Consider the following 57,671-nt stretch of genomic DNA (forward strand, 5'->3'; position numbering starts at 1 on the left):
CGAGCCCGCTGCCAAGACCGCGCCACCGACCCCCGAGGCGGTCGGCTCCAAGGCCTACCACCTCTGGCGCATGGCGCAGCTGGGCTTGCCGGTGCCGGCGGCGCTGGTGCTGGGCACCCACTACACGCGCGACCCGGCCGCCAGCCTGCCGCCCTTGCTGGGCAGCGGTTTGCCGGCCCTGGAGGCGGCCTGCGCCTTGAAACTGGGCGACCCGCGCGCGCCGCTGCTGGTCTCGGTGCGCTCCGGCGCCCCGGTGTCGATGCCGGGGATGATGGAAACCTTGCTCAACGTCGGGCTGTGCGAGGCCACCCTGCCCGGCTTGCTGCGCCAAAGCGGCAACCCGCGCATGGTCTGGGACGCCTACCGGCGCCTGATCGCCAGCTACGCGCAGGTGGTCGCGGGCCTGCCCGCGCCGCTGTTCGAGGCCGAGTTGCAGCGCGCCACGCAAGGGGGCGACGAGCGCGAACTCGACTACCAGGGCCTGCGCGCGCTGTGCCGCAGCTACCTGGCGCTGTACCAGACCCACGCCGGCCAGGCGTTCCCGCAAGACCCGCACGAGCAGCTCGCCGCTGCGGTGCAGGCGGTCTATGGCTCCTGGTTTGCGCCCAAGGCCAAAAGCTACCGCAAACTGCACGGCATCGACGAACAGCTCGGCACCGCCGTGATCGTGCAGCGCATGGTGTTTGGCAACAGCGGCACCCACTCCGGCGCCGGGGTCGGGTTCACGCGCGACCCGAGCAGCGGCGAGCCGACGCTATGGGTCGATTTTCTGGCCAACGCCCAAGGCGAAGACGTGGTCAGCGGGCAGCGCAACGCGCACGGCCACGCCAGCTTGGCGCAGACCCTGCCGCAGGCCTGGGAGGCGCTGCAAAACGCGGCGCGCACGCTCGAGCAAAGCTTTAGCGACATGCAAGACTTCGAATTCACGGTGCAAGACGGCCACCTGCACCTGCTGCAAACGCGCAGCGGCAAGCGCACCCCGCGCGCGGCCGTGCGCATCGCCCTCGACCTGCACGAGGCCGGCCTGATCGAGCGCCAAACGGCGCGCGAACGCACCGCGCACCTCAAGCCCAAAGACCTGGTGCTGCAACAACTCGCCCCGCGCAGCGGCGCCGAGGCGGCAGAGGGCTGGCAACCGCTGGAGCTGGCGCGCGCCAGCAGCGCCTGCAGCGGCATCGCCAGCGGCGAGATCGCGCTCGACCCCGAACGCGCCATCGAGCGCGCCCGCGCCGGTGTGCCGGTGCTGCTGGTGCGCCCAGATGCGCAAACCGACGACATCGAGGCCCTGCAGCGCGTGCAGGGGCTGCTGACCCAGCGCGGCGCGCGCACCGCCCACGCGGCGGTGGTGGCGCGCCAACTGGGCAAGGTCTGTCTGGTCGGCTGCGCCGACCTGCGCATCGATGCCCAGCGCCAGACGGTGGCCTTTGGACCGCACGAATACGCGGTCGGGGAATCCCTGACCTTGGATGGCAACCAGGGCATCGTTTATGCTGGCGCATTGGCGGTGGTGGACGTGCCCGACTTGCACCTGCAGCGCCGGCTGCAGGCCTTGCGCGACAACCCCTGACGTGCATACCGCCGACGCTACATTTTTAGGAACCGACCCATGACCCAGCCCCCGACTTCGAGCGAATGGAGTGAGAACCTGACCTTCGACGAGCTGCACATCGGCCAGAGCGCGCGCCTGCTGCGCACCCTGACGCTGCAAGACATCCAGGCCTTTGCCGCCGTGTCGGGCGACACCAACCCGGCGCACCTGAACCCCGAATACGCCAACGACACCCTGTTTCACGGCGTGATCGGGCACGGCATGTGGAGCGGCGCCCTGATCTCGGCGCTGCTGGGCACCCAGTTCCCGGGGCCGGGCACCATCTACCTCGAGCAGGCGCTGCGCTTCGTGCGCCCGGTGCGCATCGGCGACACGCTCACCGTCACCGCCACCGTGTTGAGCAAAGACGACGCCAAAAAAGCGGTGGAGCTCGACTGCCTCGTGACCAACCAAAAAGACGAGAAAGTGCTGCAAGGCGTGGCCAAGGTGCTGGCACCGACCGAGAAGGTGCGCCTGCCCAAGATCAACGCCCCCACCATCCAGCTCTTTGACCCGCAGGCGCGCTTTCGCGAGCTGCTGTCGCTGGCCGACGGCATGGAGCCGATGCGCTGCGCCGTGGTGCACCCGTGCGATGTCGGCTCGCTCACGGGCGCGCTCGACGCCGCCCGCCACGGCCTGATGACGCCGCTGCTGATCGGCCCCAAGGAGCGCATCTTGGCGCTGGCGCGCGAGGCCGAGCTGGACTTGGGCGACAGCCAAATCCTGCACGTGCCGCACAGCCACGCCGCCGCCGAGCTGGCCGCCGATCTGGCCGCCAAGGGCGAGGTCGATGCCCTGATGAAAGGCAGCCTGCACACCGACGAGCTGATCGCGGCCGTGCTGCAGCGGCGCGAGCTGCGCACCGGGCGGCGCATGTCGCACGTGTTCCGCTTCGACGTGCCGCTCTACAGCAAGCCGTTGCTCATCACCGACGCCGCGCTCAACATCCGCCCGTCTTTGAGCGAAAAAGTGGACATCGTGCAAAACGCCATCGACTTTGCGCGCATCATGGGCGTGGAGCAGCCGCGGGTGGCGATCTTGTCGGCGGTCGAGACCGTCAACCCCAACATCCCCTCGACCATCGAAGCGGCGGCGCTGTGCAAAATGGCCGACCGCGGCCAGATCAAGGGCGGCGTGCTTGACGGCCCGCTGGCTTTTGACAACGCCATCTCGGCGCAGGCGGCGGCGATCAAACACATCGAATCGCCGGTGTCGGGCCAAGCCGATATTTTGATGGTGCCCGATCTCGAGAGCGGCAACATGTTGGCCAAGCAGCTCGAGTACTTGGCCGGGGCCACCGGCTCGGGCATCGTGCTGGGAGCGCGGGTGCCGATTGCGCTCACCAGCCGCGCCGACGGCGCCAACGCGCGCGTGGCATCGGCGCTGCTGGCGCTGCTGATCGTGCAGCACAACCGCGCGCGGCCGGCAGGCAGCCCCAAGCAGAGCGCATCGGCCCAAGCCACCGCCCCCACCGGCAGCGATGACAGCCGCCAACGGGCGTGAACATGCCCGCATGGGGTGAGCTGGTCGGCAGCCTGGCGGCCTTGCTCACCACCCTGAGCTTCGTTCCGCAGGTCTGGCACACCTGGCGCACGCGCGACGTGAGCGGCATCTCGCTCGCCATGTACAGCGCCTTCACGCTCGGGGTGGCGCTGTGGCTGGTCTATGGTTGGCTGCTGGGTGCGTGGCCGATCATCATCGCCAACGCCGTCACGCTCAGCTTGGCGCTCAGCATTCTGGCGATGAAGCTGCGCTATGGGCGTGCGCCGGGCAAGGTGCAGCGCAGGGGCCAGTAGGCAATCAGGTGCCTTGCGGCTGCTTGGCCCACCAAGGTGCCAGCTGCTCCCAGGGCATGGGCTTGGCGATGTGGTAGCCCTGCGCCCAGTCGCACCCCCAGGCTTGCAGCCGCTGCAGCGTGGCGGCGTCCTCCACCCCTTCGGCCACCACCAGCAGCCCGAGTTGGTGCGCCAGTTCGAGCGAGGATTGCACGATGGCGGCGTCGCGGCTGTCGCTGGCCATCTGGGCGATGAAGCTCTGGTCGATTTTGAGCGTCTGCACCGGCAGCTGCTTGAGGTAGGTCAGGGACGAATAACCGGTGCCGTAGTCGTCGATCGCCAATTCGAGCCCCAGCGCGGCCAGTTGCTGCAGCGTGGCCAGGGCCCGCGCCGGGTCCTCCATCAGGGCGCTTTCGGTGATCTCGAGGCTGATCTGGCTGCTATCGACGCCGTGGCGCCGCAGGCAGGCCGCCACGCGCTCGGCAAAGGCGGGGTCGAGCAGGTCGCGGGTCGAGACGTTGACCGCTATCGGGCACGCAAAACCCAGATGCTTCCATTGCGCGCAAGCCTGCGCGGCGGCTTCAATGACCCAAGTCGTGAGTTCGGTGATGAAACCGGTCTGCTCGGCAAAAGGAATGAAGCGCGCCGGGGCGATCAAGCCCTCGGTGGGGTGCTGCCAGCGCAACAGCGCTTCGGCAGACAAAGCCCGTTTGCCATGCAGCGGCAGCTTGGGCTGCAGGTACAGGCGCAATTCGCCGCGCACCATGCCGTCGCGCATGGCACCGAGCAAAGACAGATCGGCCACCTGGCTGCGGTCGTGTTCGGGCACAAAGCACAGCACGCCGGCGGTGCGGCGCTTGGCCTGGCGCATGGCCATTTCGGCGTGGTTGATCAGGGCTTCGGCGTCGCTGCCATCGCGCGGGCCTTCGGCCAGCCCGGCGCTGGCGCGCACATCGACGCGCTGGCCGCCCAGCACCATCCCGGCCGCCAGCTGCGCCAGAATCAGGCGCGCTTGCGTCAGCGCCTGATCCGCCGACGAGCCCGTGAGCAGCAAACCAAACTCGTCGCCACCCAGCCGTGCCAGCAGGTGCCCTTTGCCCACCGCCTCACTCAGGCGCTGCGCGACGGCGCGCAACAACTCGTCGCCAAAGGCATAGCCCATGACCTCGTTGACGTGCTTGAAGCGGTCTAAATTGAGCGAGAGCACCGACAAAGGCGGCTGGCCGGCGCGCTGCTGCCCCAGCGCCAATTCCACCGCCTCGACGAAACGCTGGCGGTTCGGCAAGCCGGTGAGCCGATCGCGGTAGGCCAGGCGCCGGATCTCGCCCTGCTGCTCGGCCAGGCTCTGGCGCATGGCGTCGAAGCCGCGGCTGAGTTGCGAGACCTCATCGAACCCGGCACTGGGAGGCAGGGGGGCGTCGAAGCGGCCTTGCTCCAGCGCCAGCGCCGCCTGTTGCAAGGTGGCTAAGGGCGCGGTGATGCGGCGCACGCTGCGCGCACTGGCCCAAGCGAACAAAGCCAAGCCCAACAGGCTGAGCCCGCCCAGCCACAGCTGCAATTGAACAAAGGGCAACTCGGCATCGGCCACCGAGCGCAGCAAAACCGTGTGCAGCTCGCCACCCAAGGCGGGCAGGCGCAGTTTCCGTTGCGCGTAGCGCTTGCCGACATACGTTGCGTAGGCGGCGTCGGCTTCCAGCATTAAACCAGAGGCTGGAGTCGCCAAGGTGCTAAAGACCAGGGTCGGCGGGTTGGGGTTGTGCGCTGCATCGGCAAACAGCAGCACGTGCACGTCCAGGTTGGTGTGCATCTGATCGGCCAGAGACTGCGCCAGCGCAAAGCCCATCAGCACCCAACCTTGGATGCGATTGTTTTCCTGATCCAGCACCGGCGCGACGACGAACTGATACGGGGCGTCACCGAGCAGCGCCAACACCGAGCGGCTGCGGTCGCGTGTGCCGTGTTCGGCGACGGCGCGCAGCAATTGGGACAGGGCGTCAGGGTCGTCGATCCAAGGCGAGGCCCGGGCCGCATCGGCTGGGGTGCGGTTGTTTTGCGCGCGCGCCATCTGCGGGTAGGCGGTGTGTTTGAGCCAGAGCAGAAACACCGCATCGAGCGGTTTGGTGGCCTGCAACTGCAGATCGGTGTCGAGCACGGCCGTGATCTGGGCCCCGATGCGCTCGCCCTCGAGCGCCAGCGCGGTCTCCATCTGGTCCAGGTCTTTGCGGCCCAGCGCCCGGCGCAGCTCATGGTTCGAGGCCAGCAGGGCGGCGCTGTCGAGCAACCGGCTCGACTCCTGTGCCAACAGGCTGCGCCAGACGCGCTCAGCGGCGTGCAGTTCGTGCGCCCACTGCCGATCGGCCTGCTGGCTGATGAGCCCTTGCACCAGAGCAAAGAGCAGCAGCAGCAGCGCCAAGACCAAGCTCACCGACGAAAAAACCAGTCGGGTGGTGAGGCGCTGGCGCTGCCACCAAGATAAAAGAGCGAGATTCACGTGGGAGGCCATCAGGTCGGGGTGGCGATCAGATCCAAGCGAATCGCTGATCGGTGGCAAGCGGTCGTTCTAGAGCTTGGGTGGTTGCGCCGGGCAACGATTGTGTCAGAGCCCGGTAGCGCTGCGCGTAGCGCTCTGCCAAGGCCCGGCAGGCGGCTGACGCAAGCAGCATGGGGGTGGCCGCGCCCACCCAGCCATCGTCACGCAAACGCAGCAGCACCAGGTGCAGCGCCACTTCAGTTGGCACCCCGGCCGCTGCCAAGCGCTCGTTCTGCCAGCGCGGCAGCACGATCAGGCAATCCGGGTGCAGGGCCGCGAGCTGCCGCAGGCGCGCGAGCGCCGGGCCCTCGCCGCCCTCGGGGGCGAGCAGCAGTTTGGCGCCGCGCGGCTGGCGTGGCAGGGCGAGTCGGTCCGCAGGCTCGGCCACCCAAGCCGCCAGCCCGAGTTCGGCGTTGATGCAGCGCCAGCGCACCGAAAGCTCCGTTTGCGCAACCGTTGCGGCTGCCGGATGAGAGCCGAGCTTGAGCTGTTGCCAAAGGCGTTTCAGGAGCGGGTACATGGCGCGGGCATCCAAAGGGTTGGGGGGCGGTGGTCGCAAGCCGCAGCGCTTGAATGCGCGGTCTCGCGGTTTGCGACCCTTTCATGAGCGACAACGCGCGGCCGCCTGCCTTATTCCGCCAGTTACAAAAAATTACATTTTTGCCACTGGGCACGCTGCGCTGATGATTGAGCCTGGGGCGCCGGCTGCTGAGCGCGGCGTATGGCTTAGCGGCACAAAGGCGTAATCTGCGGCAAGCCCCAGCCAAAGACCGGGTCGCGGCCGGGGGCTCCGAGATCTTGCAAGGCCATGCCCTGGCCGCTGAACCACTGCGGGGCGCTCAGGCTGCGCTCGTGCAACGACTGCGACACCATGGCCACCAGAAAAGGCACGGCATAAGAGGTGCCGCTGCGCCGCTGTAGGGTGCCGGCGGAGCCGACGGTGGGCAAATCGGTGCCGGGCAAGGCAAAGCGGATGTGCCCGCCTTGGCTGGCGCGCCGGTACACCGCTTGCGCCGGCGTGAGCGCCGTGACGGCCAGAGTGGCCGGGTGCGCGGCCGGAAAAGCCGGCGCCGCCGCGCGCCCGCCATTGCCCGCCGCAGCCACCACCACCACCCCGCGCGCCCGGGCACGCTCGAGGGCGGCGTCGAGCACGGCATTGCGCGGGCCCGCCAGGCTCATGCCGATCACCTGCGCCCCCTGGCCCACCAACCAATCCAGGCTTTGCGCCAAACCCAAGGCGTCGGCGCGGCTGTGGCCCGAAGGCAGGCGGTAAAACGGCGCCGCTGCCAGCAGGCGCGCACGCGGCAGCAGCCCGGTGTAGCCGGCGCCAGGCTGACCCACCAGCAAGGCGGCAATGGCGGTGCCGTGATCGTCTTCGACCGCCGTCTGGTCCGGGCTGAGTTTGTGCTGGCTGAGGATCTGCGCCCCGCGCAGCGACGGGTGGGCGAGCTGCACGGCGGTGTCCACGATGCCGATCACCTGGCGCTGTCCGCACTTGGCGCTGGCCACCGGCCAGCCGATCGACTGTTTGAAGGCCGAAATGGGTTCGCTGCTGCGCGCAGCCGTGGGACTGGCTGGGGCTTGTGCCACCGCGTAGAGGTGTTGCAGCGCGAAGGTTTGATCTTCGAACGCCGCCAAGCGCTGGAGCGTGGCTTGGGCTTGCACACCGTGCAGGCGCAGCCGCACAACTCGCAGGTTGAGAGCGCGCAGGTTGCGGGTTTCGATCACTTCGACACCGGTTTGCAGCCGGGCGTAGGCCAGCGCGGCTGAGCTGGGGTTGAGGGCCAGCAGCTCGTTGGGCAGGTGCTCGCCCGAGTCGCCCGAGGCTGCCCAGGCGGCAGCTAGGGGGGCGGGAGCCGCAGCACCCCCGGCGCTGCCGCTGCCTCCTCCTCCCCCTTCGCTGCCAGCGCTCGAAGCGCCATCGTCGCCATCGTCACCACCATCGTCACCGCCACCATCGCCACCATCGCCACCATCGCCACCATCGCCACCATCATCGGCCCACACCAGAGCACCGCCGCCCAACTCGGGGGGCGATCCGGCGGGGGTGATCCAAGCCAGCGGCCCCAGAAAACCCAGCACGGCCAACAAGCCGGTGCGGGCGCTCAGGCGCAGGCGCGCAGGCACAGGGCGGCGCGGCGCGTCGGGGCGGGGTTGAAGCATATAAACCATTGCAAGCTAGACTCTAGCGCAAGACACCGATTCCGCCTAGCCTGCCGGTGCGGCCAGCCGCTGCAGTCATCGGGGGTAAAAATTTGTAACCCGGTTGGGAATAAATCCTGGCTGGCCGCGTTGTCACTTGCAACAGACTTTCTATGGCGTCCTCTGATCCACGTGCCGAGCTCATTAGCCTGCTGCCGCGCTTGCGCCGCTTCGCCTATGGGCTGACCGGCGACGGGCACCAGGCCGACGATCTGGTGCAGGCCGGCTGCCTGAAAGCGATCGAGCGCTGGAGCCAGTACCAGGGCGGCACCAGTCTGGCCAGTTGGCTGTTTCGCATTCTGCAAACCACTTGGCTCGACGAGTACCGCACGCGCCAGCGCCAGCAGACCGATTCGTGGGACGAGGGTTTTGAGGAGTTGATGGGTGACGATGGCACCTCGCTGCTAGAGGCGCGCAGCGAGGCCCGCGCCGTGCGCCGGCTGGTGGCCGAACTGCCCGAGGATCAGCGCGCGGTGCTGATGCTGGTGGCGGTCGAGGGCTTGTCGTACAAAGAGGCGGCCGAGGTGTTGGAGCTGCCCTTGGGCACGGTGATGAGCCGCTTGGCGCGGGCCAGGGCCCGTCTGGCCGAGGGTTTGGGCGCTAAAGGGCGCTAAAGGGCGCTAAAAAGCGCAAAAAGGCGTTAGAAGGACGGAGAAAGATGACGATCGACACCATGACGCTGCTGGCCTATCTGGACGGTCAGCTCGAACAAGAGGCCGACTACGAGCGCGTCGAGCAGGCGCTGCAGCAGGATGCGGGCTTGCGCGAGCGCCTGCAAGCGCTGGTGCAGCAGAGCGCCACCATCCGCTCGGCCTTTCGCGCCAAGCTCGAAGAGCCGGTGCCGCCGCAGTTGGTGGCGGCGATCCTGAACGCGCCTTGGCCGCAAGTGCAAGCGGTGGGGCAGCGTTCCAAGCCGCAGTTGGCCGTGGATGCGGCTGCACAGCCCGCCGTTGACCCGGCGCCGCCCAGCCCGTGGCGGCGTCTGTGGCGGCACTGGGTGGGCGCGCTGCTGGGCGGGCCAAGCGGCAGCGGCAACCAAGGGGGTGCGCGATCCGGTGCCGGGGGTGCGGCAGCAGGAGGTGGCGCCAGTGCCGGCGCTGGCCGGGGCGCGGGTTTGGTGGCTTGGGCGCCGGGCCGGCTCTTGCAGGGCGTGGCGCTGGCCTCGCTGGTCTGGGTGGTGCTGCTGCTGTGGGTCTGGCCGCAGGCTGTGCCCACGGCCCCGCGCCCGCACTGGGCCCAGAGCGGCGCGCCAGTGCACGATGAGCGCGTGCTGACGGCGCTGCAGGCGGTGGCCAGCGCGCAGGTGGTGCGCATCGGCGCCGACACGCTCGAGGTGCTGGGCAGCTTCGAGCGCGCCCCGGGGCAGCATTGCCGCGAAGTGCAGGAGCTTCGCCAAAGCGCTGGCGCACAGACGCAGACGCAAACGCTGGCGGTGCTGTGCCAGACCCCGGACAGCGGTTGGGCGGTGGCATTTGCCGCCAGCGAAACCGTGCCTGTGGGTGCGTTCGAGACCGCCAGCGGGGCCCAGCAAGCGGCTTTGCAGGCGTTTTACGAGGGCTTGGGCACGGTGCAGTTTTTGTCGGCTGACGAAGAAAACGCGCGCCTGACGGCGGGCTGGCAGGGGCCGGCGCCGCGCCCCTGAGCCGGTGGCGCGAAACCGCCGCCGCGCTGCGCCAACCCGACTTCGCGCCAACCCGCCTCCGCGTTAACCCGACGCCGCCGCGCGTTGCAGCCGGTCGCGCACGCCGTCCCAGGCTGGGTCGTCCGGCGGGGTTTCGACCCAGATCAGCCGCGTGCCAGGGCGGTCGAGCGCGCGCAGCACCGCAAACAGCTCGTGCGCGCAGGCGCTGGCCTGCTGCGGCATGCGCTCTTGCAGCACGTGGGCGCTGGCACAGCGCAGCGGGCTGCGGCTGTAAATCGCCAGGTGGCGTGCGTCGGGGCCGAGCAGGTCGAGCGCGGTCTGCAGCTCGGGCGCGGGCAGCAGGCGCAACCGGGCCCGCGGCGCGTAGTGCGCGCTCAAGGTGCCCGAGGCGCGTGGGGCTGCGGCATCGCGCGCGGCCAGTGGCTGGCCGGCAGCGGCTTCGAGGGTGCTCAAGGGCAGCACGCCGGGGCGCAGTAGCACCGGCTGGCTGCGGCTGCAGTCGATGATGGTCGATTCGATCCCCACCTGGCAGGGGCCGGCATCCAAAATCAGCAGATCGTCGTCGCTAAGCAGGCCGGCAAACTCGGCCGCCACATGCTCGGCGCGGGTCGGGCTCAAACGCCCAAAGCGGTTCGCGCTCGGGGCCGCCAAGCCCCGGATGCCCACTTGCAGGGCGGCTTGCAACACCGCTTGCGCCACCGGGTGCGCCGGGCAGCGCAGTCCGATGCTGCCTTGGCCACCGGCGGCGGCGCTGGCCACACCAGGGCGGCGCGGTAGGATCAGCGTCAGCGGCCCGGGCCAGCAAGCGGCCATCAGGCGCAGGGCAAAGTCAGGGCAGGCGCGGGTGTAATGCGCCAGCGCCGGCTGCCAGTGCGCGGGCTGGCTGCCGCCCACATGCACGATCAAGGGATGGTCGGCCGGCCGGCCCTTGGCGGCATAGATGCGCGCCACCGCCTCGGGCGCATCGGCATCGGTCGCCAAGCCATAGACGGTCTCGGTGGGCAGGGCGAGCAGGCGGCCGGCCTGCAACTGGGCGCAGGCGCGCTGCAGCACGGGCTCTGGCGCGCCAGCCGTTGCGCCGGCAAGGGCGCGCGCGTCCAGCGTCAGGGCCACGGCGCGAGGCCCAGAATGGCTGCTGCGGCCAACGCCGTTGCGCGCACCTGCTGCGCGCTGCTGCCGGTGAGCGTGAGGTGCCCCATCTTGCGGCCGGGGCGCGCCTCGAGCTTGCCGTACAGGTGCAGGTGCGCACCGGGCAAAGCCAGCACGGCGGCCCAGTCCGGGCTGCGCGCTTGGCCTTGGGCGTCAAACCACAGTTCGCCCAGCAGGTTGAGCATGAGCGCCGGGCTGTGCTGGCGCGGCGCCACCAGCGGCAGGCCGGCCAGGGTGCGCACCTGCAGCTCGAATTGCGACACGTCGCAGGCGTCGAGCGTGTAGTGGCCGCTGTTGTGCGGGCGCGGGGCCATCTCGTTGAGCACCAGCGCGCCCTCGGCGCTGCCGTCGTCGATGACAAAAAATTCAACGCACAGCACGCCCACGTAGCCCAGCTGCGCGGCGATCAGGGCGCTGGCCGACACGGCGCGCGCGGCCAGCCCGGCGGGCAGGCTGCCGGGGCAGGCCTCGGTGAGCGCCAAAATGCCGTTGCGGTGCAGGTTGCGCTGCGGCGGGTAGTGCACCACCTGGCCGTCGCGGCCGCGCGCCACCAGCACCGACAGCTCGGCTTTGAGCGGCAGCAGGCGCTCGAGCACGCACGGCACGCCGCCCAGGCGCTGCCATGCGGCCCGCAGCTCGGCGCCGGTGTGCACGCGCTGCTGGCCTTTGCCATCGTAGCCCAGGCGCGCGGTTTTGAGGATGCCGGGCAGCAGCGCCGTGGGGGCGGCCTGCAGCTGGGCCTCGGTCTCGATGACCGCGTAAGGCGCCGGGCCTACGCCGGCTTGCTGGGCGCAGGCGCTGAAATGGGCTTTTTCGGCAATGCGGTCTTGTGCCAGCGCCACTGCGGCGGCGGATGGCGCCACCGCGCGCCGCTGCGCCAGCCAGCGCAGGGCCTCGGCCGGCACGTTCTCGAACTCGGTGGTGATGGCGTCGCAGCGCTGCGCCAGCTGCTCGAGGCCCAGCAGGTCGGCGTAATCGGCTTGGATGTGCTGCGGGCAGGCTTGGGCGGCCGGGCTGTGGTCTTCGGGCTCCAGCACCGCGCAGGCGTAGCCCAGCTTTTGGGCCGCCTGCACGAACATGCGCCCGAGCTGGCCCCCGCCCAGCACGCCCAAGGTGCAGGGCTGGCCGCTGGGGCTTAGGCTGCCGGGAAGCAGCTGCGGTGGCAATGGTTGGGGCGGCTGGAGTGCGGGCTGGAGCAGGGGCTGGGCGCAGCCGCGCTCTGCGCTGCCCACGCCAACGGCGGCAGGTGCGCTGGCCGGGCTGGCCGGGCTGGCCGGGCTGTTCGCGCTGTTCAAGCTGGCCGGGTTGTTCATGGGCTGGACTGCGGCGGCAGCGTCATGGCGCGCGCGGCCTCGGTCTGCGCGGCGCGGAAGGCTTGCAGGCGCTGCAGCAGCGCCGGGTCGTGCAGGGCCAGCATGGCGACGGCAAACAGCGCCGCGTTGGCGGCCCCGGCGGCGCCGATGGCAAAGGTGGCCACCGGAATGCCTTTGGGCATCTGCACGATGCTGTGCAGCGAATCCACGCCCCCCAGCGCCTTGCCCGCCACCGGCACGCCGAGCACCGGCAGCGTGGTTTTGGCTGCCAACATGCCCGGCAGGTGCGCCGCGCCACCGGCGCCGGCGATGATCGCCTGCAGCCCGCGCCCGGCCGCGCTTTCGGCGTAGGCAAACATGTCGTCGGGCATGCGGTGCGCCGACAGCACGCGCGCCTCGTGCGCCACGCCCAGCTGCTGCAAAATCTCGACGGCGTGGCGCATCGTCTCCCAGTCGGAACTGGAGCCCATGACCACGCCGATCTGCACGGTTGCGTTCATAAAATAGTCGATCGAAGCTGCGGGCTTCAACCGAGATTGTCCATTGGACGCACCAGCGGTGCGGCGTTGAAAGGGGCCGGCGCAGCCCGCTGAAGGGCGCATCCGGTGCAAGCGCTTGATTTTAAGGCGTGGCCGTGCCGCCACCGCTTTGGGCGACAATGTCAGCTGCCGGGCTTTGCCGTGCCCCCTTTCTTTTTCCAACCCCTTTGTCCCGCGGTACACCGCCACCAGCCATGATCGACGTCACCCTTGCCAATTTCGAGTCCGAAGTCATCGCCGCATCTGCGCAGGTGCCGGTGCTGGTGGATTTTTGGGCCCCTTGGTGTGGGCCCTGCCGCACCCTCGGCCCGCTGCTGGAAAAGCTCGAGGCCGCCTACCAAGGCCGCTTCAAACTGGTGAAAATCGACTCCGACCAACAGCAGCAACTGGCGGCGGCCTTTGGCATCCGCAGCATCCCCACCTGCGTGCTGCTGATCGACGGCCAGCCGGTCGATGGCTTCACCGGGGCGCTGCCCGAGAGCCAGCTGCGCGCCTTCCTCGACAAGCACCTGCCCGAACTCGACAGCGCGCCGCCAGACGAAGCACCCGAGCCCACCGACCTGAACGCCGAAGAACAGCTGGCGCGGCTGCTGCAACGCCTGCAACAGGAGCCGGGCAACCACGATCTGCGCTTCGATTGCGTGCGCCACCTGATCGCCCATGGGCAGTTTGAGCAAGCTGAGCTGGCGCTGGCCCCTGCGCTGGCGCAGATTCCGCTGCAACTGCGCTTCGAGGCGTTGTCGCATTGGCTCAATGCGCTGCTGTTTTGCAGCACCGACGAGCGCGGCCAGTGGCCGCTGGAGCGCTTCGACGAACTGATCGCGCACGACAAGCGCGATTTCGAAACCCGCATGGCCAAGAGCCGGCTGCTGATCGCCTTGGGCGAATGGCCGGCGGCGCTCGACGAGCTGCTCGAGATCATCCAGCGCGACCGCCGCTGGGCCAACGAGCTGGCGCGCAAGACCTACATCGGGCTGCTGGAGCTGATGACGCCACCCGCACCCAAACCCGACCCGGCGCAAGCGGGCAAGAGCGCCGGCGGCATCGAGCTCTCCGGCAAGGCGCTGCAAGCCACCGACCCGCAAAGCGAGCTGGTGGCGCGCTACCGCCGCCGCCTGAGCATGGCGCTCAACTAATCAAGCCGCTTCGTGCACCCGCAGCTCGACCTGCAGCCCGGCCGCTGTGGCCATGTTCACCAGCGCATCGAGTCCGAACAAGCCGATCTTGCCGCGCATCAAGTCTGAGATGCGCGGTTGCGTCACGCCAAAAAGCTTGGCGGCTTGCGCTTGGCTCATCTGGCTGCGGCTGAGGTGGTTCTGCAGCGCCATCATCAGGACCGAGCGCAGTTTCATGTTTTCCGCTTCTTCCGGGGTGTCCTCGATGGCTTCCCAGACGCTGGCAAAGCGTTGTTTGCTCATGGTTCCAGTTCCTTCAACAAGTCGCGGTAGCGTTTCGCAGCCAAGTCCAGATCGGTCTTGCGGGTCTGCTCTGTTTTCTTCTGAAAGCAGTGCAGCACATAGACGGCATCGGCAAACTTGGCCACGTAAACCACCCGAAACGCCCCGGACGCATCCCAAATCCGAATCTCCTGCACACCTTGGCCCACGGTGGACATGGGCTTGCAGTCATCCGGATTCAGTCCGTTTTGCACCCGATCGAGCTGATGACCCGCCTCGCGCCGCGCCGAGAGCGGAAATGCGCGCAGGTCATCAAGGGAGCTGCCCCGGAATTCGATGGATTTGGTCACGGCCACCGGCGAATCATACAAAATTTTGTATGATTTTGCAAGAAAAATAAAGCCGGGAGAAGCGAGCTTCAGGGCCGCTGCGGAGCGGCCGGAGCGGCCGGAGCATGCCCATGCCCGTGCCCGCCCGGTGCTGCATGCGCGCCGTGACCTTGGCCGTGGGCGCCGTGCGCACCTTGGCCATGCCCGCCATGCCCATGCGCGCCTGCAGCTGCTGCCCCGAGCGGCCGCACCGGCGCCTCGATGGTCTGGCTGAAGCGCTGGCGGTTGGCGTCTTCGAACACCAGCGTGATGGCCACGCGCTCGCCGGCGTTCAGAGGCTGGCGCAGCTGCATCAGCATCACGTGGTAGCCGCCGGGCCGCAGCTCGACCGCTTGCGCCGCCGGCAGATCGAGGCCGGCGATGGCGCGCATGCGCATGACATCGTTGACCACGGTCATTTCGTGGATTTCGGTCAGGCCGGCTACGGGTGAGCTGGCCGCCACCAGCCGTGCATTCTGGCTGGCGCTCAGGCGCATGAAGGCTCCGGTGGCCTGCTGCTGCGCCACGGTGGCGCGCACCCACGGTTCGCTCACCGTCACCACCGGGGTTTGCGCCGCAGCCGGGCCGACCAAGGCAAACCCAGCCAGGGCCAAAGCAACAAAGAAAGCTCGCATAGCGTACTCCTTGAATTTCAAAAATCTGAGCAGTCGTGAGCCGACGCCCCGGCATGGTGGTGCTACTTTAACTGCGCCGCCCTAGCCCAGCAGCCGCTGCAGCGCGTCGCGGTACTTGGCGGCGGTCTGCGCGATCACTTCAGGCGGCAGCGTGGGCGCGGGGGCGCTTTTGTTCCACGGCTGGCCGGCCACCGTCGCCGTCTCGAGCCAGTCGCGCAGATACTGCTTGTCAAAGCTCGGCGGGTTGGCGCCGGGGCGGTACTGCTCCAGCGGCCAGTAGCGCGAGCTGTCGGGGGTGAGTACCTCGTCCATCAGCACCAGTTGGCCCTGGGCGTCGAGCCCGAACTCAAACTTGGTGTCGGCGATGATGATGCCCTTGCCCAGCGCATGCGCCGCCGCCGCCCGGTACAGCCCGATCGACACGCGCCGAATCTGCTCGGCCAGCTCGGGGCCGATCATCTGCACCGTCTGCTCGAAGGTGATGTTCTCGTCGTGCTCGCCCTGCGCCGCCTTGGCCGCGGGGGTGTAAATGGGCTCGGGCAACTGCGCGGCGTTGACCAAGCCCGGCGGCAGGGCCACGCCGCAGACGCGGCCGCTGCTTTGGTATTCTTTCCAGCCGCTGCCGGCCAGATAGCCGCGCACCACCGCCTCCACGGGGATCGGGCGCAGGCGCTGCACCAGCATCGAGCGACCGCGCACCAAGGGCCGCTCGGCCGCGCTGACCACGCTTTCGGGGTCGTCGCCGGTGAGGTGGTTGGGGCACAGCCCCAGGCGGCTCAGGTGCTCGAACCAAAACAGGCTCAGGCGCGTGAGCAGTTCGCCCTTGCCGGGGATGGGCTGCTCCATCACCACATCAAAGGCGCTGATGCGGTCCGAGGCCAGCATCAGGATGCGGTCGTCGCCCACGGCGTAGTTGTCGCGCACCTTGCCGCGCGCCAGCAGCGGCAGGGATTGGAGGGTGGAGGTGTGCAGGGTTTGCGTCATGGTTTGCGAGTGTAGCGCCAGCGCAGCAGGCGCTGCGGTGCCCAAATCAGGCCCCAAAACCCCAAACTAGGCCGCCTGCCGCGCAGCCGAGCCTTGGACGTTGAAGGCGCCCATGGTTTCGTCGAGGCGCTGCGATTGGTCGCGCAAAGCGGCGGCCGTGGCCTGCGAGCGCTGCACCACGGCGGCGCTGATGCTGGCGGTCTGGTTCAGGGCTTGCACGGCTTGGTCTAGCTGCTGTGCGCTGGCGCGCTGCTGCGCCGTGGCTTGGGCGATCGAGCCCATCAGGCGCGAGAGCTCGGCCACCGAATCCACCACGCGCTGCATGGTCTGGCCGGCGTTTTCGGCCGCGGCCGATCCGGTCTGCACGCGCTGGGTCGAGGTTTCGATCAGCGCCTTGACTTCGCGCGCCGCCTGCGTGCTGCGCTGCGCCAGGCTGCGCACCTCACCGGCCACCACGGCAAAGCCGCGCCCTTGTTCGCCCGCACGGGCCGCCTCCACGGCGGCGTTGAGCGCCAGAATGTTGGTCTGGAACGCAATGCCGTCGATCACGCTCACGATTTCGGCAATGCGCTTCGAGGCCTCGCCGATGCGCTGCATCTCTTGCACCACCGAGCCCACCGCCTGCCCGCCCTCCGAGGCGATGTTGGCCGCCTTGCTGGCCAGCTGGCTGACGTTGTTGGCGCTGCTGGCGCTGGTCTCGATGGCGGCAGCCATGCTGCGCGCGTGAACGGCGCTGGATTCGATGGCGCTGATCTGCTGATCGGTGGCCGCGAGCAGATCGGTGCTGGTGTGGTCGAGCTGCGCCGCCGCGCTCGACACACCGGTCGAAGTCTGACGCACGCGCGCCACCACCTGGCTGAGGCGCTGCTCCATGTCGGCGATCGATGCAAAGAGCGAAGCGAATTCGTCGCCTTGCACCGGGGGCTCGGCCTGGTGGTTGCGCGCATTAGCGATGCGGAAGGTGACTTTTTGCGCCCGGGCAAGCGAGGCCCGCATGGTGCGCATGAAGGTGTGGGCGTTGTAAGCCGCCACCACAAACACCAGCAGCGTGGCCAAGGCCAGCGCCAGCTTGGTGTTGAAGGCGATGCGGTCGGTGCCGGCCAGCTGCTCATCGACCAGCTGCTGCTGCCACGCGCGCTGCTCGGCCATGTGCTGCAAAACCCGGTCGCGCGCCGGTACCAGATCGGTGTTCAATAGGGTGAAAGCCGCCGCTGCGTTGCCGGCCTGAATTTGGCCCGCCACCTGCTGGGCTTGGCGCCAAAACTCGGTGTCGGCCGAGCGGATTTGGGCAAAGATTTCGTGCCCGCGGTCGTCGTCTAGGTTGGTCTCGAAGGCTTGCAGCAGATCGAGCTTTTGTTGCCTGAAGGTGCCTAGGCGGTCTAAGCTGGCCCGAACCTCGTCGGCGCTGGTCACCAGCATGGCTTGGCGCGCCTCGAGCGAGATGCGAAGCATCAGCACTTGCGCGTCCGAGATGCGCTCGACTTGCGGCATGAAGCGCTGCGCCAAGCGCTCGGACTGGTTTTCGAGGTGGCTCAAAATCAACCAACTGGCCGTCGAGGTGGCGGCCAAGGTGGAAAAAAGCAAAACGACGGTGAAAACCAGTTTGCGGCCCAGCGAGCGCGATTGCGGTGAGGTGCGAAGGTTCATGCTTCAAGCTCGGTAAGGTCAAAGGTGTCGGTGCAGCCGTAGGAGCTTGCTGCTGTGGGACACCACCACCCAAGCCCGAGCCGGCGCGTGGGCATTATGCCGCCGCACCGTGTCTTCGATGCACAGGCATGTGTTTAGCCTTGCGCACCAAACCCGCAAAACTGTACCAAAGTCCAATAGGCAAAGCCTGCCTCGAGCCTTAAGCTGCGCCCATCGTCATACCCAACAGGAGCGCTACCATGGCCCAAGCCACCGTCACCGCCGTCACCGGCAACGCCGTCATCGTCAAAGCCGATGGCACCTCCCGCGCCCTGCAAGTGGGCGAAGTCGTGCAGCGCGGCGACGTCATCCGCACCCAGAACGGGGCGCGGGTCGAGCTGCTGCTCGCCGACGGCCAGACCTTGGCCATGGGCCCCAACCAGGCCTTGCGCGTCGACGAAACCGTGGCCCTCACCGACGCCACCCCGCAAGCCGGCGACGCCGCCGTGCAACCCACCACCGTGGCCGAGATCATCCAGATTTTGGAGCAGGGCCTAGACCTGCTCGAGCAAGTGGACCCCGCCGCCGCCGGTGCCGTGGCCGCCGGTGCGGGCGAAGGCAGCGACTTCGTGCGCCTGCTGCGCGTGGCCGAGCCGGTTGAGCCGCTGGCGTTCCAGTTCAACCTCGGCGCCGCCGACACCACCGACGAGATCGAGGGCGAGCCGGCCCCGGTCACGATCGACCTGAGCTTCGAACTCGAAGAAGAATCCGCCCTGGGCCTGGACGGCAACGACGAAACCGACGACGGCCTGAGCGCATCGCGAAGCGGCAACTTCCTCACCGGCGTGGGCGGCGTGCTCACCAGCTTCAGCGTGCCGGGCTTGGGCTTCATCGCCATCGCGCCCGGCGGCAGCACCTTGGCCTTCGACGCCAACGGCCAAGTCATCCCCCCCGGCGCCACCACCCCGCCTTCCGTGCTGCTCACCGTGCAGCCCAACGGCGACTACACCCTCACCGTGGTCGGCCCGCTCAACCACCCCACCCCCGGCACGGTCGAAGAGCTGCTGGCCCTGAGCCCCATCGCCCTCATCGGCACCGCCGGCACGGGCGGCTACCTGACCATCAATTTGGCCATCTCGGTTGCCGACGACGTGCCGGCGGCCATTTTGGGCGAAGACGCTGGGCCGCGGGTCGATACCGCCCTGCTCGACGAAGACGCGCTGCAAGGCGGCAACGCCGACGGCAACCCGCTTCGCCCTGGTGAATTCAATGCCGGCGGCAGTGCCATCGCCAACGGCGACATTGTGGACAACGTCAGCTGGGGCGCCGACGGCTTTGGTCGCGTCACCAGCGTAAGCTGGAATGGCGGCAGCGTTAATTTGGCGGCCAATGCCACCAGCGCCACGGTCTACATCCTCGCCAGCGGTGGGTTGGGTGACCCTGCCAACGCCGCCATTCGCCTGACCGTGGGTGCTGACGGCAGTTACAGTTTTGAGTTGCTGCGCGCCCAAACCCACGGCGAGTCTGGCGAAGAAGACTACATGGCGCTGCTCGAAGGCGGCTTCACCTTCAACGCCGTCGATGGCGACGGCGACCCGATCGAGGGTGGCGTGCGCGTCAACGTCAATGTGCTAGATGACATCCCGGTTATCAGCTACGCTGAGCCAGATTACCCTGACGACGTGCCCACCAATGGCAATGGCGGTGGGTACCCGCCGGTCGAGCCGGGCGCCGTTACGGTGGACGAGAGCGACTTTGGCGTCGATGGCACATCCGCATATGGCACGGTGCACTTCAGCGTCAGCTTTGGTGCCGATGGGCCTGCCCTTGGTGGTGGCAAGCTGTACGTGCTGGAGGCTCGGACCGGTGATGCAACCGGCCTGACCGACACTGCCACCGGTCAAGCAGTCGTCATTGCCCAAGGCAGCAACGGTGCAATCCTTGGCGTCGTAACCGATGTCAATAACGTACAACAGACGGTGTTCGTCATGTCGGTTGACCCGGCCACCGGCGTGGTCAGCTTCGACCAGCAGCGCGCGGTCGTGCATGGCAACGCACAAGACCCCAACGACCGCGTCAGCATTGCCCAAGGCATCATCAACCTGCGCCTGACCGCCACCGACGGCGACGGCGATGCGGTCAGCGCCACAGTTGACGTCGGGCGCTTGGTCTCGATTGCCGACGACGGCCCGAGCATCGAGCTCAGCCGCAGCGAGGCCGCCCTGCCCGTGCTGGCGGTGGACGAGAGCAACTTGGCGCTCAACGCCACGGGCGAGTTTGCTGGCCTGTTTGCGGTCGATGCCGACGCCGGCGCCGACGGCGAGGCCAGCCGCAGCAGCGTCTACAGCTTGGGCGTCAACACCGCCATCGCCAGCGGCGTGGTCGATGTGGCCAGCGGCCTAGACGTCGTCTTGGTGCTCGACGGCACCACCGTGCGCGGTCAGGTCACCATCAACAACGTCGTCACCGACGTCTTCACGGTGGGCGTCAACGCCCAAGGCGAGGTCAGCCTCGACCAGATCCGTGCGCTGCGCCACGCCGACACCAGCAACCCCAACGACACGGTCAGACTGGCGGCTGGGTCGGTCACGCTCACGCGCACCGACACCCTCACCGACGGCGACGGCGACAGCGCCAGCGACAGCTACAGCGTCGCCATCGGTGGTGCCCTGAGCTTTGCTGACGACGCGCCGAGCATCAACGTCACCAGCGCCCTGACCACCACCCTGACGGTCACGCTGCGCGGCTCCGACGCCGGCTACGACAACAGCTTTGGCTACTACATCAAAGACGAAGATGGCAACCCGACCACCGGTGTCGTGATCTGGGACAACGTCAAAGCCTTTGCCACCACCGAAGTCACCATCGTCGGCTACACCGCCGATCAGATCGGCTTCTTTATCATCCCCAACGGCAACAACCTCAACCCGGATCTGGCGGCCAACACCCCCGTTACCTTCCAGCAGGTCGGCAACCATTGGCAAGCGACCCCTGTAGGCGGCAACACCGCCTTGGTCGGTGCAGGGGGTGCGGGCGGCATCTTGTTCGACGACGCTGACCTCAACCCCGATGGCCGGTCTTATGTGCAAGACAACGCGGCCCCGGGCAACCTCAACTGGGAAGACATCCGTGGCGGTGGCGACGGCGACTTCAACGACGTCAACATCGAAGTCACCGCGCGCACCAACCTGCCCGTGCTCACCACGCAAGACGCCCAGACCATCGACACCGTGGAGGGCACCACCACCACGGCGGTTTCTGACAGCGCCAGCGCCGGCTTTGGTCATCTGTTTGACAGCACCAACACCCACAACTTTGGTGCCGACGGTGCGGGCTCGATTCAATCCAGCTACGCCGTGCGCATGCTGGGCATCGGTTTGTCTGGCCTGAGCAGCCAAGGTCAAGCCGTGCAGCTGCTCGAACTCAATGGGGCGGTGTTTGGGCGCATCACCGTTGGTGGGCAAGAGCGCGACATCTTCAGCATCACTGTCGATAGCGCCGGCGTAGTCACCCTGACCCAGTTTGCCGAGCTCGACCATGTGGGCGAAAACGATGACGATAACGCCTTCAACAACAGCGCCAGCATGCTGCGCCTGCCCAATGAAGTCGTGTACTTGGAGCGCACCGACACCATCACCGACCGCGACGGCGACCAAGCCAGCAGCAGCTTGAGTATCGACATCGGTGCGGCCATGCGCTTTGAGGACGATGTGCCGAGCATCGACGTCAGCCGCAGCGAGGCCGTCATGCCCGTGCTGGCGGTGGACGAGAGCAACTTGGGCATCAACGCCAGCGCCAACTTTGCTGGCCTGTTTGCGGTCGATGCCGACGCTGGTGCCGACGGCGAGGCCAGCCGCAGCAGCGTCTACAGCTTGGGCGTCAACAGCGCCATCGCCAGCGGCGTGGTCGATGTGGCCAGCGGCCTAGACGTCGTCTTGGTGCTCGACGGCACCACCGTGCGCGGTCAGGTCACCATCAACAACGTCGTCACCGACGTCTTCACGGTGGGCGTCAACGCCCAAGGCGAGGTCAGCCTCGACCAGATCCGTGCGCTGCGCCACGCCGACACCAGCAACCCCAACGACACGGTCAGACTGGCGGCTGGGTCGGTCACGCTCACGCGCACCGACACCCTCACCGACGGCGATGGCGACAGCAACAGCGACAGCTTGAGCCTTGAGATCGGCAACGCCCTGAGCTTTGCCGACGATGCGCCGAGCATCGACGTCAGCAGCGCCCTGACCACCACCCTGACGGTCACCCTGCGCGGCTCCGACGCCGGCTACGACAACAGCTTTGGCTACTACATCAAAGACGCCAATGGCAACCCGACCACTGGCGTCGTGATCTGGGACAACGTCAAAGCCTTTGGCACCACCGAAGTCACCATCGTCGGTTTCACCGCCGAACAGGTCGGCTTCTTCATCATCCCCAACGGCAACAACCGCAACGAGGGCTTGGAGCCCAACACCCCGGTTACTTTCAGTTTCAATGAGGCTGGCGGCTATTGGCAAGCTACCCCTGTAGGCGGCAACACCGCCTTGGTTGGTGAAGGAGGCGAGGGCGGCATCTTGTTCGATGTCGCCGCCCTCAACCCCGATGACCGGGCCTACGTGCAAGACAACGCGGATCCGGGCAATCTCAACTGGGAAGACATCCGTGGCGGTGGCGACGGCGACTTCAACGACGTCAACATCGAAGTCACCTGGAGCACCAACCTGCCTGTGCTCACCACGCAAGACGCCGAGACCATCGACACCGTCGCGGGCAACGCCACCACGGCAGTCTCCGACAGCGTCAGCGCCGGCTTTGCCGGGATGTTTGCCAGCACCCCCAACTTTGGTGCCGACGGCGCCGGCTCGGTTCAGACCAGCTACGCCGTGCGCATGCTGGGCATCGGTTTGGCCGGCTTCACCAGCCAAGGTCAAGACGTGCAGCTGCTCGAACTTGATGGGGCTGTGTTTGGGCGCATCACCGTTGATGGGCAAGAGCGCGACATCTTCAGCATCACGGTCGATGGCGACGGCGTAGTCACCCTGACCCAGTTTGCCGAGCTCGACCATGTGGGCGAAGCCGAAGACGAAAACGCCTTCAACAACAGCGCCAACATGCTGCGCCTGCCCAATGAAGTCGTGTACTTGGAGCGCACCGACACCATCACCGACCGCGACGGCGACCAAGCCAGCAGCAGCTTGAGCATCGACATCGGTGCGGCCATGCGCTTTGAGGACGACGTGCCGCGCATCGAGGTTGCCGCCGACACCTTGCTGCTCGACGAAGACGCGCTGCAAGGCGCAAACGCCGATGCGCAACCGCCGCGCGCCGGCGAAGTCAATGCCGGCGGCAGTGCCAGCGTCAGCGGCAGCATCGTGGACAACGTCAACTGGGGTGCCGACGGCTTTGGCCGCGTCACCGGCGTGAGTTGGATGGTGGGTGAGCAGTCCTTCTCGGTCGCTGTGCCAGAGTCTGTCCCAACCACCGTGTTCCTCAACGCCAACGCTCAAGTGCAACAGGGTAGCAGCGGCGCGGCCCTCAGCCTGACCGTGGGCGCCAACGGCAACTACACCGTCACTTTGCTCGACAACCTGCTGATCGCAGGCGCGGGCGAGAACCTGGTCAGCGTGCTCAGCAACGGCTTTGTCTTCAACGCCATCGACGGCGACGGCGATGCGGTAGCCGGTGGGGTGCGCGTCGTCGTCAACGTGCAAGACGACATCCCGGTGGCCGTGGCCGAGCGCTTGGTGACTGCCACCGTGGCCGAAAACGACATCCGCACCCCGCTTTCCACCGGCACCTCGCCCAACGACGGCAACGCCGATGGCTCGTTTACTGGCGACCCGGGTCAGATCCGCGGCCCGGCCACCGTCAGCGGCTCGCTGGCCAGCCTAGTCAGCTACGGCGCCGACGGCGCGGCAGCGGGCGGCGGGTTTGGCTTGTCCACTGACTTCGCTGGCCTGACGGCGCAAACCCTCACTTCAGCAGGCGCAACCCTGAGCTACGCGGTCAACGGCAACACCCTGACCGCCACGGCCGGCAGCGGCACCGCCGCACGCACCGTGTTCACGCTCGAAGTCCAGCCCAACGGCAACTACACCCTGCGCCTGTTCGACCAGCTCGACCACGCCAGCGGCCAAGGCGCCAACAACTTGGCGCTCGACCTCTCGTCGGTCATCACCGCGACCGACGCCGACGGCGACCGCATCACCCTCAGCCGTGGCTTTACCGTCAATGTGACCGACGACGTGCCGCAGTTGGATGGCTGGCTGCCATCCATTGGCTTGGTCGAAGAAGAAGCGCTGCCGGGCGGCAATCCGGAATGGCCAAACCTCGGCACCGTAGTCAACGGCAGCGTCGCCGGCCAGGCCGAGTCTGGCGCCGACGACCCGCTGACCTTCAGCCTCAACCCGGTGCTGGGCGGGCTGCCCGCGCTCACTTCCGCAGGCCTTGCCGTCACCTACGCCGTGAGTGGCAACACCCTGACCGCCACGGCCGGCACCGGTGAAGCCGCGCGTCCCGTGTTCACGCTCCAGCTGCAGCCCAACGGCAGCTACACCTTCACCCTGCGCGCCCCGATCGACCACCCGGCCGGCGATGGCGAAAACACGCGCACCCTCGACCTGTCGAGCGCCATCGTCGCCACCGACCGCGACGGCGACGCCCTCGTGCTCCGCGAAGCCCTGTCGATCAAGATCATCGACGACGTGCCGCGGGTCGATCTGCGCGGCGCAGACACGGTTGCAGAAGACGCCGTTGGCACCATCGCAGGCACCTGGAACGTGCAGATGGGTGCCGATCAACCCGGCGCAGTGGTGGTCAGGCTTGGCGACCAGAGCCATGCCATCGGCACCTCGATCGCGGTCAATGTGGGCGGCCAAGCGCTGGGCACCCTGACCGTCAATGCCGGCGGAACGTGGAGCTTCGACCCCAACCCCAACCTGAACAATCCCAGCGGCGTCCACTTCACCTTCAGCATTCGCGCCACCGACGCCGACAGCGACGTCGAGTCCAACAGCCACACGATCACCGTCACCGACGGCCGCAACCCCAGCGCCGGTAAAGCGCAAACGCTGACGCTGGACGAAGAAGCGCTGGGCAACGCCAACGCCACCGGCACCAACCCGGCCACCAGCGCCGAAGCCGCCACCGCCACCTTGGCATTCACGGCCGGTTCCGACGACCTGGTGGGCTTTGCCTTCTCGACCAACTTGAATAACTTGGTGCGCAACACCGACGGCGTGACCGGCCCGGAGCTGACTTGGACCCGCACCAACGCCACCACCCTCACTGCCACCTTCAGCGACACCGGAACCCTTGCCCTGACCCTGACCTTGTCAGCGCCGGGCTCGATCGCCCACGGCACCAGCGGCAACGTGACCGTGAACGCCACCCTGTCGGACAACCTGCGCCATGCGCTGGCCGGCGGCGAACAGGTGCTCAGCCTGGGCTCGATCGGCGTGGTGGCCACCGACCGCGACGGCGATGCGGCCACGGGCACCATCAACCTGTCGGTACAGGACGACATCCCGCGCATCACCGTCAGCCCCACCCAAAACCTGCACGAATCCTTCGAGGGCTTTGTGACTACCGAGCCCAACCAAGGCGGCTGGTTCGTCGTCGGCGAGGCTGGCCGCACCCTGGTGGGCAACGACGGCATCGTCTGGACGCTCAACGAAGCCGGGATTGAAATCCAGCGGGGCAACGTCGGTGGAGCTTTGCCCTCCGACGGCACCCACAAGGCCGAGCTCGATGCGCACAACTTGGCTGGCGGCAGCGCCAACACCCTGACCGAGCTCTCGACCCAGATCTATGTGCCCGGCAGCACTTTCGAAATGTCCTTCGACTACCAGCCGCGCCCGGCAGACCTGGCCGACAGCGGGATGAAGGTGCGCTTCAACAACATCGAAGTCACCATCAGTTCCGATTCGAACGGGGTCCTCACCATCAACGCCCCGCTAACTGGCGTCACAGTCAACCAGACTGCGGGCAGCGGCAGCTGGACCGGCATTGGGCTGGTCTTTAGCGGTGTCACACCGGGCTTGCATAGTCTGAGCTTTGCCGGCCTGTCGGACAACGTCAACGGCGACACCAATGGCGCCTACATCGACAACATCCGCATGGCGGCCAACAACCCGATTCTGGTCGATGAAACCTCGCTCAACGTCGATGGCAGCGCCAACGCCGGGGCGCTGCGCTTCAGCGTCGATTTCGGTGCCGATGGGGCTGCAGCCACCAACGCACGCGTGTTTAGTCTGACGGCAACCAACGATACAGCAACTGGCCTGTTCGACACCGCCACCGGTCAAGCAGTCGTCATCGCCCAAGGCAGCAACGGTCAAATCCTTGGTGTCGTGACCGTCAACAGCGTACAACAGACGGTGTTCGTCATGTCGGTCAATGCCGACGGAGTGGTCAGCTTCGACCAGCAGCGCGCAGTCGTACACGGCAACCCACAAAACCCCAACGACAGCGTCAGCCTCAACCCCAACGTCATCAACCTGCGCCTGACGGCCACCGACGGCGACGGCGATGCGGTGAGCGCCACGGTTGATGTCGGGCGCTTGGTCTCGATCGCCGACGACGGCCCGCGCATCGACGTTTCACTGGCCTCCCCAGACGCCCAACCCCTGCCCGTGCTCACCACCCAAGACGCCGAGACCATCGGCGCGGCCAGCGACACGGCCACGGGCAACTTTGCCGGCTTGTTTGCGGTCAGCGCCAACGCCGGTGCCGACGGCGAGGCCAGCCGCAGCAGCAGCTACAGCCTGAGCGTGGGCATTCCAGCAACCGGCCTGAGCAGCGGTGGGCAAGCCATCAGCCTGTTTGCCGGCCCCAACGGGCAGCTGCTGGGCTCGACCGCCACGGCGGCCAACTTGGTCACCGCCGAAAACACCGTGTTCGAGATCGGCGTCAACGCCAGCACTGGCGAGGTAACCCTGACCCAGCACCTCGAGCTCGACCACGCGGGTGAGGCCGCCGACAACGACGCCTTCAACAACAGCGCCAATTTGCTGCGCCTGCCCAACGGTGTGGTGCTCCTGGAGCGCACCGACACCATCACCGACGGCGACGGCGACCAAGCTCGCGACAGCCAGCGCATCGACATCGGTGCCGCCATGCGCTTCGAAGACGACATGCCGCGCATCACCGTCTCCCCCACCCAGAACCTGCGCGAATCTTTCGAGGGCTTTGTGACCACCGAGCCCAACCAGGGCGGCTGGTTCGTCGTGGGCGAGAACGGCAGCACCTTGGTGGGCAACGACGGCATCGTCTGGACGCTCAACGAGGCCGGGATCGAAATCCAGCGCGGCAACGTCGGCGGTGCTGCGCCCTCCGACGGCGCGCACAAGGCCGAGCTCGATGCGCACAACCTGGCCGGCGGCAGCACCAACACCCTGAGCGTGCTCTCGACCCAGCTCTATGTGCCCGCGGCCCCCTTCGTCATGTCCTTCGACTACCAGCCGCGCCCGGCTGCCATGACCGACAGCACCATGACCGTCACACTGGGCGCGGTGGTGGTTGCCATCAGCGCCGACGCCCAAGGCGTGCTCAGCATCAGCGCCCCCAGCGGAGTCACGGCAACCACGACCCCGGGCACCAACGGCTGGAGCACCATCAACCTGAGCTTTGCCAACGTCACACCGGGCCTCAACACCCTGAGCTTTGCCGGCACGGGCTCGGCCAACAGCCTAGGCGCCTACATCGACAACATCCGCATGGCGGCCAACAACCCCATCCTGGTCGATGAAACCAGGCTCGGTGACGATGGCAGCGCCAACGCCGGGGCGCTGCGCTTCAGCGTCGATTTCGGTGCCGATGGCGCGGCCGCCAGCAACGCGCGCGTGTTTGATCTGACGGCTGCCAACGGTGCCCCAACCGGCCTGACCGACACCGCCAGCGGCCAGCCGGTGGTCATCGCCCAAGGCAGCAACGGTCAAATCCTTGGCGTCGTGACCGTCAACAACGTGCAACAGACGGTGTTCGTCATGTCGGTCGATGCCGAAACTGGCGTGGTCAGTTTCGACCAGCAGCGTGCGGTCGTGCACGGCGACGCACTAGACCCCGACGACAGCGTCAGCATCGCCCAAGGTGTCATCGAGCTGCGCTTGACCGCCACCGACGGCGACGGCGACACGGTCAGCGCCACGGTTGACGTTGGGAGCTTGGTCTCGATTGCCGACGACGGCCCGCGCATCGACGTTTCACTGGCCTCCCCAGACGCCCAACCCCTGCCCGTGCTCACCACCCAAGACGCCGAGACCATCGGCGCGGCCAGCGACACGGCCACGGGCAACTTTGCCGGCTTGTTTGCGGTCAGCGCCAACGCCGGTGCCGACGGCGAGGCCAGCCGCAGCAGCAGCTACAGCCTGAGCGTGGGCATTCCAGCAACCGGCCTGAGCAGCGGTGGGCAAGCCATCAGCCTGTTTGCCGGCCCCAACGGGCAGCTGCTGGGCTCGACCGCTGCGGCGGCCAACTTGGTCACCGCCAGCAACACCGTGTTCGAGATCGGCGTCAATGCCAGCACTGGCCAAGTCACCCTGACCCAGCACATCGAGATCGACCACGCCGTCAGCGGCAGCCTTGCGGGCTTGCCGGCAGGAACCGTGCTGCTGAGCGCCAGCTCCACCATCACCGACGGCGACGGCGATCAAGCCAGCGACAGCGCCACGCGCGACATCAGCGCCGCGTTCAAGTTTGAGGACGGTACGCCGCCGGTGGTCTCGATCAGCGCCAGACCGGCCACCGTGGACGAAGACGGCGCAGCCGTCATCACCTTCACCGTCAGCCAAGACCGGGTCTCGGTCACCGACACCGTGGTGACCATCAGCCTGACTGGCACGGCCACCGAAAACACCGACTACGCGGTAACCGGGTTGCCAGCTGGCCAGACCCGCACCGTTACCATCCTGGCCGGCCAGAGCAGCGTGAGCTTCACCGCCGACCCGACGCCAGACATTCTTGATGAAAACAACGAAACCGTCGTTGCCACCATCGATGCGGCCACAGGTGCCACGGTCGACCCGGGTGCCGACAGGGCCACCGCCACCATCCTCGACAACGACACCGCACCCACCATTGATGATTTGGCGGTCAGCGTATCCGAGGAGGGCTTGGCGAACGGCCTAGTAGACACCAGCGGCACACCAGTTGACACCACCAACAGCCGCAGCGCCAGCGGCACCCTTGCAGTCACCGGCAACGGCGTGGCCCCTCTGACCATCGCCTTGCCGCTCACCGGCTTGCCTGCCACCATCGGCGGCACGGCGCTCACGTGGAGCCATGGCGCAAACCAAGCGGTGCTCATCGGCAGCGCGGGCACGACGCAGGTCATTCAGATCACGCTCAACGGCGGCAGCACCGCTGTCACGACGGGTGCTACGTCTGTGAACTACGTGGTCGAGCTGCTCGCGCCCATCCAGCACCCCACCAACAACGTCGAGGACTTGCTCAGCTTTAGCGTCGGCCTTTCCATCTCCGACGGGGTCAATCCAGTAGATGCCGGCAGCCTCCAGATCACCATCGAAGACGACATGCCGCGCATCACCAGCGTGGACTCCCTGACACTGCCCAACCAAGTGGGCAGCCAAACCGGCAACATCGTGGGCCTGGCCTTTGGTGCCGACGGGCCTGCTGCGGCGCAGTCGATTCGGCTGTCGGGCTGGACGGATTTGCCTGGCATCACCGAAACCCTCTCGCTAGACGGCAGAACCCTGACTGCCGCCATTGATGGCAGCGGGCTGCCGCCCTTGGTGTTCTACACCCTGAGTTTGAACACCAACGGCACCTACACCTTCACCCTCGTCACCCCGCAGCCTACGCAAACCATTGCGATCGGTAACCAGTTTGGCGCTGGCAACCCGGTAGAAACCATCGTCGTCACCGCAGGCACCAACACCGTGACCTTTGACGGTTTGCTATATACCAACGCGGGTGGTGTGGGTGCTCCACAAAACCCCGGGACAGTCAGCAATGCCGACAACTTAAACCCCAACAACTTGGGCTTTGGCGTCCAGAACGGCAACATAGACCACAACGAGGGCTTCCGGGCCAGCATGGCGCAGCCAGCCGATGGCTTGTCGTTCCAAGTGCATGGCAACGGCAACACCGACACGGCGACCATCGAGTGGGTGGCTTACGCAGCCGACGGCACCACCGTGGTGGATTTTGGACAGCTGACGTTGTCGGGTTTGAAGAACGACGGGAATCAGTTGGCGTCGATCGCATCCGATACCGAATTCTCCCGCGTGGACGTGCGTTTTATTCTGGACGGAAGCGGCGACAGCGTGCGGGTGCAGGATTTTGGCGTCATCGACCGCATCACGCCGCCGGATCTGACGCTCGGATTTGAGGTTCGCGCCACCGACAGCGATGGCGACTGGGCCACAGCAAGCTTTAACGTCAATGTGAATGCCGTCAGCGTGCCCACCATCATGGTCGGCGCCCCCGGCACCGGCACCGGCGACATCGTCGTACCCGAGGGCCAGCCGGCGGTGTTTGGCGTGCAGGTCACGGCGGCGGCGGCGGGCTCGACCCTGACGCTGGCGCTGGCCGACGGCAGCGCCCTGAGCCCGGCCGACTACAACGACGGCGTGTTCGAGTACAGCCTCGACGGCGGCACCACTTGGATCGCCTACACCGCTCCGATCAACGTGGCGGCGGGCGACAGCCTGGTGCAAGTGCGCACCAACACTGTGGACGACTCGATCAACGAAGCCAACGAGAACTTCACGCTGACGGCGACCCTGACCAGCCTAACCACGACGGTGAGCGACAGCGCCACCGCCACCATTGTGGACAACCTTTTGGTGGTGGGCAGCAATGCATCCGATACCGTCAGCAGCACCACCACCACCAGCGACGACCACGCGGTGCGCAACCCGGCTGAGGGCAAAGACGGTGTCGTGTTCGGTGGCGGAGGCAACGATATTCTGGTGGGGGATGTGGGCGGTCAGCGCACCGAATTTACCCCCGGCCAGAACTACAACATCGCCTTGGTGGTGGACGTTTCGGGCAGCATGGCCGGCGACCGGATCCAGCTCATGCGGGAGGCCTTGCAAAACCTGGCGACGCAACTGGCCAACCACGACGGCTTCATCAACCTGACGCTGATTGCGTTTTCCAGCACGGCCCAAGAGCGCATCACGATTGTGGACTTCAAGCCATCTGACCTGAATGCCCTCAACCCCCTCATCAGCGGCCTTACTGCCAGCGGAACCACCAACTACGAAGCGGCCTTCAATGTCGCCGTCAGCTGGTTCAATAACGCCGCCAAAGCCAATCCGGTCTATGTGGACAAAACCTTCTTTGTGACGGACGGCGACCCGACCGTGTTCCTCAACGACCAAGGTGCGGTGAGCGGCCCAGGCAACACGACCGACTTCCTCACGATGCTGAATTCGGTGCAGGCCTTTGCGCCCTTGAGAGCCGCCAGCGAAGTCATGGCGATCGGCATCGGCACGGGCGTGAACAGCAACTTGCTGCGCTTCTTTGACGACACCAGCACCGTGGGCACGGCTACAGTTTCGTTTGGGTTCGGGGTTGTGGCCAACTTCTCTGGCTCGGCTGCGATCAACGACGAGGATAGCTGGATCCTCACCGGTGAGGGGACGCGCAGAGTAAGAGATGACGCTCTGAGGATAGTGGACAACATTGGGGAAGAAGCAGGCAGTCCGGCACGAACTGGTGCAACCACAGTCACTCTAGCGACCAGCCAAGCCATCGAGGTGCAAGAGGGCGCAAGGCTGAACTTCAACTACCAGACGCGTAATTTCGAGACCAACACGGGCACGGGTGACAGCTTCACGTGGCAGCTGTTGCGTTTTGAGAACAACGTATGGGTTGAGGTGGCCGGTCAAGGTGGAGTCATACGCACCGCCACTGACAGCAACCAGCCCAACCCGGTCGTCACCACCACCGCACTGACAGCTGGCAGCTACGGCCTGCGGTTCACCGTGTTCGACGGGTCGCACGGCAAAAACTCAAACAACGCTCAAGTCCGAATTGACGACATCAGCGTGGAGCGGGTGGTCACCGGACCAGTTGGTGAGCCGCAAATAGTTCTAACCGCCGCAGCGCTCAACGCCGCGCTGTCAACGGGCAGCACGACCGACGTGTTGTTGGCCGCAGGCGATGACGATTTGCGCGGTGGTGAGGGCAATGACATCATCTTTGGTGACGTGCTCAACAGCGATGCGCTGGCTGTGCAGCAAGGCATTGCCTTGCCGCCAGGGTCGGGCTGGGCGGTGTTTCAAGCCCTCGAAGCGGGCACATCGGGCTGGACGCGCGCCGACACCTTGTCCTACATCCGCGCCAACGCCACGGTGGTGGCGAATGAAGCAGGGCGCACAGGTGGCAACGACACCCTGAGCGGCGGCGCCGGAGACGACATCCTGTTCGGCCAGCAGGGCAACGACACCTTGACGGGTGGCGAGGGCAACGACACCTTGTTCGGCGGCAGCGGCAACGACACCCTCACCGGCGGTCTGGGGGCAGACGTGTTTGCATGGCGCTTGGGCGACCAAGGCACCACCGCCAGCCCGGCGCGCGACGTGATCACCGACTTCAACCCCGGCCAAGGCGACGCGCTCGACCTGCGCGATCTGCTGCAGGGAGAAAACGCTAATAACCTAGGCAGCTACCTGCGCTTTGTTACCGAAGGCGCCAAGCTGGTGTTGCAGGTGGACCACGATGGAGGCGGCACTTTTGAGCCGACACAAAACATCGTGTTCGACAACTTTGCCAGCCGGGCGGAACTGGCGCAGGCGCTGGGTCTGGCGGCTGGGTCGTCGGAGGCCGACATCCTCAACAAAATGCGCGCCGACGGACACCTGCGCACCGACTGATCGGGGCGGCAGCGGCGGCGCGCTTCAAGCTTGGGGCGCGGCCGCCGTGCCCTCGGCTTGGTCCAGCACCTCGCGCGCGTGTTGCTCGCCTTGGCGCACGATGGCGTCGAACTGGTTCCACTGCAGCAGCCCGACTTTGAGCAGCGGCGGGTTGAGGTAGAGGTCGCACAGGCGGCGCGATTCGGCTTGGCGCGAGGCGCTGTAGAGGATCGAGACGTTGAGCAGGTACGACACCAGCGAGGGCAGGCGGTAGCGGCGGCTGGCGCGCGGGCGCAGGCGGTCGAGCAGCAGCGCCCAGGGGCCGGGGATTTCATCGAAGGTGAGGCGGCGCGCGCTGCGCGGGCTCAGGTCCACGCCGATGACGCGCCGCACGCCGCGCTGCTCGCGCATCACGTTGACCGGGAAGTTGTTGAAGGTGCCGCCGTCGCAGAGCAGCTCGCCGTCGCGGATCACGGGCGGCAGCGCTCCGGGTATGGCCAAGCTGGCGCGCAGGGCTTGGCTTAAATCGCCTTGCTGCAGCCGCAGCTCTTGACCGCGCGAGTAGTTGCTGGCGATGCAGAAAAAGCCCTTCCACAAATCGACCAGGTCGGCCTGGCCGCCGGTGATCTGCTGGAAGGATTCATCGACCACGCGCCGCACCCGGCGCCCACGGATGAGCGAGACCAGCGGCAGCCAGTTGTAGTCGCCGGTGGGGTTGATGCGAAACGCGCCCCGCGCCATGTCGATGGTGGTGTTCACGTCGCCGTCGGCAGCGATCAGCGCCGCCATGATGGCGCCGATGCTGGTGCCGCCGACGCAGTCGATTTCGATGCCGCGGCGTTGCAGCTCTTTCCAGATGCCCAGATGTGCCAGCCCGCGCGCGCCGCCGCCGGCCAGCACGAGCCCGGTGGCTTGGTGGCTGAGGATGCGCGCCAGCCGCTGCACGTCGCGCTCGAGGGCGGGGCGCAGGTTGATGTGGCCATTGACCGGGCGCCGATCGAGCCAGCGCCGCATGCCGAGCGGGCTTTTGAGCTCGGCCGGGTGCAGCAGCAGCAGGGTTTGGTTGGGTGCGCCCAGCTGCAGCGATTCGATCAGGCAGGCTTGTTCGATCGGGTGGATGTGCGCCGGCTCGCTGGCCTGGGCCAGCAGCAGGATTTCGTCGGCGTGGCGCGTGCACAGGCGGCTCCAGCCTTCGTCGGCGACGTCGGCCTGCAGGAGCACGAAATCGTGCCCGGTTTCAAGCTCGTCGAGCACCAGTGCGCAGGCGGCGTCGCTGGCCGCGCCGTGCTTTTGCAGTGCCTGGGCGCGGGCTTCGGCGGCGCCGATGCAGGCCACGCGGCCGTGTTTGGCTAGGGCGCGCTGCAGGTCTGCGGCCAGGGTGGCGGCCTGCACGTGGGCGGTGATGGGCAGCAGGCACAGCATCACCGGTGCTGCCTCGGGGCGGCTGGTGCTCTGGGTTTGCAAGCGCTCGATGATCTGGCGCGTGAGCGCAAACGAGGCCTGGGGGTAGCGTTGCACCAGATCGACAAACTGCGCTTTGTCGAGGCGCGCCAGCAACGTGTGGCGCACTGCGACCACGGTGGCCGTGCGCGGGGCCTCGCTGTAGAGGCCGATTTCGCCCATGATCTCGCCACGCCCGAGCTCGCGCACCGCGCGCTGGCTGCCGTCGGCGCCGTTGACGTAAACGCGCAGCCGCCCGCTCAGGCTCAGGTAGGCGGCGTCGGCCACTTGGCCCTGTTGCAGCAACACCTCACCGGCTTCAAGCTCGACCCAGCTGAAGTGCGCGCACACTTCTTGTAGCACCTCGGGTGCCATGGCCCCAAAATGGGCCTGCAAATACCGCCCCAAGCGCTCACGGCGCTGTTCGTTTAAGTCCGTTTGCATCGCTGCCTCCAAAAGTGCTAATAGTACCACCTCCGAGGCAAACCTCGCCGTCGTACAGCACGGCGCTTTGAAGCTTCATTGCTAAGCCAGTTGTAAATTGCCGGCCAAAACGGGCCTAAGAAAATATTTAAATCAACAACTTATGGTTTTTTGTTTGCTAAGCACAGTCTTTCGGCAATAGCTAGCTTTGGCCCTCGGGGCCGCCCTCAGCTAGGCGCCAAATCGCCGTGGCCTTGGGGCCCGTGCGGTGAATCAGGCCATAGCGACGCATGGCTTGCAGCAAATTTCGAATTTTGTGGGCCTTCTGGGCGGCATCGAGCACGTCTGGCAGTTTGGCCAGCAGGAGTTCGTCCAAGTCTTTGCGGGAAGCCTGCCCGTACTTCTTCAAGTAGTCGGTCACTAGCTTGCGGTAGTAACCGTCGTCCAAGCCTTTGTTGCGGATGTAGCTGGCCTTCTGGCCCGCCCACTCCGCCACTTTGGCCGACATAAATGCCCAGGTTCGGTGACTTCGAAAACGAAGTCAGGCAGAGGAAAGTAGCGGTCGCGCTGGGTTTGAAACATGCGCCGTATACCGCTACCCACCTGGTCAATCATGCGCAGGCGAATCATGCCGTCAATCAACCATTGGTTGCGGTAGTGCCTTGGGCATCAGCGCGAATGTGCTCGTGCCGCGATGTGTCGGGCTCTGCCTTGAGCAAGTATTCGGTAAAGCGTTTGCGTGCAGCATCCAAGGCTTCGGGGTCTAAATCAGCCACCGTCGCGTCTGGCACGATCTCGCCCGACCAATCGGACTTCTGCCCCAAAAAGTCCCAAATGCGCAACTCCTTGTCGGGATGGTCGCTGAGCTTGGTTTTATGACTGTCGATGCGGATGTAGCGCACCCCGGCGAATGCCAAGGGAGCCGTGCGTGGGGCCTTGATGTCCAACACCACCACTGGCCCCTGCGGGTGTTGCACTTCATGGAACTCGAAGTCGGGCCGAGGTGAGGTCGCCTGTGTCAGCCACATGATCAGCGGTTGCGCACCGTCACCCTTGGCCGTGAACGGTTTGAAGGTGGTGCCGGTCACCCCATGCGTCTTGTCGTTCACGCCCCACACCAGGTAGGCGTGGTCATGCCGCTCCAACACCGCCGCATTGGCTAGGGCAGACAGGTATTCGCCGATGTCGCGCGGCAAATCCCAGCCGGACTTGAACTCCACCGTGCTGGCCTCGCGCCCTTCGGCGCGCAACCGGTCCACCAAGGCAATCAAGTCAGTCTGGTCCATGATCAGAGGCTCCGCACGTTGGCAATGCCGTTGTGCTGGGTGCCGGTGCCTGTGCCGAGCGTGAGCGCCAGTTGCCGCACGCGGCGCTTGCCGTGCCTATAACACCACCTCCCAGGCAAACCTCGCCGTCGTAGAGCACGGCGCTTTGCCCGGGCGTGACGGCCCATTGGGGTTGATCGAACTGCAGGGTGAAATGGGCGCCGGGCTCAGCGGTGGGCTCTGCGCCGGGCTCGAAGCGGCACGGGGCGTCGGCCTGGCGGTAGCGTGTTTTGGCGCCGTAGGGCCCCGGTGGCGGGGGGCTGCCGCTCACCCAGCTGGCGTCTTGGGCCTGCAGCGCGTCAGACAGCAACCACGGGTGCTCGTGCCCCTGCACCGCCCACAGGGTGTTGTGGGCCAGGTCTTTGCGCGCCACGAACCAGGGCGCGTGCTCGCCGCCGCCGTGGGCGCCCGCACGGGGTTTGAGGCCGCCGATGCCCAGCCCCTGGCGCTGGCCCAGGGTGTAAAAGCTCAGGCCCACGTGTTGGCCGATGGTGCGTCCGTCGGGGGCGCGGATGGGGCCGGGCTGGTGCTGCAGGTAGCGGCCCAAAAATTCGCGAAACGGGCGCTCGCCGATGAAGCAGATGCCGGTGCTGTCTTTTTTGCGCGCATTGGGCAGGCCGATCTCGGCGGCGATGCGGCGCACCTCGGTCTTGCGCAGCTCGCCCACCGGAAAGCAGGTGCGCGCCAGCTGCGCCTGCGTGAGGCGGTGCAAAAAGTAGCTCTGGTCTTTGAGCCCATCGAGCCCTTTGAGCAGCTGGTAGCGGCCGCTGGCGGCGTCGAGGCGCACGCGGGCGTAGTGGCCGGTGGCGATCTGCTCGGCCCCTAGGCGCAGCGCGTGCTCCAAAAAGGCCTTGAACTTGATCTCGGCGTTGCACAGCACGTCGGGGTTGGGCGTGCGCCCGGCCTGGTATTCGCGCAAAAACTCGGCAAATACGCGCTCGCGGTATTCGGCGGCAAAATTGACGTGCTCGAGCTCGATGCCGATGCGGTCGGCCACGCTGGCGGCGTCGATCCAGTCTTGGCGGCTGCTGCAATGGGCGCTGGCGCCGTCGCCGCTGTCGTCGCTTTGGTCGTCATCCTCCCAGTTTTTCATGAAGATGCCGATGACCTCATGGCCCTGCTGCTTGAGCAGCCAGGCGCTGACGGCGGAATCGACACCGCCCGACAGTCCGACGACGACACGGGGTTTGCTGCTCATGGTGGGGCGTTCAGCCTCTAGTAAAAGGGGGGCCGTCAGCCCCAGGGGTCCAAGTCGTCGAGGCTGGCAAAGGCGCGGCGCTGCTGCTGCTCGCGCTCGGCGGCGCGCAACAGGCGGCGCTGCTCGGTGAGCCAAGGCTTGAGGGTGGCCAGCGCCTGCACCTGCTCTAGGTCGTGCTGCATGAGCTCGAGCTCGTCTTGCAAATCGTCAAGATTGTCTTGCAGCGCGCGCCGCAGGCTGGCGAGGTTGCACACCTCATGGGGCAGCAAGTCGAACTCTTCGGCCAAGCGCCATTGGCAGGCTTGGCGGTCGCGCTCGAGCGCGGCGGCCTGCTGTTTGAGCAGCAGGGTGAGGCTGCGCAGACGCTCGTCGCCCACGCGCTCGAGGTGGTCGGGGTCCACCAGTTCGGCGCGCCACTGCAGCTCGAGCAGCGCCACCAGGTCGCGGTTGGCGTAGGCGGCGTTGACGGCGCTCATGAGCGTGTGTTTGTGCGCCTGATCGGCGGCGTCGGCGGCGCGGTCGGGGTGCAGCGCGCTGGCCAGCTGGCGGTAGAGCAGGCGCAGGGTGGCGTCGGCGTCGGCCAGGTGGGCGGCGGCCATTTCGGCGGCGGCGCTGGGTTTGCGGCGCGCTTGTTTGGCGGCGCGCTTGGCGGCCTTTTGCTGCGCCAGCTGTTCTTGCTCGTCTCGCTGCTGCTTGAATTGCTGCTGCAAGTGCTCGAGGGCGGCGTGCAGCGCGGCGCTGGGGTTGTCGGGGTCGAACTCGGGCAGCTCGGTTTCGAGCGCGTCGCCCAGGCCCTGCTGCAAGTCTTGGTGGATGGCTTTGGCTTGCTCGAGCTGGCGCTCGGCCAGGGTCTGGGGGCTGCGCCGGTCGTGCAGAGCCGCCATGTCGGCCTCACCCTCGAGCGCCAGGCTCTCGGACTGGGCGCAGACGATCTGGCGCAGCGTGTCCAACTGGTTGGCGCTCAGGCCCTTGGGTTTGCCCTCGAGCCACGGGTCGAGCGCCAGCACCATGGCGCGGCGCAGCTGCTTTTGCTGCTGCCGCAAGGGGCCCAGCAGCTGGGCGCAGCGGGTGCGGTGCGCTTGGCCGTCGGCTTCGAGCGTTTGCAGCTGCTGCCGCAGGCGCTCGATGCGCGCGCGCTCGCGCTCAAAGGCCTGCCCGGCGGCCGAGCGTTGGCGCTGGCCTGGGGCTTGCACGAGCAGGGAGGTGGCGGTGTTGGGCTGGGAGGTTTTGGGCTGGGTGGTGGCGTTGGCCGCTGCGGCGCCTAGGGGCGGCTGCTGGGGCGGCTGCTTGGGCTGGGTGTCATCGCCAAACAGGCTGGGCTGCTCGACAAAGCGCGGGTCGGGGGCGGGCGCACGGGGTGCGCTGCGGCTGGAGCGTGGCATGCGCGCTTAGCCCCGCACTTCGCCCTGGCCCAACACCACGTACTTGAGCGAGGTCAGGCCCTCGACCCCGACCGGGCCGCGGGCGTGGAACTTGTCGGTGCTGATGCCGATTTCGGCCCCGAGTCCGTACTCGAAGCCGTCGGCAAAGCGGGTGCTGGTGTTGACCATCACGCTGCTGGAGTCAACCTCGCGCAAAAAGCGCTGCGCGTGCACGTGACTGGTGGTGAGGATGGCGTCGGTGTGCTGGCTGCCATAGCGGTTGATGTGGGCGATGGCTTCGTCCAGCCCCGCCACCAGCTTGATGCTGATGATGGCTGCGAGGTATTCGGTGCCCCAGTCGGCCTCGGTGGCGGGAACGAGCAGCGGAGTGGGCGCGTTGCCATTTGCGCTTGACGCGGGGGCAGCGTGGTCGTGGCTTGCGGCGGCTGATGGGGCGGTGGTGGCTAGGCCCAGCGCCGGCTGCAAGATGGCCAAGCTCTCGGGGCAGCAGCGCATCTGCACGCCTTTGGCGGCAAACACCGCGCCCATGCGCGGCAAAAACGCGCCCGCCACGGCGCGCGCCACCAGCAGGCTTTCGGTGGCGTTGCAGGGGCTGTATTTTTGGGTTTTGGCGTTGTCGGTCACGCGCAGCGCCAGCTCGAGGTCGCAAGGGTCATCGACGTAGGTGTGGCAGTTGCCATCTAGGTGCTTGATCACCGGCACCTTGGCTTCGGCGCTGATGCGCTCGATCAGCCCCTTGCCGCCGCGCGGAATGATCACGTCCACGTACTGCGGCAGCGCGATCAGCTGGCCCACGGCGGCGCGGTCGGTGCAGGGCACCAGCTGCACCGCTTCGGGCGGCAGGCCGGCGGCGCCCAGCGCCTGCTGCACCAGCGCCGCCAGCGCGCGGTTGCTGGCGATGGCCTCGGAGCCGCCGCGCAAAATGCAGGCGTTGCCGCTCTTGATGGCCAGCGACGCAGCCTCGATGGTGACGTTGGGCCGGCTCTCGTAAATCATGCCAAACACGCCGATGGGCACGCGCATCTGGCCCACGCGGATGCCGCTGGGCTGCTGGCGCAAACCGCTGATCTCGCCGATGAGGTCGGGCAAGGCGGCCAGCTGCTCGCAGCCTTGGGCGCAGGTTTCGAGCGCCGCTGCGCTCAGGCGCAAGCGGTCCAGCAGCGGCTCGGCCAACCCGGCAGCGCGCGCGCGCTCGAGGTCGAGCGCGTTGGCGGCTTGCAGCGGCGCGCCGTGCTGGCGCAGCAAAGCAGCCAAAGCGCGCAGCGCCGCCGCCTTGGTGGCCGCGCTGGCACTGGCCATCTGCGCCGCCGCGGCGCGGGCCTGGCGGCCCAAGGTGGGCACGAGTTCGGGGGTGTAGGCTTGAGCGTGATCGTCCATGGGGGGATTTTCGCATCAGTGCCGTGCTTTGGTTGGGCGGGTGCGTGTTTGGGGGCGCAGCTAGGTTGCGTGTTTGGGCTTCGTGGTCGGCCCTCATGCGCTAGCATCTGAGTTGGGCCCCCTTTTTGCTCCACCCATCAATCCTTGTCCAGCATGAGCACCTACCTCTTTGACCCACCACCCGTCGCCGCGCTGGCTGTACGCGGCTTGGCGCAGCGTTTCCCCGTGAAGCGGCTGTTTTTCGTGGGCCGAAACTACGCCGCGCACGCCGCCGAAATGGGCTTTACGGTGGACAAAAGCCGCGAAACGCCGTTTTATTTCACCAAATCGCTCAGCACGCTGGTGCCCAGCGGCGCCACGCTGCCCTACCCGCCCGGCACGCGCAACTTCCACTACGAAGTCGAGCTGGTGGTGGCGCTGCACCAAGGCGGCTTTGAAGTGACCCCAGAGCAGGCACCGGCGCTGATCTACGGCTACGGCGTGGGGCTGGACATGACGCGGCGCGACTTGCAGCAGGCGGCGCGCGAGCTGGGCCGCCCTTGGGACTTGGGCAAAGACGTGGAGCACGGCGCCGTGTGCTCGGAGCTGCTGCCGCTGCCGGGGCAGGTGCTGGCGCCATCGGCCATCGGCCTGCAAGTGAACGGCCAGACGCGGCAGCAGGCCAGCACCGAGCAGCTGATCTGGAGCATCCCAGAGCTGATCGCTGACCTGTCGCGCTTTTACCACCTGCAGCCCGGCGACCTGATCTACACCGGCACCCCCGAGGGTGTGGGGCCAGTGCAACCCGGTGACCAGCTGCGCGGCTGGGTTGAGGGGGTGGGTGAAGTCGCCGTGGCCATTGGGCCGGTGGACGGGCCGCAGGTTTGAGGGTTTTGGCGCTGGGCTTCAGCGGCTTGCCGGGCGCTCAGCGCTGGCCGCCCACTGCACCAGCGCATCGAGCGCCGGGCGGGCGGCGTGGGCGTTGGGGTGGTTGACGAGGGCCACCAACACCAGCCGCTGGCCGTCGGCGCGGTGCACGTAGCCGGCCAGGGCTTGCACGTCGCGCAGGCTGCCGGTTTTCAGGTGCGCCAAGCCCGCACCCATGCGGCTGCGCCGCAGTGTGCCGTCGAGGCCGCTGGCGGGCAGCGAGGCCACGAGGTCGGGCATGGCGTGTGAGGCATAGGCCTGCTGCAGCAGCCGGCCCAGGGCGAGTGCGCTGGCGCGGCCGTCGCGGCTCAGGCCCGAGCCGTTGCCCACTTCGGGCAGGGGCAGGTCGGGGCCGAAGCGCTGCAACCACCACTGCTGCAGGCGCTGGCGTGAGCGCGCAAAGGTGGCGGGGCCATCGGCTTGGTTGAGCGCGAGCAGCAGGTGCTGGGCCATGACGTTGTTGCTGAACTTGTTGGCATCGCGCACCACCTCGGCCAGCGTGGGCGATTCGAACACCAAGCGCTCGGTGGCGCCCACGGGCACGCTGCCTTCGCGCACCTGGCCCCCGAGCGTGCCGCCGTTGGCCAGCCACAGGGCGTGCACGGCGCGCTCGGCCATGCGGCGCGGCTCGGGGTGCGCCAGCGGCCAGTGGCGCACGCCGCAGGCAGCGGGGTAGCTGCCGTGGAAGCGCGGCTGCAAGGGGTGGGAAAAATCGGCGCGCAGGGCGGCGCGCCAGTCTCCGCACTGGGCTGGGGCGGCGTTGGCTGCCGGGGGGGGGCTGGCGGTGCTGGCGATGGCTGGGCTGCTGGCGCTGAGCGGCACCGTGGCCGGCACCTGCACCCCGGCCAGCGGCGGTTCGGCGCGGATGCGCGCCACGCCTGCCACCACATCGGGTGTGAAGGCGAACACCTGGGCGCGAAAGTTGACCAGCAGCGCGTCTGGGCCGGCGTTGTAGGCGCGCAGCGGTTCGTCGTTGAAGGTGGCGGGGTCGATCTCGGGCTCGGCAAAGGCGCTGCGGTCGAGCACGATGTCGCCCGCGATGCGCTCGATGCCCAGCGCCTGCACCCGGCGCAGCAGCAGCCAGAGTTTTTCGGTCACCAGCGCCGGGTCGCCACCGCCGCGCAGGTACAGGTTGCCGTGCAGCACGCGCTCGCGCAAGTCGCCGCTGCTATAGACCTCGGTGCGCCAGAGGTGGCCGGGGCCGAGCAGGTCGAGGGCTGCAAAACTGGTCACCAGCTTGAGCGTGGAGGCGGGGTTGAAAGGCGCGGTGTGCTGGTGCGCCAGCCACGGCGCGGCATCGGGCTGCGCCGGGGCGATCCACAGCGCCAGCGCCTCGGGCGGCAGCGCGGCGGCGCGCAGCGCGCTGGTGACGGCGGGCGGCAGGGGGGTGGTGTGGCGGGCTGCTGCGGGCGGGGCCGTGGCAGCGGTTTGGCCCGAGGCCGCCCACGCCATGCTGCTGCACAGCAGCAGACCGGCGAGGGAGGCATGGGCAGCCAAGGCGCTCAGCGTGTGCCGGGCGCTCGAGGTGCGCGGGGCCGGTGGGCGGCGCAGGGTGCCAACGGGGTGCGCTAGGAACATGGGGGACGATCTCGCGGATGAGGCCTTGATTGATGCCTTGAGGGCGCCAAAGCAACCGGAGCCGGCTGGGCCTGCATCGAGATTCCGGCTGCATGGGCGCGCTGGCAGTTTAGCAGCGCCTGGTTGCGGATCTGGCAGGATAATCCAGAGCCATGAACCCGACCAGCCCCGCTTTGCCCCCGCGCCCGCTTTACGCGGCGCAGCGCGTGCTGGCGATCGAGACCAGCACCGAGCGCCTGAGCGTGGCGCTGGGTGCGGCTGGGGCCCAGCCGCTGGCGCAATACCAAGGCGAGGGCGGCGCTCAAGCGTCGGCGCTGCTGATTCCGTGTCTGCTGGGTTTGCTGGACGAGGTCGGTTGGCGGCTGGATGAGCTCGATGCCATCGCCTTTGGCCAAGGGCCAGGGGCCTTCACGGGCCTGCGCACGGCCTGTGCGGTGGTGCAGGGGCTGGCGCTGGCGGCGCGCCCCGGGGGAGTGCCGGTGTTGCCGATCGGCACCTTGCTGGCGCTGGCCGACGAGGGTTGGCACGCCGGCTGCGCGCTGGGGTTGGGGGGCGATCAACCCCGGCCGACCCGCCTAGTGGCGGCGCTGGATGCGCGCATGGGCGAGCTCTACGTGGCCGAGTTGCGTTGGCAGCCGGCCACGCAGCTGAGCGTGCCTGACTTTGCCGGCACGCCCGGTGCGCCCAGCACTTGCGACACATTTGACGCACTTGGTGGGCCCGGCGCACCCAGCGCTTTGGCTGGCTGGCGCATGCAGGGCGCCCCGCGCCTGTGCGCGCCCGAGGCGCTGCCGCTGGAGTGGCTGCAAGGCGCCGAGGCAGAACCCACCTGGTTGCTGAGCAACGCGCTGGCCACCTACGCCGAGCGCTTGCCGCTGGCGTGGCGGGCGGTGCCGCAGGTGCCGGCATGGCCGAGCGCCGCCGCGCTGCTGCGGCTGGCGGGTTGGCATTGGGCGGCAGGGCTGGCGGTGCCCGCCGCCGAGGCGCAGCCGCTGTATGTGCGCGACCAAGTGGCGCTCACCACCGCCGAGCGTGCCGCCCTGCAGGCGCAGCGCGCGACCGAGGCCCTAGCAGAGCAAGCTGCCCAAGCTGCCCAAGCAGGGCAAATGGCCCAAACGGTTCACTCAGAGCCTGAGCGCTTGCCGCTCAAGCTCTCGGGGCAGCGGCAGCCATGAACGGTGTCTTGCCGCCGGGCCTGCAATGGGCACAGATGCAGGCCGAGCACCTCGAGGCGGTGTGCGCGCTCGAGCGCCGCGCCCACGCGCACCCGTGGAGCGAGCAGCTGTTTTACGACTCGCTGCACGCCGGGCACCAGGCGCAGCTGTTGCTGTGCGACGGCGGCACCCCGGCGGTGGAGGCGCAGCCCGTGGAGGCGCTGCAGCCGGCGTTGCGCGTGCCCGATGGCCGCCTCCTGCTGGGCTATTTCGTGGCGCAGACGCTGCTCGACGAGGTGCATTTGTACAACTTGGCCGTGGCCCGCGCGCGCCAAGGTTGGGGCGGGCTGCTGCTGCAGCGGCTGGTGGCTGCGGCTCAAGCCCAGGGCGCACAGACGCTGTGGCTGGAGGTGCGTGCCAGTAACCAGCCCGCGCTGGCGCTCTACCGGCGCGCTGGATTTGAGTCCGTGGCCACGCGCCGGGGCTACTACCCGGCCGCAGGCGGCGCGCGCGAAGACGCGCTGGTGCTGCGCCTCTGCCTGCAGCCGCTGCGCCTGACGTCGGCACAACTGGAGCCCGCTGCATGAGCGCGCACTACGAAGCGTCCGCAGGAGCACCCGATCCGGTGACCGACCCAGCGCCGGCCGCAGCCCCTGCCAGCGCCGAGGCGGCAGCCGCGCTTGCAGCGGCCGCGCGGGAGCCGGCCCGCCCGCGCTTAAGCCCGCGCCACAGCGCCATGCTGGCCGAAATGGGCGTGCGGCCGTGGTGGCTGTTTGGCGCCCAAACCGAGGCCGCGCCCGCACCTGCACCGCAAACCGCGCCAGCACGGCCCGCGCACCGCGCCGAGCCCGCCGCTGTGCCCGTTGCGCACCCTGCCGTCGCCCCTTCGGCGCGAGCCCCCGCACCCGCGCCTGCCCCCGCCGCAGCACCCGCGACCACACCCCCCGCCCCCGCCCCAGACTGGGACGCGCTCGAGCAGCAGATCCGCAGCTGCCAGCGCTGCCCCTTGGGCGCGCAGCGCCAGTGCGCCGTGCCCGGCATGGGCGACCGGCGACCGGACTGGCTGCTGGTGGGCGAGGCGCCGGGCGAAGAAGAAGACCGCCAAGGCCTGCCCTTTGTCGGCCGCGCCGGGCAGTTGCTCGACCGCATGTTGGCGGCGCTGCAGCTGCAGCGCACGCAGCGGGTGCACATCACCAACGTGATCAAATGCCGGCCCCCGCAGAACCGCAACCCGGCCGCCGACGAAATCGCCCATTGCGCGCCCTATCTGCGGCGCCAGATCGAGCTGCTGCAGCCCAAAATCGTGCTCGCACTCGGGCGCTTTGCCGCCCAGACTCTGCTGGCCGAGGGCGGCTGCCTGAGCCCCGACGAGCTCCACACCCTGCCGCTGGGCAAGCTGCGCGGCCGCATCTACCAAGCGCGCATCGGTGCGCAGACGCTGCCGCTGGTCGTCACCTACCACCCGGCCTACTTGTTGCGCAGCCCAGCCGACAAGGCGCGCGCCTGGGCCGATTTGTGCCTGGCGGCCGACGCGCTCGAGGCTGCAGCCTCAACCTAGCCCAGCCCGGCCTAGCCGGCCCTTCAGAGCCGCCCTTCCTCCACCGCGTGGCAGGCCACCCGCACCCCATCCAGGCTTTGCAGCACCGGGCGCTCGCTGCTGCAGCGCCGGTTCGCCGCAGGGCAGCGCGGGTGAAAGGCGCAGCCCGTGGGCGGGTTGAGCGGGTTGGGCACCTCGCCTTGCACCGGCGTGCGCGCGTGCCCGGTGTGGTGCAGCTTGGGGATGGCCTCGAGCAGCATGCGCGTGTAGGGGTGGCGCGGCTGGGCAAACAACAGCGCCTTGGGGGCCAGCTCCACCAGCCGGCCCAGGTACATCACGCCCACGTGGTCGCTCACATGGCGCACCACCGCCAGGTTGTGGCTGATGAACAGGTAAGTCAGGCCCTGCTGGCGCTGCAGGTCTTTCATGATGTTGAGCACCTGCGCCTGCACGCTCACGTCCAGCGCCGATGTCGGTTCGTCGCAGACCAGAAACTCGGGCTGCGTGGCCAGCGCGCGCGCAATCGAGATGCGCTGGCGCTGTCCGCCCGAAAACTGGTGCGGAAACTTAACCCGATCCAGCGGGCTCAGGCCCACCGACTGCAGCAGCTCGCCCACCCGGGCCTCGAGCGCCGCCCGCTCGCTGATCAGGCCGTGTTCGCGCAGCGGCTCGGCCACGATGTCGGCCACGCGCCAGCGCGGGTTCAGGCTGGCGTAGGGGTCTTGGAAAATCATCTGGATGTGGCGCCGGATGGCGCGCCCAGAGCGGCTGCGGTAGGCGGCGTGCGCGTCTTGGCCGGCAAACTCGAAGCGGCCGCGGCTGGGCTGGTACAAGCCCACCAGCAAGCGCGCCACGGTGCTTTTGCCACAGCCCGATTCGCCCACCAGCGCCAGCGTTTGGCCGCGCGCGATCTCGAAGCTCACGCCATCGACGGCGTGCAGCAACAGGCGCGGCTTGCGTTCGATCACGCGGTTGAGCCACGGCGCCGACACATCAAAGGTGCGCGCCAGATCGACGGCGCGCACCAGCGGCGCGGCCGGCGCGGCCAGGGTGGCTGCAGCGGTGGCGCCGCCAGCCAGCCCCGGGGCAGCTTCTGGGCGGCCGAATGCGGCCGTGGCGGTGGGGCGGTCGCTCATGGCTGGGCCTCAAACGAAGGGGTGGCGCCGGCGTTGGCGGTGAGCCAGCAGGCGGCCTCGGTGGTGACGGCGGGCATGAGTTCGGGGCGCTCGTGGTGGCAGCGTGCCAACACCTGGGGGCAGCGCGGGTTGAAGGCGCAGCCCGAAGGGATGGCGTTGAGGCGCGGCATGGCGCCGTCGATCTGGTGCAGGTGCTGGCGCTCGACCTCGATGTCGGGGATGCAGCTCATCAGGCCCTGGGTGTAGGGGTGGGCGGCGGCGTGGATGACGTCGCGCACCGGCCCGATTTCGGCGATGCGCCCGGCGTACATCACGGCCACGCGGTCGCAGGTTTCGGCGATCACGCCCATGTCGTGCGTGATCAGCATCACGGCGGCGCCGTGTTTTTTGCACACCGACTTGAGCAGGTTGATGATCTGCGCCTGGATCGAGACATCGAGCGCGGTGGTGGGTTCGTCGGCGACGATGAGCTTGGGCTCGGCCGCCAGCGCCAGGGCGATGACCACGCGCTGGCGCATGCCGCCCGAAAACTGGTGCGGGTAGTGGTCGATGCGCTCTTGCGCCGCCGGGATGCCGGTTTCTTGCAGCAGCTCGATGGCGCGTTGGCGTGCCTGCGCGTGCGTCAGCGGCAGGTGGGTGGTGATGGTTTCGATCAGCTGGCGCCCGATCGAGTACAGCGGGTTGAGCGAGGTCAGGGGGTCTTGAAAAATGGCCCCGATGCGGCGCCCGCGCACGCGCCGCATTTGCGCCGGCGGTAGGTTGTCGATGCGCTCGCCCTCGAGCCAGATCTGGCCGCTGGCGATGCGCCCGGGGGGCTCGAGCAGGCCGATGATGGCCGCGCCGGTGAGCGATTTGCCGGCCCCCGATTCGCCCACCACACCCAAGATTTCGCCGGGCGCGATCTCGAACGAGAGCTGATCGAGGGCGCGCAGGGTGCCGTGGCGGCTGGGGAACTCGACCACCAGATTTTGGACTTGCAACAGGCTCATGGCAGACCTCGGTTCAGCGCAGGCGCGGGTTGAGCGCATCGCGCAACCAGTCGCCCAGCAAGTTCACGCTCAAGGCAATCAGCACCAGCACCAGGCCGGGGAAGATGGTGATCCACCACTCGCCCGAGAACAGGTAGTCGTTGCCGATGCGGATCAGGGTGCCCAGCGAGGGCGATGTCGGCGGCGCGCCCACGCCCAGAAACGACAGCGTGGCCTCGGTGATGATGGCGGTGGCCACCTGAATCGTGGCCAGCACCAGCACCGGCCCGAGCACGTTGGGCAGCACGTGGCGGCGCATGATGGCCAGCGACGAAACTCCGATCACCCGCGCCGCTTGCACGTATTCCTTTTGCCGCTCGACCAGGGTGGAGCCGCGCACCGTGCGCGCATACTGCACCCAACCGGTGAGCGTGATGGCGGCGATCAACACGCCAAAAGCCAGCGCCTCGTGCGCGTTGGGGAACAGGGTGTGGCCGATGCCGGCGATCAGCAGCGCGATCAAAATCGCCGGGAACGAGAGCATCACGTCGCACAGGCGCATCAGCAAGGCATCGACCCAGCCGCCCAGGTAGCCCGCCAGCAGGCCCAGCGTCACCCCCAGCAGCACCGACAGCAGCACCGAGACCAGGCCGACAAAGAGCGAGATGCGGGCGCCGTAGATCAGCGCCGACAGGATGTCGCGACCTTGGTCGTCGGTGCCCAGCAGAAAGGTCCACTGCCCCTCGGGGTACCAGGCCGGCGGCAGGCGGGCGTTGTTCAGATCGAGCGTGGCCAGATCAAAGGGGTTGTGCGGCGCCACCCAGGGCGCAAACAGCGCCGCCAGGCCGCAGACGAGGGCAATCGCAGCCGCAAACAGCGCCGCCGGCGAGCTGCGAAAACTGTGCCCGACGTCGCTGTCGAGCCACTTGAAGAGGGTGGTTTTCATAGGGGGAGGGTGCAAGCCGGGGTCAGTGTCCGCTGGCGTGATCGACGCGCAGGCGCGGATCGACGACGAAGTACAGCAGATCGACGATCAGGTTGATGACGACAAAAATCAGCGCAATCAGGCACAGATAGGCCGCCATGACCGGGATGTCGGCAAAGGTCACGGCCTGAATGAACAGCAGCCCCATGCCGGGCCACTGAAACACGGTTTCGGTGATGATGGCAAAGGCGATCAGGCCGCCGAGCTGCAAGCCGGTGATGGTCATGACCGGCACCAGCGTGTTTTTGAGCGCATGGCCAAAGTGCACCGCGCGGTCGCTCAAGCCGCGGGCGCGGGCAAACTTGATGTAGTCGGTGCGCAGCACCTCGAGCATTTCGGCGCGCACCAGGCGCATGATCAGGGTGAGCTGAAAGATCGCCAGCGTGATCGCCGGCAGCACCAGGTGGTGCCAGCCCTGCAGCGTCAGCAGCCCGGTGCTCCAGCCGCCGATGTACACCACTTCGCCGCGGCCAAAGCTGGGAAACCAGCCCAGCTGCACCGAAAAGATCAAGATCAGCACGATGCCGATCAGGAAGGTGGGCAGCGAAACGCCCAGCAGCGACAGCGTCATGAACACCTGCGCCAAGGCGCTGCCGCGGCGCAAGGCGGTATAGACGCCCAGCGGAATGCCCACCAGCAAGGCCAGCGCGGCCGCCACCAGCGCCAGCTCGAGCGTGGCCGGGAAGCGCTCGGCGATCAAGGTGGCCACCGGGGTGCCTTGGCGCAGGCTCATGCCGAATTCGCCCTGCACCGCGTTGTAGAGGAAATGCCCGAACTGCACCCACACCGGCCGGTCGAGCCCAAGTGCGGCGCGCACCTCGGCCACTTGTTCGGCGGTGGCGTCCTGGCCCAGAATCTGGCTCACCGGGTCGCCGACGAACTGAAACAGCATGAAGGCGATCAAGGCCACGGTGACCATGACCAATACCGCCTGCAGCAAGCGGCGCAAAATAAAAGCGAGCATATGGGGGCTGACTCCGGGCGCAACGCCGCGCGCACGCCATAAATAAGCACCGCCGCTGCGGCCCGTGTGGGGCCGCAGCGGCGCGCTAGGGGCTGGTACCTCTGGGCGGCGGGTGGCTTAGTTGAGGTTCAGGATGCGCCAGTCGATGCGGTTGTCGGGCCGATGTACGATCTGCACGTTGGCGCGCATGGCCCACGGGATGATCTGGTTGTGCAGCGGAATGTGGGCAATGTCGTCGTTGTGCATCTGCAGCGCTTGCGTCAGCAGGCGCGGGCGGATGTGCGGGTCGGTCTCGGTCTTGATGCGGTCGATGATGGCATCGAGCTGTGGGTTGCTGAAGCGGCCGGCGTTGAAGTTGCCGTCGCCGCCCGGGCCGACGGTGCGCACCAGCGACTGCAGGCTGTAGAGCGCGTCGAAGGTCGGCACGCCCCAGCCCAGCATGTAGATGCTGGCTTCATAGCGCTGGATCATGGGGAAGTAGGTGGTGAGGGGCAGGGTGCGCAGCCGGGCCCGAATGCCGACCCGTGCCCACATGGCGGTGATGGCCTGGCAGATCTGCTCGTCGTTGATGTAGCGGTTGTTGGGGCAGGCGAAATCGACCTCAAAGCCGTTGGGGAAGCCGGCCTCGGCCAGCAGGCGCTGCGCGGCGGCCTGATCGAAAGGCAGGCGCTGGTGCACGCCCTCGGTCCAGCCGGCCACCATCGGCGCCACCAGCGCGCCGGTGTTTTGGCTTAAGCCGCGCATGGTGACGCGGTGGATGGCGTTGATGTCGATGGCCTGGTAGAGCGCGCGGCGCACGCGCAGGTCTTGCAGCGGGTTGCGGCCGCGCACGTCGCTGCCCACCAGTTCGGGCCGGTGCTGGTCCATGCCCAAAAAGATGGTGCGGTTCTCGACCCCGTCGAGCACGCGCAGGGCGGCGTTGGCGCGCACCCGCGGCAGGTCTTGCGGCGTCGGATCGAGCACAAAGTCCACCTCGCCCGAGAGCAGGGCCGCCATGCGCGTGGCGTCGGAGCTGATCGGGGTGTAGATGATCTCGGTCACGTTGGACGTGACGCCGCCCCAGTGGTTGGGGTTGCGCTCGAGCACCATGCGCTGATCGGGCTGCCAGGAGCGCAGCCGAAACGGCCCGGTGCCCATGGCGTTGCGGTGCGCGAAGTTTTCTTCGCGGGTGCGGATGTTCATCGGCTCGAGCGAGCGGTTGCGCTCGGCCCAGGCGCGGCTCATGATGCGCAGCTCGGTGAGCTGGTTGAGCAGCACCGGATTGGGGCCGCGGGTGAAGATGTCGATGGTGCGCGCATCGACACGCACCACGCGCTCGATGCCTTGGGTGAAGATGGAAAAGTTGGAGGTCGGCGCCATGGCGCGCTGCAGCGAAAAGACGGCGTCCTCGGCGGTGAAGGGCGTGCCGTCGTGGAACTGCACGCCTTGGCGCAGCGTCAGGCGCAGCTGGTTCGGGCTGACTTGGGTCCAGGCGGTGGCCAGCTTGGGCTCGATGCGGAAGGTGCGGCTGTTGTAATAGACCAGCGACTCATAGACCGAGGCGTGCACGCCATTGCCCAAGGCGTTGTTTTGTGCGTGGATGTCCCAGGTGGGGATGTCGCTGGCGCTGGACCAGCGGAAGGTTTTGCTGTGCGCGGCACTTGCCACGCCCAGCGCCAAGGCAACAGACAGGGCCAGCAGTTTCAGTTTGAACATGGACGTCTCCGAAAATTTTTAAAAATTCGATTATCCGCCTGCCCCGCCTGATTTTTCATCGGCTTGAAATAATTTGTAAGTTTGGCGACAAATTATCGTGTTCATGGGGGGTCTAGGGGTGGTCCAAGGGCGGTCTGTGGGCGCGGTCTCGATCCGCCTGCCCCAAGCAGACCCCGATCTGCTGCGCCGCTTGCAGCAGCGGGTGCCCGGCTGGCACGGTGCGCTGCTGCTGGGCTACCTCGGCCAGTGCGATGTGGCCCAGTTGCCCGCCGCTGAGCGTGACCATGCAGCCAAACTGGCCCTGCAGCAGCAGCTGCGCCGCTTGGTTGCCGTACAGGGTGGCGAGCACGCGGTCGAAAGGCGTGGGGCTGCCGCCGCGCTGCACGTGGCCGAGCACGGTGGCGCGCACCTCGGCATCCAGCAGCGGCTGCAGCTGCGCGCTCAACTGGTGCGCCACCCCGCCCAAGCGCGGCACGGGGTGGCCGTCTGCGGGCAGCGCCGGGCTGGTTTGCAGCGTGGGCGCGCCGCCCTGCGCCTTGGCCCCTTCGCCGATGCAGATCACGCTGTAGCGCTCGCGCTGCAGCCGCGCTTGGCAGTGGCGCGCCAGAGTGGGCAGGTCGTAATCGAGCTCGGGCAGCAAGATCGCGTCGGCGGCCCCGGCCAAGCCGGATTCGAGCGCGATCCAGCCGGCCCAGCGGCCCATGGTCTCGACGATCATGACCCGGTGGTGGCTGTGCGCGGTGGTCTGGATGCGCTCCAGCGCCTCGGTCACGGTGGCCACGGCGGTGTCAAAACCAAAGCTGCGCTCGCAGCCGTAGAGGTCGTTGTCGATGGTTTTGGGCACCCCGACGATGGCCAGCCCCTGCTGCGCCAGCCCGTGCGCGATCGTCATGCTGCCGTCGCCGCCGATCACCACCAGCGCATCGAGCCCGAGGCGGCGCACATTGGCCAGCGCCAGCGCCGTGGCTTGGGCGCTGGCCAGCGGGTTGGCGCGGTTGCTGGAGCCCAAAATGGTGCCGCCGAGCAGCAAGATGCCGCTCACCGCGTCCCAGTCGAGGCGGCGGGCGCGCGCGGGCTCGCACAGCAGGCCGGCAAAGCCGTCTTCGATGCCGATCACCTCGGCGCCGCACTGGCGCAGCAGCGACTGGGTGACGGCGCGGATGACGGCGTTGAGGCCCGGGCAGTCGCCGCCGCCGGTGAGGATGCCCACGCGCTGCGGGCAGGCGCGGGTGCTCATGGGGCGCTGCGCGGCCACAGCGCCCACAGGTGCACCGGCTGTTTGATGCCGGCGGCCTGAAAGAACGCCTGCTCGCCCCAGCCGGTGAAGAAATCGGCCCGCGCCGCGCCGACGATGGCGGCCCCGGTGTCTTGCGCCAGCACGAGGCGGCGCAGCTCGATGAAGGGGCCGCTGGAGTGCAGCCAGACCGGGGTGCCGTAGGGGATGCTGCGCGGATCGACGGCGATCGAGCGCCCCGGCGTGAGCGCCACGCCCTGGGCGCCGCGCGGGCCAAACTGGGCCTCGAGTTCGTTCAGGCTTTCTTCGCGAAAAAACACCGTGCGCGGGTTGCTCCACAGCATCTCGTTGATCTGCTCGGGGTGGGCGGCGGCCCAGGCGCGGATGGCCTCCCAGGTGCCGGCGCGGATGGCGCCGCGGTCCAGCAGCCAGCGCCCGACGCTGCGGTAGGGGTGCCCGTTGTGGCCGGCAAAGGCCAGCCGCACCAGTTGCTGGCGGCCGTCGGGTTCGCGCACCAGCACCCGGCCCGAACCCTGGATTTGCAGCAGCAGCGCATCGAGCGGATCGGCCAGCCAGACGATTTCGCGCCCCTGCAGCTGCGCCAGCGCCTGCGGGTCGGTGGCCATCTGCTGGCGGCTGAACCAGGGCCGATCCCGGCTCAGGCCGGGGGGCACGGCGTGCAAGGGGGTCTGGTAGGGGCCTTGGCGCACCCGGTTGGCGTGCAGCAGCGGCTCGTAGTAGCCGGTGAGCAGGCCGCGCGGGTTGCCCTCGAGCGACTGCACGCGAAAGGGCTGCAGGTGGCGCATCATCCACTCGTGCTGCGCGCTGGCGCTGGCGATGCTCAGGCGGCGCACCTCCTGGCACAGGGCGCCCAGGGTGGGGGCCGGGCGCTCGCAGCTGCGCAGCCAGGCGTTCCAGGCTTGGGGCAGGGCGTCGCGGCCCCAGCCGGGCAGTTCGCTCCAGCGCACCGGCTGCCACCGGCTGTTGGCGCGCACGAGCGGCGCCGGCAGCGGCTGCGACTCGGCCCATTGCCAGACGGCGGCCTCGGGGCCGAGCACGGGCTCGGGCCAGATTTCGTCAAAGCCGCTGGCCGGGCGGGCGCCGGGGGTGGGGGGCGGCTCGGGCACCGCAACCCGGGGCGCAGGCGGCGCCTCTAGGGGAGCAGGCGCAGCGGCGGGGGCATCCGCAACGGGGGGCGGGGTGGCGCAGCCGGCCAGCAGCAGGCCGGCCAGCAGGCTGGCCAGAAGCAGGTGCGCGCGCTGCGGCCGGCTGGCCCAAGCGAGAGTGGGCGAAGAGGGGGTGGGCCAAACCGGGGCGGGCCGCAGGGCGTTCAAAAGCAGGGGTGGGGGCGACACGGATGGCTCGAAGAGATTGGGGTGGTGGCGGGCGATGAAGGGGGCGCCTCAGAGATCGCGCAGCAGATGCACCAGATCGACGGCAGAGCGCACCCCCAGTTTGTCGAACACGTGGGCGCGGTGCACCTCGACCGTGCGCACGCTGATGTGCAACTGCTCGGCCACCAACTTGTTGGGCAGGCCAGCGGCGATCAGGCGCATGACGGCGCGCTCGCGTTCGGTCAGGCTGCCGACCAGCGACTGGCGCCGTTGCGCCTCGCGGCGCTGCGCCAGCAACTGCCCCGAGTGCCGCAGCGCCTGCTCGACGCGGTCCACCAGGGCGTTGTCGGAAAACGGTTTTTCGCAAAAATCGAAGGCCCCGCGCTTGACCGCCTCGACGGCGGTGGCGACGTCGGCGTGGCCGCTCAGAAAAATCACCGGCATGGCCGCGCAGCCCACGAGGGCGGGCAGGCGCTCGTACAAGGCCAGCCCGCTCTGGCCGGGCAGGCGCAAATCCAGCAGCAGGCAGGCCGCCTCGGTGGGCTCGGCCCAGCTTTGGGCGCAGTCCCAGAACGCCTCGGCGCTCGGGTAGGCGCTGCTGAGCAGGCGGCGCGTGCGCAGCAGCCAGCCCAGCGCTTCGCGCACGGCGGCGTCGTCGTCCACGATGTGGACGCAGCCTTGCGGGGAGGCGCTGTAATTCATGGGGGTGGATGATAGGGCCTTGTGCGCCAAGCGGGCCGGTTTGGCTGCTCAAGCGGGTGCCGTGGGCAGGGTGAAGCGAAACACCGTGCCCCGTGGCTGCTGGGCGCTGTATTGCAGCGCGCCGCTGTGCTGTTCGATCACGGTTCGGCACAGGCTCAGCCCCAAGCCCATGCCCTCGGGCTTGGTGGTGAAAAAGGGCGTGTACAACTGCTCGGCCTGCTCCTGGCTGATGCCCAGTCCGTGGTCGGCGACGGCAAACTCGACGCCCTCGCCGCGGCCATGCAGGCCCCGGCCGGCGCTCAGGCGCAGGCGGCGCAGCCCCGAGCTGGCCGGCGGGTTGCCCGCTGGCATGGCTTGCATGCCGTTGCGCGCCAGGTTGAGCAGCACCTGTTCGATCATGGTGCGCTGGCACCAGACCGCTGGGCAGCCGGGTTCGATGTCGAGCGCGAGCTCGATGTGCTGCTGCCGTGCCTGCAGCTGCAACAGCGGCCAGATGCCTTGAAACAGGTCGGCCGGTGACACCGCCACGCGCTCGCGGTCGCGCTGGCGCACCAAGTCGGCCACGCTTTTGATGACTTTGCCGGCGCGCTCGGCTTGCTCGCTGATGCGCTGCAAGGCGCTGCGCACGAGGCGGGTGGGCTCGGGCTCGGCCTCGGCCTCGGGGTTTGGCTCGGGAACGGTTCCGGGGCCGGTTTCGGGTTTGGCCTCGGGCTTGACCTCAGGCTTGTTCGGCTCGGGCAGCAGGTTCAAAGAGCCGCTGGCGTAGCTGGCGATGGCGGCCAAGGGTTGGTTGAGCTCGTGGCTGATGAGCGAGGCCATCTCGCCGGCCATGGCCAGCCGCGCCGTGGCCTGCAAGCGCTCTTGCGAGGCGCGCAGCAGCTCTTCGTTGCGCCGCTGTTCGCTCAAGTCCAGGATCGCGCTCATCCAGCCGGTCTGGCGGCCTTGGGCGTCCACCAGCGGCGCTTCGATCACGCGCACCGGCAGGCGGCTGCCGTCGGCGCGCATGAACACCGACTCGAAGCCCTCGCGTGGCGAGCTTTTGCCCGCCAGCCGCGCTTGCAGGCGCTGGCGGTATTCCTCGATCTGTTCGGTCGGCCAGTAGGGGGCCGGAATGCTGGTGCCCAAGAGCTGCTCGGCGCTGCGCCCCACCATCTGGCAAAAAGCCGGGTTGACGTAGGTCAGGCGACCGTTCAGGTCGAGCGCGCGCAGACCGGTCAGGAGCGAATCTTCCATGGCCTGCCTAAAGGCCAGCGCCTCGGCCAATTGGCTTTCGGCGCGCTGGCGCCGGCGCAGGTCGCGCAGCAGCAGCGCCAACAGGGTGAGCAACCCCAGCGCCAGCGCCCCCACCGCCAGCGGCAGCGCGGCAACGGCGGGGTGTTCGGTGCCACCGCTTTGTTCGACCAGCAGCACCCACGTGGCGCCCGGCAGCGCCACCAGTTGGCTGGCGCGGTGCAGGGCTGGCCCCGGCTCGGCCAGCTCACCGACCATGACCAAGCGGGTGCCATCGGCTTCGGTCCACGACAGGCGCCGCCCGCGCTGGGCCTCGGTGGGGATGAGCTCGGCCAGCAGCCCCGCCATGGCGTAAGTGGCCACCAGGTAGCCGTCGGGGCGACCGTTGCGCTTTAGGGGCAGGCAGAGCTCCATCAGCTCGACGCCCCGGCCCTGTGGCAGTGGCCAGAAGTAGCTGCTCGAATAAGCCGCTTCATCGAGGCGGCGCGCCAGCGCGCAGGTCTGGCGCACGTCGATGAGGGCGTCGTGGCGCGGGCGCATCGCGTGCAGCGTCGGCCAAAAGGGCGACAGCCGCTCCACCAAAACGCTGTGGGTTGGGTCGCGCCACTCGAGGTGCACCAGTTTGCGCTGCGAGCTCAGCAGATCGGCCGCGGCGCTGGGCCAGAAGGCTGGGCTGGGGGCCACGCTTTGCAGGGCGTGCAGGTCTTGCACGCTGCGTGCCAGCCCGCTGCGCACATCCAAGCTCATGCGTGCGGCCTCGCGCTCCAGCGCCTCTTGAATCTGACCGTGCTGGTATTCGCGCAGCAAAAATACCAGCAGCGCAAACAGGGCCGCCAGCAGCAGGCCGGCCAGCAGCCACAACAGCCGGCGCAGCACCAAGGCAGGGTTTAGGGCCGAGTTAAGGGCCGGGTTCAGGGCTGGCACGGCGGGGTGTGAAAGCGCCGGTGCTGCAGCGCCGGCAGCTGCTGGCGCACCTGTTGCAGCCGGGCCCAATCAAGATCAGCCAGTACCACGCCGGGCCCGCTGGCGCGCTGCGCCAGCACGTTGCCCCAGGGGTCGATGACCATGCTTTGGCCCCAAGTCTGGCGGCCGTTGTCGTGCTGCCCGCCTTGGGCGCTGGCGGCCACGTAAGCCAGGTTTTCGATCGCGCGCGCGCGCAGCAACAGCTCCCAGTGCGCCTGCCCGGTGCCGTGGGTGAAGGCGGCGGGCACCAGCAGCAAATCGGCCTGCAGCTGCCGGTAGAGCTCGGGGAAGCGCAGGTCGTAGCACACGCTCAGGCCCACGCGCCAGCGCTGGCCGCTGCGGTCGTTGAGCTCAAAGGCCACGGGCGTGTTGCCGGCCACCAGCACCGCCGCTTCGTCGTAGCGCTCGCGCCCGTTGTCGTAGCAAAAGAGGTGGATCTTGTCGTAGCGCGCCACCGGCTGGCCGCTGGGGCCGTAAACCAAACAGGCGTTGGCCACGCGATCGGGCGCCGGGCTTTGCAGCGGCAGCGTGCCACCGACGACCCAGAGCCCGTATTGGCGCGCCGCAGCGGCCAAAAATTCCTGGATCGGGCCGCTGCCGTGGGCCTCGGCCAGCGCCAGCTTGTCGGTCTCGCGCTGGCCCATGAGGCAAAAGTACTCGGGCAGCACGGCCAGTTCGGCGCCGGCCTGGCTGGCTTGTTGCAGCAAGGCTTGGGCTTGGTCGAGGTTGGCTTGGAGCTGGCTGCCCGAGACCATTTGCAAGGTGGCGATTTTCATTTTTTATTGCGCTCCGGTGGGTGCGTTGGGGTCGGGGCGGGCGGCGGGCTGGCGCTGCACCGGCGTGACCACGGGGTCGGCCCAAGGGCCGGTGATGTGAAACTCGCGCGTGGCGGCTTGCTGCAGAGGCTGGCGCAGCAGAAATTGGGCCAAAAAAGCGCCCAAGCCGGTGATCGGGTTGATGAGGGTGGCCACCAGCGAGACGGTGTCGGCGTTGAGCTCGGGTACCACCACCACGCGCAGGTCCTGGGTTTCGCGCACGGTGTCGGCGCTGCCCTCCAGCAGCACGGCGGCGTTGATGCCCTTCATCTGCAGGTTGTTGCTGCGCGCCACGCCTTGGGCGATGGAGACGTTGCCGCGGATGAAGTCGAACGCAAAGCCTTCGCTGAACACGTCGCGAAAATCCAGCATCAGCCGCCGCGGCAGCGCCTGCAGGCTGAGCACCCCGATCAGCTTGGCTACCCCGGGTTCGGCGCGCAGAAACTGGCCGCGCCCGACGTCGAGCTGCAGCTCGCCGCTCAGGCTGGGGGTGTCGAAGTTCAAGGGCGAACCCAGCCAACCCAAATGGCCCTCGATGCGGCCTTGGCCGCCGCGGATGGTCTGCGGCTGGCCCATGCGCGTGAGCAAGGCACCGGCGTCGCGGATGTCGAGTTCAAGGCGCAAGGCGGTGCGCCGGGCGGTGGCATCGAGCCCGTGCGCGACCCAGTTGCCGCTGGCTTTGAGGGTGGCTTCGGGCGTGTTGAGCGTCAGCGCATTCAGGCGCCATTCCGATACGCCCGCCTGCGGCCCTTGGGTGG

General features: G+C 67.9%; 41 protein-coding genes and 2 pseudogenes (2 of these 43 cut by a window edge). 11 read left to right on the forward strand and 32 right to left on the reverse strand.

What is annotated here, in order from left to right; all coding sequences use genetic code 11:
• The 3 genes in view from SMCB_RS11135 to SMCB_RS11145 are tightly spaced (at most 39 nt apart) and all read left to right on the forward strand, a layout consistent with a single transcriptional unit that may run on beyond the window.
• Positions 1-1,567: the 3' portion of a PEP/pyruvate-binding domain-containing protein gene (locus tag SMCB_RS11135; RefSeq protein ID WP_052468516.1), read on the forward strand. 59 nt of this gene lie to the left of the window's left edge; 1,567 of the gene's 1,626 nt are visible here — the last part of the coding sequence; its start codon lies beyond the left edge, outside the window; it ends in the stop codon at positions 1,565-1,567.
• Between the two features lie 39 nt (positions 1,568-1,606).
• Positions 1,607-3,091, forward strand: a complete 1,485-nt coding sequence (locus tag SMCB_RS11140) for a bifunctional enoyl-CoA hydratase/phosphate acetyltransferase (RefSeq protein WP_045537058.1) — start codon at positions 1,607-1,609, stop codon at positions 3,089-3,091.
• Positions 3,092-3,093: 2 nt separating this feature from the next.
• Entirely contained in the window at positions 3,094-3,384 is a 291-nt protein-coding gene (locus tag SMCB_RS11145) for a SemiSWEET transporter (protein ID WP_045537060.1), read from the forward strand.
• A gap of 4 nt (positions 3,385-3,388) precedes the next feature.
• On the opposite strand, the gene SMCB_RS11150 is transcribed toward SMCB_RS11145, so the two are convergent.
• The 3 genes from SMCB_RS11150 to SMCB_RS12260 all read right to left on the reverse strand — a co-directional run bounded on the left by SMCB_RS11150 (position 3,389) and on the right by SMCB_RS12260 (position 8,056).
• Complete coding sequence (locus SMCB_RS11150; protein ID WP_045537062.1) at positions 3,389-5,866, reverse strand: putative bifunctional diguanylate cyclase/phosphodiesterase; 2,478 nt, start codon at positions 5,864-5,866, stop codon at positions 3,389-3,391.
• 16 nt (positions 5,867-5,882) lie between these two features.
• Positions 5,883-6,413, reverse strand: coding sequence for a hypothetical protein (locus SMCB_RS11155; protein WP_045537064.1), 531 nt, complete (start codon positions 6,411-6,413; stop codon positions 5,883-5,885).
• Positions 6,414-6,619: 206 nt separating this feature from the next.
• A complete protein-coding gene (locus SMCB_RS12260; protein WP_052468517.1) occupies positions 6,620-8,056 on the reverse strand; it encodes a S8 family serine peptidase in 1,437 nt (478 codons plus the stop codon).
• 152 nt (positions 8,057-8,208) lie between these two features.
• On the opposite strand from SMCB_RS12260, the gene SMCB_RS11165 reads away from it, so the two are divergent.
• Both SMCB_RS11165 and SMCB_RS12900 read left to right on the forward strand, forming a co-directional pair.
• Positions 8,209-8,709 carry an RNA polymerase sigma factor gene (locus SMCB_RS11165; protein WP_045537066.1) on the forward strand — a complete coding sequence of 167 codons (501 nt, stop codon included), beginning with the start codon at positions 8,209-8,211 and terminating at the stop codon, positions 8,707-8,709.
• A gap of 44 nt (positions 8,710-8,753) precedes the next feature.
• Positions 8,754-9,737 carry an anti-sigma factor family protein gene (locus tag SMCB_RS12900; RefSeq protein ID WP_045537068.1) on the forward strand — a complete coding sequence of 328 codons (984 nt, stop codon included), beginning with the start codon at positions 8,754-8,756 and terminating at the stop codon, positions 9,735-9,737.
• A 63-nt stretch (positions 9,738-9,800) separates the two neighbouring features.
• Here the strand turns inward: SMCB_RS12900 and SMCB_RS11175 are convergent, their stop codons facing one another.
• From SMCB_RS11175 to purE, 3 genes are read right to left on the reverse strand one after another with little or no spacing between them, the layout of a single operon-like run.
• Positions 9,801-10,844, reverse strand: coding sequence for an L-threonylcarbamoyladenylate synthase (locus SMCB_RS11175; protein ID WP_420834909.1), 1,044 nt, complete (start codon positions 10,842-10,844; stop codon positions 9,801-9,803).
• Positions 10,841-12,199 carry a 5-(carboxyamino)imidazole ribonucleotide synthase gene (locus SMCB_RS11180; RefSeq protein ID WP_082027374.1) on the reverse strand — a complete coding sequence of 453 codons (1,359 nt, stop codon included), beginning with the start codon at positions 12,197-12,199 and terminating at the stop codon, positions 10,841-10,843. The genes SMCB_RS11175 and SMCB_RS11180 overlap by 4 nt, the downstream gene beginning before the upstream one ends.
• Entirely contained in the window at positions 12,196-12,699 is a 504-nt protein-coding gene (purE, locus tag SMCB_RS11185; protein WP_045537070.1) for a 5-(carboxyamino)imidazole ribonucleotide mutase, read from the reverse strand. The genes SMCB_RS11180 and purE overlap by 4 nt, the downstream gene beginning before the upstream one ends.
• A 233-nt stretch (positions 12,700-12,932) precedes the next feature.
• Between purE and trxA the strand changes: the two genes are divergently transcribed.
• Entirely contained in the window at positions 12,933-13,874 is a 942-nt protein-coding gene (gene trxA / locus SMCB_RS11190) for a thioredoxin (protein WP_045537072.1), read from the forward strand.
• Here the strand turns inward: trxA and SMCB_RS11195 are convergent, their stop codons facing one another.
• The 6 genes and pseudogenes from SMCB_RS11195 to SMCB_RS13350 form a co-directional block, all read right to left on the reverse strand.
• The gene (locus SMCB_RS11195) at positions 13,875-14,156 is read right to left on the reverse strand and encodes a helix-turn-helix domain-containing protein (protein WP_045537074.1); all 282 of its coding nucleotides are present in this window, start codon (positions 14,154-14,156) and stop codon (positions 13,875-13,877) included.
• Positions 14,153-14,491: a type II toxin-antitoxin system RelE/ParE family toxin gene (locus tag SMCB_RS11200; RefSeq protein WP_045538098.1), complete on the reverse strand. Its 339-nt coding sequence runs from the start codon at positions 14,489-14,491 to the stop codon at positions 14,153-14,155. Before SMCB_RS11200 ends, SMCB_RS11195 begins: the two co-directional genes overlap by 4 nt.
• Positions 14,492-14,661: 170 nt before the next feature.
• Positions 14,662-15,138: pseudogene (locus SMCB_RS11205) on the reverse strand (copper chaperone PCu(A)C); the annotation flags it as partial.
• An 81-nt stretch (positions 15,139-15,219) separates the two neighbouring features.
• Positions 15,220-16,122, reverse strand: coding sequence for a phosphoribosylaminoimidazolesuccinocarboxamide synthase (locus SMCB_RS11210; RefSeq protein ID WP_045538102.1), 903 nt, complete (start codon positions 16,120-16,122; stop codon positions 15,220-15,222).
• 66 nt (positions 16,123-16,188) lie between these two features.
• Positions 16,189-17,271 (reverse strand): methyl-accepting chemotaxis protein, encoded by a 1,083-nt coding sequence (locus SMCB_RS11215; protein ID WP_420834910.1) that lies wholly within the window; start codon positions 17,269-17,271, stop codon positions 16,189-16,191.
• Positions 17,272-17,298: 27 nt separating this feature from the next.
• Positions 17,299-17,769: pseudogene (locus SMCB_RS13350) on the reverse strand (MCP four helix bundle domain-containing protein); the annotation flags it as partial.
• Positions 17,770-18,008: 239 nt separating this feature from the next.
• Here SMCB_RS13350 and SMCB_RS11220 point away from each other — a divergent pair.
• A complete protein-coding gene (locus tag SMCB_RS11220; RefSeq protein WP_045537077.1) occupies positions 18,009-32,588 on the forward strand; it encodes a retention module-containing protein in 14,580 nt (4,859 codons plus the stop codon).
• Positions 32,589-32,612: 24 nt separating this feature from the next.
• On the opposite strand, the gene SMCB_RS11225 is transcribed toward SMCB_RS11220, so the two are convergent.
• From SMCB_RS11225 to SMCB_RS11250, 8 genes are all read right to left on the reverse strand, one after another.
• Entirely contained in the window at positions 32,613-34,451 is a 1,839-nt protein-coding gene (locus SMCB_RS11225; protein ID WP_045537078.1) for a patatin-like phospholipase family protein, read from the reverse strand.
• A complete protein-coding gene (locus SMCB_RS13355) occupies positions 34,420-34,530 on the reverse strand; it encodes an aminomethyltransferase beta-barrel domain-containing protein (RefSeq protein WP_420834895.1) in 111 nt (36 codons plus the stop codon). The genes SMCB_RS11225 and SMCB_RS13355 overlap by 32 nt, the downstream gene beginning before the upstream one ends.
• Before the next feature lie 102 nt (positions 34,531-34,632).
• On the reverse strand, positions 34,633-34,938 hold the full coding sequence (locus SMCB_RS12985) for a hypothetical protein (protein ID WP_034114265.1): 306 nt from the start codon (positions 34,936-34,938) through the stop codon (positions 34,633-34,635).
• Entirely contained in the window at positions 34,851-35,060 is a 210-nt protein-coding gene (locus tag SMCB_RS13360) for a hypothetical protein (protein ID WP_197539304.1), read from the reverse strand. Before SMCB_RS13360 ends, SMCB_RS12985 begins: the two co-directional genes overlap by 88 nt.
• An 8-nt stretch (positions 35,061-35,068) precedes the next feature.
• On the reverse strand, positions 35,069-35,701 hold the full coding sequence (locus SMCB_RS12995) for an ATP-binding protein (protein WP_231851209.1): 633 nt from the start codon (positions 35,699-35,701) through the stop codon (positions 35,069-35,071).
• A gap of 1 nt (position 35,702) precedes the next feature.
• Entirely contained in the window at positions 35,703-36,953 is a 1,251-nt protein-coding gene (gene mnmA, locus SMCB_RS11240; RefSeq protein ID WP_045537079.1) for a tRNA 2-thiouridine(34) synthase MnmA, read from the reverse strand.
• 35 nt (positions 36,954-36,988) lie between these two features.
• Positions 36,989-38,335 carry a coiled-coil domain-containing protein gene (locus SMCB_RS11245; protein WP_045537081.1) on the reverse strand — a complete coding sequence of 449 codons (1,347 nt, stop codon included), beginning with the start codon at positions 38,333-38,335 and terminating at the stop codon, positions 36,989-36,991.
• A gap of 6 nt (positions 38,336-38,341) precedes the next feature.
• Positions 38,342-39,712 carry a glutamate-5-semialdehyde dehydrogenase gene (locus tag SMCB_RS11250; protein ID WP_045537083.1) on the reverse strand — a complete coding sequence of 457 codons (1,371 nt, stop codon included), beginning with the start codon at positions 39,710-39,712 and terminating at the stop codon, positions 38,342-38,344.
• A gap of 153 nt (positions 39,713-39,865) precedes the next feature.
• On the opposite strand from SMCB_RS11250, the gene SMCB_RS11255 reads away from it, so the two are divergent.
• On the forward strand, positions 39,866-40,579 hold the full coding sequence (locus SMCB_RS11255; protein ID WP_045537084.1) for a fumarylacetoacetate hydrolase family protein: 714 nt from the start codon (positions 39,866-39,868) through the stop codon (positions 40,577-40,579).
• 18 nt (positions 40,580-40,597) lie between these two features.
• Here SMCB_RS11255 and dacB read toward each other — a convergent pair whose 3' ends face one another.
• Positions 40,598-42,196, reverse strand: a complete 1,599-nt coding sequence (dacB, locus tag SMCB_RS11260) for a D-alanyl-D-alanine carboxypeptidase/D-alanyl-D-alanine endopeptidase (protein ID WP_082027376.1) — start codon at positions 42,194-42,196, stop codon at positions 40,598-40,600.
• Between the two features lie 152 nt (positions 42,197-42,348).
• Between dacB and tsaB the strand changes: the two genes are divergently transcribed.
• Genes tsaB through SMCB_RS11275 form a run of 3 tightly spaced genes read left to right on the forward strand, consistent with a single transcriptional unit; the run spans position 42,349 to position 44,908 of the window.
• Positions 42,349-43,371 carry a tRNA (adenosine(37)-N6)-threonylcarbamoyltransferase complex dimerization subunit type 1 TsaB gene (tsaB, locus tag SMCB_RS11265; protein ID WP_052468519.1) on the forward strand — a complete coding sequence of 341 codons (1,023 nt, stop codon included), beginning with the start codon at positions 42,349-42,351 and terminating at the stop codon, positions 43,369-43,371.
• The gene (locus tag SMCB_RS11270; protein ID WP_045537086.1) at positions 43,368-43,937 is read left to right on the forward strand and encodes a GNAT family N-acetyltransferase; all 570 of its coding nucleotides are present in this window, start codon (positions 43,368-43,370) and stop codon (positions 43,935-43,937) included. The genes tsaB and SMCB_RS11270 overlap by 4 nt, the downstream gene beginning before the upstream one ends.
• Positions 43,934-44,908, forward strand: coding sequence for a uracil-DNA glycosylase (locus tag SMCB_RS11275; protein ID WP_197539305.1), 975 nt, complete (start codon positions 43,934-43,936; stop codon positions 44,906-44,908). Before SMCB_RS11270 ends, SMCB_RS11275 begins: the two co-directional genes overlap by 4 nt.
• Positions 44,909-44,931: 23 nt before the next feature.
• Here the strand turns inward: SMCB_RS11275 and SMCB_RS11280 are convergent, their stop codons facing one another.
• The 11 genes from SMCB_RS11280 to SMCB_RS11330 all read right to left on the reverse strand — a co-directional run.
• Positions 44,932-46,023, reverse strand: a complete 1,092-nt coding sequence (locus tag SMCB_RS11280) for an ABC transporter ATP-binding protein (protein WP_082027377.1) — start codon at positions 46,021-46,023, stop codon at positions 44,932-44,934.
• Complete coding sequence (locus SMCB_RS11285; RefSeq protein ID WP_045537088.1) at positions 46,020-47,012, reverse strand: ABC transporter ATP-binding protein; 993 nt, start codon at positions 47,010-47,012, stop codon at positions 46,020-46,022. Before SMCB_RS11285 ends, SMCB_RS11280 begins: the two co-directional genes overlap by 4 nt.
• 13 nt (positions 47,013-47,025) lie before the next feature.
• Complete coding sequence (locus SMCB_RS11290) at positions 47,026-47,937, reverse strand: ABC transporter permease (RefSeq protein WP_045537090.1); 912 nt, start codon at positions 47,935-47,937, stop codon at positions 47,026-47,028.
• 22 nt (positions 47,938-47,959) lie between these two features.
• On the reverse strand, positions 47,960-48,940 hold the full coding sequence (locus SMCB_RS11295) for an ABC transporter permease (protein ID WP_045537092.1): 981 nt from the start codon (positions 48,938-48,940) through the stop codon (positions 47,960-47,962).
• 117 nt (positions 48,941-49,057) lie between these two features.
• Positions 49,058-50,635, reverse strand: coding sequence for an ABC transporter substrate-binding protein (locus SMCB_RS11300; protein WP_045537094.1), 1,578 nt, complete (start codon positions 50,633-50,635; stop codon positions 49,058-49,060).
• A gap of 112 nt (positions 50,636-50,747) precedes the next feature.
• Complete coding sequence (locus tag SMCB_RS11305; RefSeq protein ID WP_045538115.1) at positions 50,748-51,872, reverse strand: 6-phosphofructokinase; 1,125 nt, start codon at positions 51,870-51,872, stop codon at positions 50,748-50,750.
• The gene (mltA, locus tag SMCB_RS11310; RefSeq protein WP_231851210.1) at positions 51,869-53,224 is read right to left on the reverse strand and encodes a murein transglycosylase A; all 1,356 of its coding nucleotides are present in this window, start codon (positions 53,222-53,224) and stop codon (positions 51,869-51,871) included. Before mltA ends, SMCB_RS11305 begins: the two co-directional genes overlap by 4 nt.
• Before the next feature lie 48 nt (positions 53,225-53,272).
• Positions 53,273-53,905: a response regulator transcription factor gene (locus SMCB_RS11315; protein ID WP_045537096.1), complete on the reverse strand. Its 633-nt coding sequence runs from the start codon at positions 53,903-53,905 to the stop codon at positions 53,273-53,275.
• Between the two features lie 48 nt (positions 53,906-53,953).
• The gene (locus SMCB_RS11320) at positions 53,954-56,059 is read right to left on the reverse strand and encodes a two-component system sensor histidine kinase NtrB (protein ID WP_231851211.1); all 2,106 of its coding nucleotides are present in this window, start codon (positions 56,057-56,059) and stop codon (positions 53,954-53,956) included.
• Positions 56,047-56,874: a carbon-nitrogen hydrolase family protein gene (locus SMCB_RS11325; RefSeq protein WP_045537098.1), complete on the reverse strand. Its 828-nt coding sequence runs from the start codon at positions 56,872-56,874 to the stop codon at positions 56,047-56,049. Before SMCB_RS11325 ends, SMCB_RS11320 begins: the two co-directional genes overlap by 13 nt.
• A 3-nt stretch (positions 56,875-56,877) precedes the next feature.
• Positions 56,878-57,671, reverse strand: the final stretch of a protein-coding gene (locus tag SMCB_RS11330) for a YhdP family protein (RefSeq protein WP_052468520.1). It continues 3,388 nt past the right edge of the window; the window shows 794 of its 4,182 coding nt (coding positions 3,389-4,182); the start codon falls outside the window, past its right edge — the gene reads right to left on this strand; it ends in the stop codon at positions 56,878-56,880.

Source organism: Serpentinimonas maccroryi (assembly GCF_000828915.1).
Taxonomy (GTDB): Bacteria; Pseudomonadota; Gammaproteobacteria; order Burkholderiales; family Burkholderiaceae_C; genus Serpentinimonas; species Serpentinimonas maccroryi.

Excerpts from the sequence above, each read along its gene's own strand:
- SMCB_RS11140 (WP_045537058.1), top strand. The coding sequence starts at position 1,607 with ATGACCCAGCCCCCGACTTCGAGCGAATGGAGTGAGAACCTGACCTTC.
- SMCB_RS11145 (WP_045537060.1), top strand. The coding sequence starts at position 3,094 with ATGCCCGCATGGGGTGAGCTGGTCGGCAGCCTGGCGGCCTTGCTCACC.
- SMCB_RS11150 (WP_045537062.1), bottom strand. The coding sequence starts at position 5,866 with ATGGCCTCCCACGTGAATCTCGCTCTTTTATCTTGGTGGCAGCGCCAG.
- SMCB_RS11155 (WP_045537064.1), bottom strand. The coding sequence starts at position 6,413 with ATGTACCCGCTCCTGAAACGCCTTTGGCAACAGCTCAAGCTCGGCTCT.
- SMCB_RS12260 (WP_052468517.1), bottom strand. The coding sequence starts at position 8,056 with ATGCTTCAACCCCGCCCCGACGCGCCGCGCCGCCCTGTGCCTGCGCGC.
- SMCB_RS11165 (WP_045537066.1), top strand. The coding sequence starts at position 8,209 with ATGGCGTCCTCTGATCCACGTGCCGAGCTCATTAGCCTGCTGCCGCGC.
- SMCB_RS12900 (WP_045537068.1), top strand. The coding sequence starts at position 8,754 with ATGACGATCGACACCATGACGCTGCTGGCCTATCTGGACGGTCAGCTC.
- SMCB_RS11180 (WP_082027374.1), bottom strand. The coding sequence starts at position 12,199 with ATGAACAACCCGGCCAGCTTGAACAGCGCGAACAGCCCGGCCAGCCCG.
- purE (WP_045537070.1), bottom strand. The coding sequence starts at position 12,699 with ATGAACGCAACCGTGCAGATCGGCGTGGTCATGGGCTCCAGTTCCGAC.
- trxA (WP_045537072.1), top strand. The coding sequence starts at position 12,933 with ATGATCGACGTCACCCTTGCCAATTTCGAGTCCGAAGTCATCGCCGCA.
- SMCB_RS11195 (WP_045537074.1), bottom strand. The coding sequence starts at position 14,156 with ATGAGCAAACAACGCTTTGCCAGCGTCTGGGAAGCCATCGAGGACACC.
- SMCB_RS11210 (WP_045538102.1), bottom strand. The coding sequence starts at position 16,122 with ATGACGCAAACCCTGCACACCTCCACCCTCCAATCCCTGCCGCTGCTG.
- SMCB_RS11215 (WP_420834910.1), bottom strand. The coding sequence starts at position 17,271 with ATGGCCGAGCAGCGCGCGTGGCAGCAGCAGCTGGTCGATGAGCAGCTG.
- SMCB_RS11220 (WP_045537077.1), top strand. The coding sequence starts at position 18,009 with ATGGCCCAAGCCACCGTCACCGCCGTCACCGGCAACGCCGTCATCGTC.
- SMCB_RS11225 (WP_045537078.1), bottom strand. The coding sequence starts at position 34,451 with ATGCAAACGGACTTAAACGAACAGCGCCGTGAGCGCTTGGGGCGGTAT.
- SMCB_RS13355 (WP_420834895.1), bottom strand. The coding sequence starts at position 34,530 with ATGAAGCTTCAAAGCGCCGTGCTGTACGACGGCGAGGTTTGCCTCGGA.
- SMCB_RS12985 (WP_034114265.1), bottom strand. The coding sequence starts at position 34,938 with ATGTCGGCCAAAGTGGCGGAGTGGGCGGGCCAGAAGGCCAGCTACATC.
- SMCB_RS13360 (WP_197539304.1), bottom strand. The coding sequence starts at position 35,060 with ATGATTCGCCTGCGCATGATTGACCAGGTGGGTAGCGGTATACGGCGC.
- mnmA (WP_045537079.1), bottom strand. The coding sequence starts at position 36,953 with ATGAGCAGCAAACCCCGTGTCGTCGTCGGACTGTCGGGCGGTGTCGAT.
- SMCB_RS11245 (WP_045537081.1), bottom strand. The coding sequence starts at position 38,335 with ATGCCACGCTCCAGCCGCAGCGCACCCCGTGCGCCCGCCCCCGACCCG.
- SMCB_RS11250 (WP_045537083.1), bottom strand. The coding sequence starts at position 39,712 with ATGGACGATCACGCTCAAGCCTACACCCCCGAACTCGTGCCCACCTTG.
- SMCB_RS11255 (WP_045537084.1), top strand. The coding sequence starts at position 39,866 with ATGAGCACCTACCTCTTTGACCCACCACCCGTCGCCGCGCTGGCTGTA.
- dacB (WP_082027376.1), bottom strand. The coding sequence starts at position 42,196 with ATGTTCCTAGCGCACCCCGTTGGCACCCTGCGCCGCCCACCGGCCCCG.
- tsaB (WP_052468519.1), top strand. The coding sequence starts at position 42,349 with ATGAACCCGACCAGCCCCGCTTTGCCCCCGCGCCCGCTTTACGCGGCG.
- SMCB_RS11270 (WP_045537086.1), top strand. The coding sequence starts at position 43,368 with ATGAACGGTGTCTTGCCGCCGGGCCTGCAATGGGCACAGATGCAGGCC.
- SMCB_RS11275 (WP_197539305.1), top strand. The coding sequence starts at position 43,934 with ATGAGCGCGCACTACGAAGCGTCCGCAGGAGCACCCGATCCGGTGACC.
- SMCB_RS11280 (WP_082027377.1), bottom strand. The coding sequence starts at position 46,023 with ATGAGCGACCGCCCCACCGCCACGGCCGCATTCGGCCGCCCAGAAGCT.
- SMCB_RS11285 (WP_045537088.1), bottom strand. The coding sequence starts at position 47,012 with ATGAGCCTGTTGCAAGTCCAAAATCTGGTGGTCGAGTTCCCCAGCCGC.
- SMCB_RS11290 (WP_045537090.1), bottom strand. The coding sequence starts at position 47,937 with ATGAAAACCACCCTCTTCAAGTGGCTCGACAGCGACGTCGGGCACAGT.
- SMCB_RS11295 (WP_045537092.1), bottom strand. The coding sequence starts at position 48,940 with ATGCTCGCTTTTATTTTGCGCCGCTTGCTGCAGGCGGTATTGGTCATG.
- SMCB_RS11300 (WP_045537094.1), bottom strand. The coding sequence starts at position 50,635 with ATGTTCAAACTGAAACTGCTGGCCCTGTCTGTTGCCTTGGCGCTGGGC.
- SMCB_RS11305 (WP_045538115.1), bottom strand. The coding sequence starts at position 51,872 with ATGAGCACCCGCGCCTGCCCGCAGCGCGTGGGCATCCTCACCGGCGGC.
- SMCB_RS11315 (WP_045537096.1), bottom strand. The coding sequence starts at position 53,905 with ATGAATTACAGCGCCTCCCCGCAAGGCTGCGTCCACATCGTGGACGAC.
- SMCB_RS11325 (WP_045537098.1), bottom strand. The coding sequence starts at position 56,874 with ATGAAAATCGCCACCTTGCAAATGGTCTCGGGCAGCCAGCTCCAAGCC.